We start from the raw sequence: 42334 nt of genomic DNA, 5'->3' as shown, positions 1-42334 counted from the left end.
TGACGTTAGTCATGACGCACCTCGGCGCGGGCGAGTTCAGCGAGATGCAGCAACGCTTCGGCGCAGCAGTCGAGCGCATCGTTCGCGGAGGGTGCAAGGGCCGCGTCGCGCAGGGCGCGATTGATGATTTGGATTTGAAGCGGGGATTGTGTTCGCTCAGGACGAGCGGGAATAGCGGGGCGCATGGCGCGGCCTCCTTGTACAGGTTCAACGAACCTGGCTCCCGCTGTCAAACGGGGTGGCCAGGCACTAGGCAGGGTTGACAGACCGGCGTACAAGGAAACCGGCGAGCGCGAACGCTCCCCCGCCAAGGCCCGGCCATTGAAGGCGAACGCAAGGCTGCGGACGAAAAAATACCGCCGGTCGGCGGTTATCCGCCTTGTACAGTTCGAGCTGTCAAACCCGAGCGGAAGGTGTCTCCTCCCGCGCTTCAAAGGATAGACGACGGGATCAGATTTCGTCAAGCTGGTTGCATTTTCGTACTGGACCGATGGCGCGGCTGAGGACGGTGGCTTAGGATCGCTATCGGGGTTTCTTGATTGGCCGGCTATTGTGCCGGCCATTTTTTTACCAAGCCAACGTCGCCCACCAACAAAGTCCTGTGCATGACAACTGATTTCACCCTGACAACGCGTAGTGCCGAAAACTGCCCTGCCAACTCCGTCGGATTCAAAGTGCAAACGAAAGCGCGACTCGAACTTCGCGCGCGGCAATAACGCTAGCAAGCTCCGCTCAAAAATGATTTTTTTCAGCATGTTCACTCCTCCGCCCGATAGGTAGACGGCGCAATGAGGAAAGCCTCGATGTCGCCGATTCGCCAACCAACCGAACGGGGGCCGAGGTCAATAGGCGCAGGGAACGTCTTCTTGTTGATCCGGGCGTAGATCGTTGACCGCGAAAGGCCGGTCAACTCTTCTACGCGCTTTCGACGCAAGATCGCCTGGGGAGTCTGAAATGTCATAGCCATACCTCTTTTCGGATGCGTGGTTCCGGCTCATCCGGCACGCACGTCAAAGAATCGCGCCACTAGTCTCGGACTTGTCCTAATCCAACACGACTCTCATCCGAATTCGGATGCAGATCTATCGGCAGCAAGGCTTTGAGCCGAGATGTGCTAGTGCATCAACTTGTTGACTGAGGCTCTGGTCGAGATGCGTGCAGATACAGACGCAATCGTCTATGTGATAAGCGTAGGGGCTACTCGATGACCGCATGAGCGAGATTGAGCGAGGCTTCGCCACGATTCAGCCGCTGCGCGGCAGCCGTTGAGCTACCTGCATTTCAGTTTTGTATTATTCGATCGTGCAGGCTCAGCATGGGAAAACTTCTACTGGTTGATCAGCGGGTCGTCCGTAAAAGAGATGCGACCAAAGCAGTTTTATCAACAGCGACGCCACATCCTGACTAGCGCGAGACGGCCTGCAGCAGGTCCGTTTCTTGCCCCAGCAGGGACTCCCAATTCCAAGGAAGTCCACCATGAGAAAGCTTCACCGCGTCGCTCTCGCCGTAGTTCTTAGCGCTGGGTGCATCAATGCTCATGCACAAGTCGCTGGTACTCAGCCGCTTAGCGTTACTGTTCAACAATCCAAGGCATTGCTTGAAGGTTGGAGCGCGAAGAAGAGCATCCTTGGAAAAGCGGTGTACAACGACAAGAATGAAAAAATCGGCTCGATCAAGGATCTCGTTGTCACGACCGACGCTACGGTGTCCGCAGCCGTGATCGCGGCAGGCGGTTTTTTGGGCGTGGCAACCCATGACGTCGCCGTGCCCATTACTTCTCTCGATACTCGCAACGGCAATTTTTATCTTGCAGGCGCGACAAAACAGGCACTTAAAGACACCCCTGAATTTGAATACAGTAAAGTTCAGACTCCCCCCAAGCCGCATAAGCTCAAGGCCGATTGAACCGGGTGCCACGCTGATGATGTCACGACGCCGAATCACCGCGCTGAAACGGGTTCGGCGCGTTTTTTGTCGTTTGGGAATAGTCATTGCGGTAAGGTTATCGCGCAATCGTTGCGCGTCACCACTGGAGAACCGCGATGTCGTCAGATCCGATCGACCCGACTGCTGTCCCTTCAACACCTCCTGACGCGCCGGCTCCCGGCCCGACTCCTGGCGATGTTCCTGATGTCGGTGAGCCCGAACCGGAGCCGGATCAAAAATAGTCGTTCACCGTGCCGGACGCTTTTCTTAAACGTCCGGCAGAGTTTTAAGATAACCCGTCCCCGATGTGCGAGAGCAAAAAGGCCCCGATATACGACAGTCGTCGCATATGCCCTGCTGAGTTAGGTTTAGTCTGACTGCGCACCATCAAGAATCGACCTCCTCAGGCGGCGTGCTTCATCGAGATACTTCTTTATTGTTGCGTCGTCAAGCGATACGCCCGCACGCTCGAGATCGATCCGCATTTCCTTCGCGTGCAGATTGCGAGGGGCGTCGGGATCCATACGGTAACCGCCCATTGCCAGCCCGATTATTAGCTTGAGCATCGCGTGACGCTCCTTCGTCGCTGCGCTTTTGCTCTCATCCTCTTTGCTGAATCTTGGTGTCGCTCGTAGCTCATCACGCGATTCTCGCCTCGCGAGTTCACGGATTAACGATTGTGGCAATCTAAAACCGGCGCGCCTAACCGCGTCGCAAATGTAGATAGGATCCTCTTTGACCTCCCATTTGCAAATCCCATAACGCCGCCCCCAATTCGTGCGTTTGATGACTACGGCAATTTGCCTTGCTGTTTCGTATTCTGGTTGACGTGCCTTCGATCGATAGTCGAAGTTAGGGTGCAGATGCGGATTCTTTGTATCAAGCAGAAGCGCCGCTTCCCTCACGGTCCACTTGTCGAGCGCTACCCAATAGCGATAGTCGATGAAGTCCATCGGCATGCTCACGCATAGCTGCGATGAGGCTAGCTTGTCGCGTTAATCGCATCGGGCGCGTCTGCCTTAAGCTCGTCAAGATAGTCTGCCCAAACCTGCATCATCCGCACGCGATCGTCGATGAATTTCGTCCGGTTATAAGCCGTTCCTAAATTGTCGGCGACTCTATGGGCGAGCTGGTGCTCGATCACTTCGCACGGGAAGCGGAGCTGCTCATGAAGAATCGTTCGGGCCATCGCTCGGAACCCATGCCCTGTAATTTCGGTTCTTGTGTCATAGCCTAGTCTCCGGAGCGCCGCATTGACCGCCGCGCCGCTCATCGGCTTACGTGGGTCGCGTCCAGGAAACACAAACTGTCGATGCCCAGTGAGCGCACGAAGATCGGTGAGGATGTTCACCGCTTGAGCGGAAAGCGGAACGAGATGGTCTGTCCTTGTCTTGGAGACGTTATAGCGCCATTCCGCGCGTTCGAGATCGAAGTCCTTCCACTGTGCGGTTCTTAGCTCTCCCGGCCGAACGAAAAGCAACGGTCCGAGGCGAAGGGCGCATTGCACAACAAATGTGCCTTGGAAACCGTCAAGCGCTCGCAAGAGCTCAGCGACCTCTTGCGGGTTAGTGATCGACGCAAAGTGCACGTGGTGCGCCGGCGCGAGAGCTCCGCGCAGATCGGCAGACACGTCTCGCAATGCACGGCCTGTCGCTATGGCGTAGCGAAGCACCTGCCCGCAGTTCTGGTGCACACGATGAGCCGTATCCAAGGCTCCCCTTTTCTCCACGCGGCGGAGAACAGCGAGGACGTCAGGCGCGGAGATGTCAGCGATTGGCCGGCCGCCTAGCCACGGAAAAACGTCATTTTCGAGACGAGCAATGACCTTATCGGCGTGCGACTTCGCCCACGTTGGAGCCTGTCGAGCGAACCACTCACGGGCAACAACTTCGAAGCTATTGGCCGAATGTGCGACAGCAGCTGCTTTCTGAATACGACGCTCTATGCCCGGATCGATGCCATTAGCCAGCAAGCGGCGAGCATCGTCACGACGCCGGCGGGCCTCCTTTAGTGAGACGAGCGGGTATGACCCGAGAGCAAGTCGCTTTTCTTTACCGAAGAAACGGTATTTAAAGCGCCAATGCTTGCCACCCGAAGGGGTGACTTCAAGATACATCCCCGCGCCATCGGTGATTCGATATGCCTTTTCTCTGGGGCGCGCATTTTTTATGGTGATATCCGTCAACGACACGGTTATTTCTCATACGAAAAGCGGATTGCCAGCTTCGGCGAAAAACCATTCATTCGTCAAGGGTTGGCCGGTGATGCCTTAGAACAATTCGGTATTCCAGTATGTGAGACCGCTACAGTCGTGGCAGCACGCTACCCACATGTCGCAACGCATTTGGACTTGGACATGTCGCCCCGCCGCAAGCAACGCAAGGCATATTCGTGCCGCCCGGCGGTCGCCGCATTGTTCAAATACAGACGACACGAGAAATGGCCGCTTAGGGGCGATGTGATCCTGACGATTCCCGACGGCGCCGACGATTTCGCGGCCCTCTGAATGTGTCCGTCAGTCTGGGCGCGAATCACGCCTCGCCATCCTAGGCGACAGAAAATCTCCAAACGCTTTTGCCATCCGGACACTGAAGACTGTGCCAACCCGCGGGCGGTCCTCTTGCCTTAGGCCGCCCTTGAGGCCTGCAAAATCCTGGATGGGGGCATCGACAAACTGGAGTCTTGGAATGCCCCCAAAAAGCCCCCCGAATGGCCGAGGATGACACAGGATGTTACCGGATGACATTGGAATAAAAAAACCCCGCGAGCCTTACTGGCTGCGGGGTTTCGGGACATCATTGGACTTGCTAGGAGTGTTGTTTGGTGGAGAGGAGGAGGATCGAACTCCCGACCTTCGCATTGCGAACGCGACGCTCTCCCAGCTGAGCTACCCCCCCAACGAAGTAAAAGTGTATCACAAGCATCTCGACGAAACGCAAGCCCGAGCCGCCACCAGCTTACTTCTGCGGCGCTCCCGCCAGCACCCACGCGACCACGGTCTTGATGTCCGCATCGTTCATCAAAGGATGCGAAGGCATCGGTATCGATCCCCACACGCCCGCGCCACCCTTCTTCACTTTCGCTTCAAGCTTCGCGCTCGCGGATGCATCGCCCTTGTATTTGTCCGCCACTTGTTGAAACGACGGCCCAACGAGTTTGCGATCCACCGCGTGACATCCCATGCACGCATTGCTGCGCGCAATCGCCATCGCATTGGCGGCGGATATAGGCTGATCCGCCGCATGAACCAAGGCCGATACACTCAAAAGCAAACCCGCCACGACACAACCACGCAGTCGCATCATCACTTACCCACTGGCGCCGGAGCCGCACTTCCCGGATGAACATCCGAATTCTTGACGGGCGCGGGCGTCTGCTGATCCAGCGGACGCGATGTCACCGATGAATCCGGCACCGTTCCAACCGTGGCCTCAGGCGCCGGGGCACTCGCCGCCGAGACGCCGCTCGCATCCGATGCCGCCGCCGCCTCCAGCGCCTTGGCTTCTTCCGGCTTGATGTACTGGAACACCTTCACCACTTGTTCGACGCCCGGCACGCGCGCGGCGACATCCGCGCCATGCGCGCCTTCATCCGGCGTGACGAGGCCCATCAAATACACAATGCTCCGCTCGCACACGACCTTGTAGTAATTCGCGCGCAAGTCCTTCTCACCGACCATCGCGGTCTTCACGCGGCCTTCGAGGTACGAGTCGTTGGCGCGCGAGGAAATAGAACTCGCGCCCTGCACCGACAGTTCATTGACGATGCTGCCCACGTTGTTGATGTCGTGCGCGACAGACTCGGCCTTCTGCTTCGAGGCATCGTCGGGTACTTCGCCTGTCAAGAGCACGCGCCGGTTGAACACGGTGACATTGACATGCGCCGTGTCGGGCACGCTCTCGTTAATCCGCGATAGCGCCTTCACCTGGATCTCGCGATCTTCGGTCTGCGCGCCGAGCGTGCGGCGATCGGTGGCGATCAAGGTGCCGCCGCCCATCGCACCGACCACCGCGAGCGCACAGCCCTGCAGTGTCAACGCAACACCCGACAACATGCTCACCACCAACGTGGCGTTAGCCAGCGTCGCCTTCACGCGTGTCTTGTTCATCAACTCGTTTTCCCCTTTGTGTTCAGTCGTCGCCCAGCAGCATCGCGTCGATGCCGTCGCTCAGGCAGTGAATGGTCAACAGATGGACTTCCTGAATACGCGCCGTCCGCTCGGAAGGCACGCAGATATGTATGTCGGTGTCGATGAGCACTTCGGATATCACGCCGCCGCCCTTGCCCGTTAGCGCAATCACGATCATCTCGCGTTCGTGCGCTTCCTGAATCGCCGCGAGCACGTTTACCGAGTTGCCCGACGTGCTGATGGCAAGCAGGACATCGCCCGCATGTCCCAACGCACGAACCTGCTGCGAAAAGATCTGTTCGAAGGCGTAGTCGTTGCCGACTGCCGTGAGTATCGATGTATCGGTCGTCAGCGCAATGGCCGGCAACGCGGGACGCTCGCGCTCGAAGCGGCCGATGAGTTGCGCGGCAAAACGTTGCGCGTCGGCGGCCGAACCGCCGTTGCCGCATGTGAGAATCTTGGAGCCGTTGGCGAGCGCGCTGAACAGCGTGTCGACTGCCGCCGCGATCGGGACCGCCAGCACATCGAGTGCTTCGAGCGTGAGCGCCGCGCTGTCGCGGAATTGCTGTTGAATGCGTTCGACTGACATCGACTCTCGATTATCGGCCGCGGCGGCGGCGGTTGTTGCGTGTGAATGCTGCGCAGTTTACCGCATGCATGCCGCGGCACACCTCAACATCAAGTGCCGTCGGCACGAAATGCATCCGTCACCCAGCGAATGCGTCCCGCATCGAAGGCGATCACGTCAAAGCGGCACGCGGGCAACGCGCCGCGCCACTTCGTCAGATAAAACTGCGCGGCGCGCACGATCCTCTCGCGCTTTCTGGCATCGACGCTCGCGGCGGCATCCGCGAACCGGCGGCTCGCGCGCGCCCTGACTTCGACGAACACGAGCGCGCCGCGTTCATCGGACATGACGAGATCGATCTCACCGCCACGGCAACGCACGTTGCGCGCGACGAGCTTCATGCGCTGCCTTTGCAGGTACTCGAGCGCGCGCGCTTCGAAAACATCGCCGAGCGATTTGGACACAGGCACTCCTCAAAAGTTGTCGAGCGTTGAGCGCTTGCACGCGTGGCAAAATAGCAGTCTTTCCTTCGACGCCCGCGCTCATGCTTCAGATCTCCGAATTAGCCGACGGGCAGCACTATCCGACGGGCGCGCTCTATGTGGTCGCCACGCCGATCGGCAATACGGCGGACATCACGGTGCGCGCACTGCACGTGCTCGGTCTCGTCGATCGCATCGCCGCCGAAGACACGCGCAACACCTCGCAACTGCTCGCCCGCTACGGCATCTCGAAGCCGTCGATCGCCGTGCACGAACATAACGAACGCAGCGCCGCCGAACGCGTGATCGAGCATCTGAAGAACGGCGAGCGCATCGCGTGCGTGTCGGACGCGGGCACGCCCGGCATTTCGGACCCAGGCGCACGTCTCGTCGATGTCGTGCGCAACGCGGGCTTTCCCGTCATCCCCTTGCCGGGCGCAAGCGCGCTCACCACTGCGTTGAGCGCGGCCGGCGCGTGGGTCAGCGGCTTCTCGTTCATCGGCTTCCTGCCGTCGAAACCCAAACAACGCGCCGCGCAACTGCGCACGCTGAGCAAGCACTCAATGGCGCTCGTGTTTTACGAGGCGCCGCATCGCATCGTGGAAACAGTACGCGCGCTCGGTGAAGCGCTCGGCGGCGGGCGGCAAATGCTGATCGCACGCGAATTGACGAAGTTACACGAGAGCCTTCATCGCTGCACCCTGGCCGAAGGGCCAACGTGGCTCGAAGCAGATGCCAACCGGCAACGCGGAGAATTCGTGCTTGTGGTGCAGGGCGCACCGGAGGAAGAAGCATCGGACGATGCCAACGACGAGCTGCTCACCACGCTGCTCGAAGAGTTGTCCGTGAAGAGCGCGGCGCGCATCGCGGCAACGCTCTCGGGCGCATCGCGCAACGTCTTGTACGAACGCGCGTTGATACTCAGCAAACGCTCGGAAGAATGAAAAAAGGCCGTCGCGATGACGGCCTTTTCATGGATCAGACGCAGGTTCAGTTCACGCCGTCATCCGCCAGCGACTGCGACTGCTCGCGCGCCGCCCGCGCTTCCTGCTGCGTCAGTCCTTCGATCTTCACCTTTTGCGTGCCGCTGCTGCTCATGTCCAGCGCCGATGCAGCCGCATACGAAAGATCGATCACGCGGCCACGCACGTAAGGTCCGCGATCGTTGATCTTAACCACCACCGTCTTGTGATTCGCTTCGTTCGTCACGCGCACCCATGAAGCCAGCGGCAGCGTGCGATGAGCGGCGGTCATCGCATTCATGTTGAATTTCTCGCCGCTGGCCGTCTTGCGGCCGTGGAACAGGCGACCGTACCAGGAAGCCTTTCCCTGCTGCTCGAATTCGCCGACGTTCGGGCCGCTGGTAATCGGCTGCGCGTTGGCCAGCGACTCGCCCTGTGCTTGCTTTGGAGCAGGCACGGAGCTCAGGTTGTTGTCGAATGCGAGCGGTGCGGTGGAGCGGGCACTCGTCGTGCTAGCGGTAGCTGTTGTCTGAGGATTAGACGCGATGTCGCCCGAACCCGGCGCGGCGCAGCCAGCCAGTACTGCGACGGCTAGCAAGCTACCGACATGTCGAAGATATCGAGCATTCATAGGCGTGTCTTCATTGTTTGTAGAGCGGCCGCGCCGCACTGGAAGCGCGCGCAAGGCTGCTCGAAAGGCAAGCCGCGCAAAGCAGGACGCCGTTCGAACCAGCGAACGGCGAACTGATGCTCGGATGCGGCGTACTCTTGCCGCAAAGCCCGGTTATTGTTCACGTCTGGCGCAGCCTGTCCCCGGCAGCCTGACCAGACCCCACGTGCCGCCATCGAACATGACAACGGTTCGCGCGCTATGAGACGTTGTTTCAGCGCAGGAACGGCGGCGTAGGCCCCATCCGGTGCGACGGCAGCTAAGGCCGTCTGACAGACGCGCGGCGCCTGACCGGACAAGACGTGTGCACCAAATGACGGTGCTTGAGTTGCAGTTACGAGGCTTTCAGCCCCCAACAGCGTACTGATAACAATTGTAAAAACGCACTAGCGTTCAGACTTTTGTCCATTGACGGCATGGTCAAAGCCATGCACAAGTGTCGTCATTATACAAAAAAACGGGGGTCCGGCTCCTCCGACTGCATATTTCGTCATTGATTTTCGCTATGACCGTAAGAATTGCAGCTCTGGAAGCGGCCTCCGGGCCTTTATGGAGGCTGACGCGAGCGTGATCCGGCACCGGTACAATGCACCTTTTTACACGCGACTTCGTCCCGGTGAGAGTCTTATGAAAGTCATTCTTGTGCCCGTGACGCCGTTCCAGCAAAACTGCACCATCGTAATCTGCGAGACGACGCAGCGCGCCGCCGTGGTCGACCCCGGCGGCGACATCGAGCGCATCATTGCCGAGGTCGAGCGGCAAGGCGCGAAGGTCGAAAAAGTGCTGCTGACGCACGGTCATCTGGATCACTGCGGCGGCGCGAAAGCACTTGCGGAACACTACGGCGTCACCATAGAAGGACCGCATCGGGAAGACGCGTTCTGGATCGACCAGTTACCCGCGCAATCCAAGCGCTTCGGTTTTTCGGATGCCGAAGCCTTCACGCCCGAGCGATGGCTCGAAGACGGCGACACCGTGCAGTTCGGCGAGGAAAGCATGGAAGTCTATTTTTGCCCCGGTCATACGCCCGGACACGTAGTGTTCTTCAGCCGCGAGCATCGGCTGGCGCTCGTCGGCGATGTGCTGTTTGCCGGCTCCATCGGTCGCACCGATTTTCCGCGCGGCAATCACGCCGAATTGATCCGCTCCATCCGCGAGAAGCTCTGGCCGCTCGGCGACGACGTGACCTTCGTGCCGGGCCACGGACCTGCATCGACACTTGGCGAGGAACGCCGCTCCAATCCCTATGTGGGCGACGGAGTCAGCGCATGAACGCCATTCCCGAAATCTATGTCAGCACGGATGTCGAAGCCGACGGTCCCATTCCCGGTCCGCACTCGATGCTGAGTTTCGCGTCGGCCGCGTTCACGGCGGACAAACAGCTCGTCAGCACGTTCTCGGCGAATCTGGAAACGCTCGAAGGCGCGGCGCCGCATCCTGTTCAAGCGGCATGGTGGAAGACGCAGCCTGAGGCTTGGGCCGCGTGCCGTATCGATCTGCAAAAGCCCGAAGTCGCGCTCGTCAAGTACGTCGAATGGGTGGAGGCCCTGCCCGGCAAACCGGTGTTCGTGGCGTATCCAGCAGGCTTCGACTTCACCTATATGTTCTGGTACATGATGCGCTTCGCCGAACGCTGTCCTTTTTCGTGGTCCGCGCTCGACATCAAGACACTGGCTTTTGCGATAACGGGCTTGCCGTATCGGAAGGCGATCAAACCGCGTCTGCCCAAGCACTGGTTCGACGACCTGCCGCATACGCACGTCGCGCTCGATGACGCTATCGAGCAGGGCGCGCTCTTTTGCAACATGCTGGCGGAGCTTCGTGCCTCGCAGGCCGCCACACAAGCCACTGCGGAAGAAACTGAAAGCATCGTCGAAGGTAAAAACGCGCCGACAGGCCAGTGAGTTAGGGAAACTACCTCAGTGCGGCCGCTTTGCATTGCGTTTCTTTTTCTGCGCCTCTAACATTAGGTCAGATCGCGACCGAATGGAGGCGCAGTTGACTCTAGATACATTTTCACAAAAAATCCTGCGTCTCCTGCAACTCGACGCGCGGCGGTCCGTTCAGGAAATTTCGGATCAGGTCGGGCTTTCGAGTACGCCCTGCTGGCGCCGTATCAAGGACATGGAGCAGTCCGGCGTCATCCAGCGTTACACCGCCCTCCTCGACCGGGAGAAGCTCGGCCTGCACGTCTGCGCGCTCGCGCATATTCATTTGACGCGGCACACCGAAGGCGGCGTCGAACAGTTCGAACGCGAGATCGCCACCTGTCCGGAAGTGACCGAGTGCTACAGCACCACGGGCGAATCCGACTACATTCTCAAGATCGTGGCGCCCGACATCAAGTCATACGACGCGTTCCTGCACGAGCGCATCTTCAAGATTCCGGCCGTGGCGCAGGTTCGCACGAGCGTCGTGCTGCGCGAAATCAAGTTCGATACTCAACTGCCACTCTGAATATCAAGGTCGAACGGGCGCGTCACGCGTCGTTCGAAGCGCATGGGTTACGCGTAACTCGTGCGCGCCAAGCTTTCGCTTGAGGGCATCGATATCGATTCGGGCAAGGCGCGCCGCCGCGTCTTCGCCTAATTGATCTGGTAAATGCGCTGGCAAAACAATATCGATATCGAAACCGCTGCTCAGGTAATGCAGATTCAACTCCTCTATTGGCAAGCTCTCTGCACCGAAAGCGGCGCGCACGGCGTCCATTGCAGTGGACCGCAACGGGAAATTGCCGGGCAGCGGGTTGAGCGCGTCGCTTTCCGGATCGACGTGAATGAGCGCATCGATCACGCGCGGATCGGTCATTACGTGCGCACGCGCCGATTCGGCAATGAAGTGCCCCTCCGAAACCGAAATACGCGGATCGACGAGAATATGCGCGTCGACGATTGCCATTTCGCCCATTTTCCGAGTACGTAATTCGTGGACTTCACGCACACCGGGCGTGCCGAGCAAAATGGCGCGTAAATCAGCGGCGGCGGTTTGATCGAGCGCCCGGTCCGACAAATCCTGGAGCGCATCCCACGCGAAACTCCAGCCCATTTTGCCGACCATGAAACCGACCAGTGCGGCGGCAATCGGATCGAAAAATTTAAGTCCTGCGAGACTGCCAATAATTCCAAGCGCCACGACGAGTGACGAAGCGGCGTCCGAACGTGCATGCCAGGCGTTGGCCACGAGTAATGCCGAGCGCACGCGTTCTGCCGCGCGCAGCATATATCTGAACAAGGCTTCTTTCGATACGAGGACGATTAACGCAACCACCAGCGCGCTGGCGTGAACGGGGGGAATATCGTCCAGGTTTAGAATTCGCGTGCCGGCGCGCCATAACATTCCCGCACCGACTGCAATCAACAATCCGCCGAGGAATAACGACGCTACCGTTTCATAACGGCTATGACCGTAGTTGTGATCGTGATCCGGCGCTGCCGCCGAACGATGGTTGGCAATTAGAACGATGAAATCGGAAACCAGATCGGATAGCGAATGGACGCCGTCCGCGAGCAGCGCTTGAGAATGGGCAATAAAACCCACCGTGAGTTGCGCCGTGCTTAAAACGCAGTTGAGCGCAATGCTGGTCCAGGTAGTCGTCCGCGCAACGTCCTGCTTTTCCTTGGCACGGGCCGTCGAAAGCGACATGTAATTTGCCTTAAGCCAAACATGTATGTCGATAAATCTTAACGCCGTGCCTGGCTTCGCGCTTTCAATGCGCTCTTCGCTCGGGGAAAAAGCACAGACGGCGACATTAACACGTGCCGTTACGCGTGCGAACTCGCTAGTCGGAAAAAAGCCGCGTTCTAAGCGCGGCTCTTTTCACTGAAATCTGGCCCGACTTATCTGCCAATCAGAAAGCTATCGCGGTCCTGTCCCGCAATCCACTTCGGCGGCTTACCGCGGCCCGACCACGTGCTACCGCTTTCCGGGTCACGGTATTTCGGTGCAACGCCGTTACGGGCACGGGATGCCTTCGGAGTCTTAGCGCCTCGACCACCGGCTAGTTCCTGAAGTGTGATGCCGTAATCCGCCATTTTCTGCTTGATCTCATTGAGCACTTCGGCGTATTCACGCGACTTCGCTTCTTCAATCTGACGTTCCAGAGACTCGCGCTGCGCGAGAAGTTCCTTGTATGAAGGCATGGCAATTTCCTGAGTGGTTTGCTGAATTACGAGTCTGTCGCCCGCTTTACGTTTTCGATAAAGCCTCGGATGGCACGCAGATTAACACATATCGGATTAAGGCGGCATGTGCGCATTGCCACTTAAATTGAGTTTCAGCGGCTTTCCTCGTAACAATGGGCCGTCTGTTCGCTTCTCGCCCGTAGCACCTCTCGGGAAAGTAGTAAGGAATAGACGTCGTTAATCGTGAAAAATTGGCGCACAATGAAATGCCGTCGACGCTCTTTGGGCAAATATTTCACCGGATGACAGTTTAGATGCAGCCGTTCCTCATAGTAAGCTGTCTTTTTGCCATCCGGTTAATGAATGCTGCCTAGCTTTGCCGCTCGATGCAATCGATTAGCGCGGTCCTCAATTCGTCCCCGTTAAGTTTCGGCTTATCGAAGGTAAAACGATTGCGTGTGCCGTCGCGCAGCAAATCGCATCCGTACCGGTCTATCCCTAATAATGCAAGATTCGCCGGCCGAGCGTTATAAGCATCGAAAATCTTGCAGAGCGCGACTTCATCGGCGGAAGAAACCGGCTGCAGATCATCCAAATCTTCTGCGCGCAGCCATCCCATTGCACCAAAACCGCCAATAAATCGCATTCGTTCCAGCGACATCAGCCAGAACGAGAAATCACCCAACTCCAAGTAACGCCCCGCGTCCGGGTGATATCGCAAATAACGACGCGACAGTTCTTCATATTGCGCAAGCGGCGCGGGCGCGAATGTACCGAGCATGGTCAATCGCTGTCCTTCGAGAACGCGCCCTTCCGCCGCGTGAGTAATCAGAAAACCGGCCCGTCCGTCTGCCTGAAGATTGCGTGTATGTTCGGCGAGCTGGCTGATCAACAACATTGGCGTATGGTGAGCGGTCGGCGCAAAAGGCAACGCGGTTGGATAAGGAAAACCGCGTGGGTCTCGCGACTGCGTGGCGAGCGTGCCTTCTGGCATGCGATGCAGCAAATGCAAAGGCGCTTGCGACGGGATATGCATGAATCTCCTTTTTGATTATTCGAGTTTGATGCGACCGATGGTAAAGCACGGGCATCGAGCGTGTCTGCTAGCCGTTCGATAGAATCGAAAGCTCCCGCGAAATGAGGCAATCTGCAAGGTTGTCCTGCGTTCGCATCACTCTTTCAAACTGTTCTTTCGTGTCCGACTCGACCTCTCTTTCCGCCTCCCGCGAGTCAAATCCGATGCAAGCCTTGCATCGCAGCCTCCCGGCCGCCGCCCGCAAGCGCGCCCGCTATTCGACGATGGCCGTGTTCTTCATCGCCGGCATGATGTACGCCTCGTGGGGCGTGCATGTGCCGACCGTGCGCGACAAGTTCGCGCTCAGTCCCGGCATGCTGTCGTTCGCACTCTTCGCCGTCGCTGGCGGCTCGATCTTCGCCATGCTCACAGCCGGTCCGTGGATCGCGCGAGCCGGCACGCGCATGGCCTGCATGGCGGGCGGCCTCGCCATGATGTGCTGCGGCGCGCTGATTCTAGTCGTCCCGGCTTTCTGGATGCTGCTCATCGTGCTGGCGCTTTTCGGCTTCGGCATGGCCACACTCGATGTCGCCATGAACGCCGAGGCCAGCGCCGTCGAAGAAGCGCTCGAGCGCCCGATCATGTCGTCGCTGCATGGCATGTTCAGCGTGGGCGGCATGGCGGGCGCGGCGGTCGGCGGCGCGTTGCTCGCGCACGGTCTTGCGCCTGCCGCGCATCTCGCTCTTGTCTCGGGCGTCAGTCTGATCGTCTTGCTCGTGTCGATGCCCTACGTGCTGCCGCACGTGGCGCATCACGATGAACACGCGAAATCGTCGTCGTCGAATCGCTGGCGCTCGGGCGCGCTCTGGGCGCTGGGCGGCATGGCGCTCGTTGCGTTGATCGCGGAGGGCGCCATGTACGACTGGGCCACCGTGTACATGCGCGACGTCGTGCTCGCCACGCCCTCGGTCGCAAGCGCCGCTTATGCCGCGTTCTCGGGCGGCATGGCGGCCGGTCGCTTTGGCGGCGATGCCGTGCGCGCTCGCTTCGGCGCGCCGCAATTGATCTTCGGCAGCGCGGGACTCGCGTTTATCGGCATGGTGATGGCGCTCGTCGTGCCGAACGCGGTCGTGACCCTGACCGGCTTCACACTGATGGGCCTCGGCCTCGCCAACATGATGCCGGTGCTCTTCGCGGCCGCGGCGCGCGTGGAGGGCGTGACGGCGGCGGAAGGGCTCGCGCAGGTCGCGGGCCTCGCCTATTTCGGCTTGCTGCTCGGACCGGTGCTGATTGGCGGCGTCGCGCAAATCAGCACATTGCCCATCGGGTTGTGCGTGGTCGCGGCTTGCTGCGCCTTGATCGCGCTGATCGGACCGAAGATCCTCAAGCGCCTCAAGATATAAAAAAACGCGCGGACCTTTGAAGTCCGCGCGTTTCTTGGAGCCGAAGGCCCGCCGTCATTACATCTTGACAACGTCCAGCAAGCTCTTCTTGCCCTTCTTGTAGTCGTACAGCGAGATCACGCCGTGCTTCAGGTCGCCCTTCGAATCGAAGGTCGTCTCGCCGATCACGCCCTTGTAGTCCGTGTTCGGCATGGCGGCAACGATCTTCGCCGGATCGGTCGAGTTTGCGCGCTTCATCGCGTCGACGATGATATACACCGCGTCATACGTGAACGGCGCGTAGATCTGGATAGGCTGACCGAAGCGCTTCTGGAACTTCGCCGCGAACGCCTGACCGCCTTCCATCTTTTCGAGCGCCATGCCGGCTTCGGAGCAGACGATGTTGTCGGTTGCGTCGCCAGCCAGGTCGGCCAGCTTTTCCGTGCAGACGCCGTCGCCTGCGAGAACCTTCGCGCGCAGGCCGAGCTGCTTGGCTTGCTTCGCGAACGGGCCGCCGGTTGCGTCCATGCCGCCGTACATCACCGCGTCGGGGTTCTCACCCTTGATCTTCGTCAGAATCGCGCGGAAGTCGACTGCCTTGTCGTTGGTCGCATCGTGCGAAATGACCTTCAGGCCAAGTGCCTTCGCGGTCTTTTCGAACTCGTTGGCGAGACCCTGACCGTAGGCGGTCGAGTCGTCCACCACGGCGACGCTCTTCACCTTCAATTGCTTCGCGGCGTAGTTGGCGAGCGCCGGGCCTTGTTGAGCATCGGTCGCGACGACGCGATACGTCGTCTTGAAGCCTTGCTGCGTGTAGGTCGGGTTCGTGGCCGACGGCGAAATCTGAACGATGCTCGCGTCGCTGTAAATCTTCGATGCCGGGATGGACGTACCGGAGTTCAAGTGACCGACGACGCCGACAACCTTGTCGTCGACCAGCTTCTGTGCAACCTGCGTGGCGGTACGCGGGTCGGCCGCGTCATCCTGCGCGTCGAGTTCCAGCGTGACCTTCTGGCCGCCGATGGTGAGACCCTTCGCGTTGATTTCCTCGACTGCGAGCCGCGCGCCGTTTTCGTTATCCTTGCCCAGGTGAGCAATGCCGCCGGTCAGCGGAGCGACGTGACCGATCTTGACGACCTGGTCGGCTGCTGCGGATGTTGCCAACGTAGCGAACAGCACGGCTGCAGCGCTGATCGGCAACAGTTTGTGAAGCTTGGTGTTCATGTAAGTCTCCAGTTTCGGTCCCAAAAACAACGTAATCGCCCTGTGCCCCGTCTTTCATCACGATCGCTCAGTCCCGTGGACGACCACGCCGGATGCATCGTCATGCACTTGGCAAGTCCTTCTGGCTGGCCATTTTTGGCGGCCGCCATCCGCACTGCGCGCAAGTGTAGGGGTGTCAAATTAAATTAGGGAAGTTTTTTAAGATACTGGTGTGACTACCGATTAAAGGCCAGTTGAGAAGCGCGGGCGTTTGTGGTGGCGTTCCGTGAAGACGCCCTGTTCATGCGGGTTTCCAAGGGGCGGACGTGTGCCGGTTTAGCGCGCTTCAAGAGCGGCGGCCGTTTGCCGATAATCCCGCGCGCTCGCTTCATTAGCCTGTTTTTAAAGCCGCTAAGTCGCCAAGTGTTTAGACCAGCCGCTCTAAAAATCCTTTTTCCGTCAAAGGTCATGCCAGCGCGGCCCGGGTGCGCTCAGGCGTCTGAAAGGGAAAGCTGGCACACTCACTCGCCAACGCGGTCCGAGGCTGGCGAATCAACGCACACAGCCGCCTCAAACGCGCATGTTCAATCGAGCTAAAGGAGCAACGACATGACCATTTCCACCACTTCCCGCTGGATCGACATTCCCGCCGATGGCGGCAGCTTCCAGGGCTATCTCGCGCTGCCAAAGACGGGCACCGGACCCGCTGTGATCATCCTGCAGGAAATCTTCGGCGTGAACGCGCATATTCGCAGCGTCGCCGATCAATATGCGGCAGATGGCTACGTGGCGCTTGCACCGGACGTTTTCTGGCGCACGCAACCACGCGTGGAGTTGGGTTACGACGGCGCGGATCGCGAAAAGGCGATGGAACTGCTGCAAAAGACCAATCTCGATGCAGCCGTCGGCGACGTCGGCGCGGCCGCCCAAGCATTGCGCGCGTTGCCCGAAGTGACGGGCAAGGTCGCGGCCATCGGCTTCTGCTTCGGCGGACGCCTCGCTTATCTGGCGGCGGCGCAGGGTTCGGTCGATCTCGCCGTGGCCTATTACGGGGGCGGCATTCAGAATCAGCTCGATCAGGCCGACAAAATCAAAACACCGATTCAATTCCATTACGGCGAACTAGACGCGCATATTCCTTCCGATGCAGTCGCCAGCGTGCGCGAACGTTTTGCGGGCCGTTCGGATTCGGAACTCTATCTTTATCAGGGCGCCGATCATGGCTTCAATTGCGGCGATCGCGCTTCGTATAACGCGAAGGCATCGGCGCTCGCGCACGGCCGCACCTTGACGTTCCTCGGCGAATATCTGGTTTGAATATAGTTCGTTCGACGGCGCGTAATGTTTGCGCCTGAAAAGACAAAACCCGGCTTGACGGCATTAAAGCCGTACCGGGTTTCGATCAGCGGCGGGACGTGCTGATTAAAGCGCATCCGCCCGCCGCGCCTAAACCAGCGCCGGCAGTCCTTCCACGAGCAGGAACGCAACCAGCACGCCCAATAGCGCGCCGAATACGCGCAAGGCGTTGTTCTTGAAATGCGTTGCGCAGGGAATGGCGCCGAGGAATAAGGCGCCAGCGAGCGCCATCGGGATAATCAGAATGAAATCGCCGATTGTGAAGTAAGTCGTCATGGTGCGTCTCCCTTCTTCCAGCTTCAAGCTCTTGTCGCGGCGCGCTCGAGATAATTCGTCGCGTCGACGCTTCGAGTATAGGCCGGTCGAATCGCCGTGTCGGCCTATATTCGTGCGCCTGAAAACTATTGCATTGCACCAAGCTAATTGAAACAAGGCTTTGCAAACGGAATTATTAAGTAGACGCGGAAAAACCCTTACTTCCCTCATATTTCAACGGGCTTTCAAAATCGCCTCACGGAATAATGACGATTAAGCACTCCGCTCGCGCACATTCAGATAAACCGCGCCCGCCATTCCGACCAGCAGCAAAGCGCCGATCAGCGAAGCCACGCCAGGCCAGCCGAACGCCGTCCAGAAGTGGCCGCCGTACGAGCCGATCAAGCTCGATCCAAGGTAATAAGCAAGCAGATATAGCGCCGCCGCTTGTCCTTTTGCCTGCGCGGCGAGTCGTCCGACCCAGCCGCTCGCCACTGAATGCCCGGCAAAGAAGCCGAACGTCAGGCAGGCAATTCCGCCGATGATCACCGGCAACGAACCCGAAAGCGTCATCGCGATGCCGAGCATCATCAAAAGCAAACTCGCGATCAGCACGCGCCCGCGCCCGAATACATCGGCGAGTTTGCCCGACCACGGCGAAGCGACCACGCCGGTGAGATAAACCGTGAAAATCGCGCCGATCTGCGTCTGATTGAGCCGGAACGGCGCGCCGAGCAGCCGATAACCCACGTAGTTGTAGAGCGTGACGAAACTGCCCATCAGCACGAAGCCGATGAGAAACAGAAACGGCAATCCGCCGTGGCGCAAATGTCCGGCAAGCGAGCGTCGATGATGATGGAAACCAACGCCGCGTCTTGGCTTGAAGCGCCGCGATGGCGGCAGCAACGAGCGGAATGCCAGCGTCGCGAAAAGCCCGAGCAGCCCGATTCCTCCAATCGCAATACGCCAGCCGAACAGATCGGCGAGGATGCCGCTGATCACGCGACCCGCCATGCCGCCTATCGCGGTGCCGCCGACGTAGAGCCCCATCGCAAGGCCCAGGCCTTCGGGGTGCACCTCTTCCGCGAGATATGCCATTGCCACGGCCGGCACGCCGCCGAGCGCGAAGCCTTCCAGCGCGCGCACGATCAATAGCGCGTGCCAGTTCGGCAGCGCGGCGACGATCATGGTGAGAACGGACGATGCGAGCAGCGACATCGTCATCAAGCGGTGGCGGCTCCAGCTCTCCGAAACGAATCCGGCGATGAAAATCGCCACTGCCAGCGCCGCCGTGCTCACCGAGACCGAAAGCGCGCTCACCGCCGGGCTTACGCCGAACGCCTTGGTGAACTCCGGCAGCAGCGGCTGCACGCAATAGAGCAGCGAGAACGTGGCGTAGCCCGCGAACAACAAGGCCAGCGCTGCGCGCCAGTAAGCGCGCGAGCCGCGCTCGAGATAGGGAATGGAATCAGCTTCAGTTTCGGTGCGCTGCGGCGCCGGCGATGCATTCACAACCAGGGTCTCCGTGTCGACCAGAGAGGATTATTCTGATCTGGTTCAAAGTTGTCGGCCCACGTTCGCGGCCCAAAACCGCTAAAGATACGCCGATCCTTAGGGTTTTGCCCGATACAGAAATCGGTCACATGTGCCGCAGGACACAACTTAATGCCGAAAAACGTCATCCAATGGCAACAAATGATATCGGCGGGCATCGCGCTCACGCGCCGCGATGCGCTAAAGTAAGAACACAATCGTTCATGGAAGCCGTGTGTGCTGCGCGTCGCGCAACAATGACGCGGCAGGTTGTCTGGTGCACGAGCCGTGAAAAGCCTGTGCTTGGTGAAAATATTTGACCGGCGTTTTATCCTCAGCCGGCACGGAAACGGGGATTCATCATGCAAATCGGTTCGATTGTCCGCTCCGTCCATATTGCCGTGCCTCAGGGCGCACGCGGCATCGTGATGCGAATTCTGGGCGACATGGCTATGGTCGCGTGGTACGCGGGCGAGCCCGGTGTCACTCAACTGCTCAACACGGAGCCGTTCTTTCTCGAAGATCTGATCGATACGGGCGAGATCGTGCGCCCCGCGAACACGGTCGTCCACTGAAGGAATGCTGACCGGCGCGCGGCCGGCGAGCCAGTTGTCCGCGCGCGGGGCACAATGCCGGAATGAACTCAACCCATTCCGATACCCCCGGCGCGCCCGCGCCGAGCGAGGCCCCGCCCTTTGCCGGCCTCGCGCCCGAGCGTGTGCTCGACGCGCTCGACAGCGTGTTGATCCCCGTTGGCAAGCGCACTGACGGCCGCCTGCTGGCGCTCAACAGCTACGAAAACCGCGTCTATCAGGCGGGGCTCGAAGACGGGCCGCCGATCGTCGCGAAGTTTTATCGTCCCGGGCGATGGTCGGATGCCGCGATTCTCGAAGAGCACGCCTTCGTCGCCACGTTGACGGAGCGCGAGATTCCAGCGGTTCCGGCACTTTCGCTGGAAGGCGCGACGCTCCATGAATTCGAAGGCTTTCGCTTCTCCGTGTTCGAACGGCGCGGCGGCCGCGCGCCGGATCTCGACGGCCGCGACACGCTCGAATGGCTCGGGCGCTTCATCGGGCGCATTCATGCGGTGGGCGGCATCGAACCGTATCGCGAACGGCCCACACTCGATATCCAAACCTTTGGTTACGAGCCGCGCGAGTTTCTGCTCACGCATCGCTTCGTGCCCGACGATGTCCGCGAGGCCTACGAGCGCGTCGTGGACATGGCGCTCGAAGGCGTCGCGCAATGTTTCGAGCGCGCGGGCGACGTGCGCCATCTGCGACTGCACGGCGATTGCCATCCGAGCAACGTGCTCTGGACCGATGCCGGCCCGCATTTCGTCGATTTCGACGACAGCCGCATGGGCCCGGCCGTTCAGGACCTCTGGCTGCTGCTGCCGGGCGACCGCGCGGAGGCATCGCGCGCGCTTGCCGATCTGCTCGCCGGATACGAAGGCTTTTGCGATTTCGACTCGCGCGAGCTGCATCTGATCGAAGCGCTGCGCACCTTACGGCTGATTCACTACGCGGCCTGGCTCGCGCGCCGCTGGAACGATCCCGCGTTTCCCGCCGCCTTTCCGTGGTTCAACACGCAGCGTTATTGGGAAGAACGCATCCTCGAATTGCGGGAGCAAGTCGGCGCGATGCAGGAAGGCCCGCTCTGGCCGGTCTGAAATATTTCGTTAGAAATGATCGTGTTAGTCAGTCGAAAAACGTTGAGTTAGCTTTTTCGACATGTAATGATAACGATTCTCATCTGATTGCCTCTTCGTTGCCTCTCGCCGACGCCGCATTTGAACGTGTCTAGCCGACTGCGGCGAGGCTTTGCCCGAACCAGACCCACTTCCGGAGAGACGCGTGAACGCGCCCGATACACTGAATCCGCAGCCATCCGCGACGAGCGGCGCTTCCTACCGGCCGCATCGGCTTATTGACGATGCCGAGCAGTTCGTCCGCAAAAATCGCTCGCGCCGTTCGGTTTTTCTCAAATGGCTGCGAAAGGTGCACGGCTGGATCGGCTTGTGGGGCGCGTTACTCGGCTTGCTGTTCGGCACGACCGGTTTCCTGTTGAATCACCGCGCGCCGCCGCTGCGTATCTCGACAGGCGAACCGCAGGTTACGCAGATGCAGATGCCTTTGCCCGCCGAGGGATTCAAGTCGCCGCGCGACATGGGGACGTGGCTCAAGAAGGAATTGAAGATCGACGGTCAACTTGGCCGCACGCGTCGCGAGCCCGCGCATCCGGTCGGCTGGGGCGACAAGAGCACGATGCAGCCGGAGCAGTGGTCGGTGGCACTGGCCACGCCAGGCGGCAACGTGCAGGCGGAATACTGGGTGGGCAATAACTTCGTGTCGGTGAAGCGCACCGAAAACACCTTCCTCGCGATGATGACGAACCTGCACAAGGGCGTGGGTCTGAGCGTGGGCTGGGTGCTGCTCATCGATACGTTCGCGGGCAGCATCATATTGCTGTCGCTGACTGGCGTACTGTTGTGGACCGAGCTCAACAAGCGGCGCACGGCGGGTGTGGTGATCGTCACCGTCTCGCTGATCGCGGCAATTGTTTGTGGGTTGATGTAAGGCTCTCCCTAGCGCGCTTGGCGCGTGGCGAAGCGGTTTGGATGCGCGGTGTCGCCGTTTTGCCGCGTTGTTCCGCTTTTCCCCCATGGCCGGCCCTTGCCATTCCGGCGCGAACCACGCGCGCCGCTCTATGCCTTCCTCTTCCGCGGATTATGCCGCGTGAGCCAAAGATACAAACCGCTTCCCAGCACGACGATAGTCAGCAAATCGAACGCTGCCCAGAAAATCTTGAGCGGCATCCCGCCGAAATCGCCGAAATGCAATGGCTGCGAGCCAAGCAGCACTTTCAGATACCACGGCAATTCGCGTGAATCGGTGAGCGCGCCGGTCGATGCATCCACGAGAACCGGCCGCAGGATTCGCGTCGTGAGAATGCCGTCACCGCGCATCCACACGGCATAGTGATGCGGACTGCTGAAGCGCGTCCCCGGAAACGCCACGAACGACGGAATCATGCCGGGTGCGACGCCCTGCGCGGTCTTCACGGCGTCGTCGACGGTTGCGCGCACCGTCACCGGCGGCTGGCCATGATAAGGCGCGAGCATCTGCGCGAGCTGATCGTTACGCCAGGCATCGAGCATGAGATCGGCGAGCGTGTTGATGGAACCGGTCGCGCCGACCAATAGCGCCCACGCGAGCGTCAACATGCCGATGGCGTTATGCCAGTCGAGCCAGACGATGCGCCGCTTCTTCGCAAGCCGCACGCGCCCGAGCCCCACCTTGCGCCAGAACGGCAAATACACGACGACACCCGAGACAATTGCCGCGAGAAACATCACGCCCATCGCGCCGAGGAACAGTTTGCCGAAAAGTCCGGCGAACATATCGACGTGCAGTTTCAGCAGCACGAACTTGAGCGATCCCTTTCCCGGCGGCATGCCGAGCGGCCTCGCGGTGCGTGCATCGACGGTGGTGCTTAGCGTGTCGTCGGGCGGTGTATCGGCGCGAGGCGCGGTGACGATGACAGGCAAAAGCGGTTCGTCCGTCTCCCAAATCATGTACTGCGCAACGTGGCCGGAATGCTCCCTCAGCGCGGCGTGCAAGACCGCGTCGTAACTCGCGCGCGCATTCGCCTGCGATGCGGGCAGCGCAGGCGCTTCGATGGCATCGCCCGTCAGCAGGTCGAGTTCATGACCGAAGACGAGCGGCAGGCCCGTCAGACAGAGCAGCAACATGAACGCCGTGCAGATGAGACTCGTCCAGCGATGCACCACGGACCACCCGCGTAACGCACGGTGGCTCATGTGACGCTGCCCGGTTCTGGCGGACGCGGGTTGTGGCGGCGCATCCGCTTGCGCGATTGCGCGGCGGGCATCGCCGGTCAAGGGTTTGCCGGGCATTCGGTGCGGATTGGAAATAGTTCGATGACCTGTCCGCGCAGGCTTGGCGCATCAAAATAGGCCGCGCGGATGAGAACGACGATTATAGGCCGCACGCGATGCGGGCCTGAGCTTGCGAATTCGGGGTCGCCAAACTCAAACGCCACACACCTCGCCACTTCCCGCGACTTCCCGCGCGGCCTTTGCGCCTTCCACCTTCAGCAACTCCGGCAAGGACACGCCGTTCTTCGCCGCCGTGACTTCCGCGAGAATCGACACGGCGATCTCGGGCGGCGTGCGGCTGCCGATATAAATGCCCACCGGCCCGTGCAGTCGCGCGAGTTCGGCTTCGTTGAGATCGAACTCCTTCAGGCGCTCGCGCCGCGCGGCGTTGTTGCGCCGCGATCCCAGCGCGCCGACATAGAAGGCGGGCGTTTTCAGCGCTTCCATCAGCGCGAGATCGTCGAGCTTCGGATCGTGCGTCAGCGCGATGACCGCGCAGCGTTCGTCGAGCTTCATGTCCATCACGGTATCGTCGGGCATAGTCCGCACAATGGTCGTGCCCGGCACGTTCCACTCGTCCGTGTACTCCACGCGCGGATCGCAGACGGTGACCTGATAATCCAGCCCCACCGCGATGCTGCACAGATAGCGCGACAACTGCCCCGCGCCGATCACCAGCATGCGATAGCGCGGCCCGTGGATGGTGAGCAGCGTGGCGTCGTCGAAGAGCACGCCATCGGTAGCTTGCGCCGGTTCGAGACGCGCGCGGCCGGTCGCCATGTCGAGCGTGCGCGCGACGAGCCGCCCGCTTTCCACCGCCGCGCACAGTTCCGCGATGCCGCTGTCCTTCGTCAACGGCTCCAGCACGAGCTGAATCGTGCCGCCGCACGGCAAGCCGAAGCGATGCGCTTCTTCCGCGCTGATGCCGTACTTCACCGCTTCCGGCTTCGTCTGCTCGATACCGCGTTGCCGCACGCGCTCGATCAGATCGTCTTCAATACACCCGCCCGACACCGATCCGACCACGTGGCCGTCGGCGCGCACGGCGAGCATGGCGCCTTCCGGGCGCGGCGACGAGCCCCACGTCTTCACCACCGTGACGAGCAATGCGCGATGACCTTCTTCGAGCCATCGCGCGCTGTTTTTCAAGACTTCGAGATCCACGCTGTCCATGATTTCTTTCCCTGTTCCTGCCCTGCGTCGCCGCCGTTTTCAGCGTCCGCCGATTCATTCGCCGGTCCACTCGCGCCCTGCAATTGCGCGCTGAAGCGCTTGAAGAACTCGCCCGCGATTTTGCGCGCCGCGCCATCCACGAGCCGCGAGCCGATCTGCGCCAGCTTGCCACCCACCTGCGCATTCGCGCTGTAAGTGAGCCTGGTGGTGTCGGCGGTCTCGCCCGGTTCCAGGTTCACCGTCGCGCTGCCCTTGCTGAAACCGGCCGCGCCGCCCTGCCCTTCGAACACGATGGTGTACGTCTTCGGCGCGTCGATATTCGTCAGTTCCATGCGGCCCTTGAAGCGTGCCTTGACCGGGCCGACCACCGCTGTCATCGCGACCGCATACGCATTCTCGCCTTCCGCGTCGATGCTGTCGCAGCCGGGGATACAAAGTTTCAGAATCTCCGTGTCGTTGAGCGCTTCCCACGCCCGCGCCTGGGGCACCGGCAAGACATGCGTTTCGGACAGTTCCATTTTTCGTCTCCCTGATACTCACGGGACGCGACGCGCGCCTGAATCGTGCCGGCCGTGCGCCGCCGCCAGTTCCCGTCCGACAGCGGTGAGACTGTCGAGATTGTGGGCCGCGAGCATCGCATCGACGTGCGGCAGGATCGCGCGCACGCCTCGGGCGCGCGGCGTGAAATCGGCGAATCTCAGAAGCGGATTGAGCCAAACCAGCCGATGCGCGAAACGATGCAGCCGCGCAATTTCGGTTTCGAGCACGTCGATGGCCTCGTGATCCAGGCCGTCGGTGACGAGAAGAACGGTCGCGCGACCTGCAAGCACGCGGCGCGCCCAGCGTCGATTGAACTCGGCGAGCGCCCCGCCAATGCGCGTTCCGCCCGACCAGTCGGCGACCTGAAGCCCGAGCGCGGCAAGCGCGACGTCCGGATCGCGCTCACGCAACGCGCGCGTGGCGTTGGTCAGACGCGTGCCGAACAGAAACACCTGCAAGCGCTCGCGCGATTGCAAAAGCGCGTGGCAGAAGTACAGCACGGCGCGCGAATATGCGCTCATCGAGCCGGATATGTCGAGCAACAAGACGAGCGGCGGCCGGCGTTCCACGACGGCGCGGTATTTCCACACGGTCCAGTCGCCGCCTGAACGAACCGCGTGACGCGCGCTCGCCTTCAGGTCGGCATGCGTGCCGCGCGAAGCCGCCTTGAGCCTGCGCGTCGGTTCGCTAGCAAGCGGCAGCCGATGCGCGCGAATCTGATGCCGCAACGTGCGCCATTCGTCGGCGCTCAGGGTATCGAAATCGCGCTGGCTCAGGCGTTCCCGCGCGCTGAACGAAAGGCGCGCGTGCGCTTCCTCGGTCGCGCCTTCCCGCTTCGTTTCAGCCGATGACACCGCGCGCGTGGCGAGCGCATCGGCGAGACGGTTGTTGCGTTTGGGCGGCGGCATGCCGTTCGTCACTTTCGGCAGCAACAGCATGCGCAGCTTGCCTTCCCAGTCGGGATCGCGCCAAAAGAGATCGAAGGCCGCGTCGAAGATGCCGCGCTCGTCGCTCGCGTGAACCAGCAGACACGCGAGCGTCGCGTGCACGTCGTCGCGACGGCGCAGATCGATGAAGCGCAGCGCGTCGATGGCATCGACGGCATGCGCGGGCGACATGCCGAGGCCCGCGCCGCGCAGCAGCCTGACGAAGTGCACGACGTTGCGCGCGATGGTTTCCATCGCTATGACCGCGCCGCCGAAAGACATTGCGCGAGCGTGTCGGCGTCCATGCGCGCGAGGTCGTCCTGATACTTCAACAGCACGCCGAGCGTGTCGCGCACCGACTGCGGGTCCAGTTCCGACACCGACAACGCCGCGAGCGCGCGGCACCAGTCGATGGTTTCCGCGACGCCCGGCGCCTTGAACAGATCCAGCGTGCGCAACTCGTGCACGAAGCCGACCGCTCGCGCCTGCAAGTCGCGGCTCGCTTCCGGCGCGCGGGCCGCGACGATCTCGAGCTCGACATCGCGCGCGGGATAGCCGATCCACTGATAAAGACAGCGGCGCTTGAGCGCATCGTGTACTTCGCGCGTGCGGTTCGAGGTCATCACGACGAGAGGCGGATGCGTGGCGCGCACCGTGCCGTACTCGGGAATCGACACCTGAAAGTCCGACAGCAGTTCGAGCAGGAACGCTTCGAACGGCTCGTCGGCGCGATCGATTTCATCGATGAGCAACACGCGCCGCGCGTTCGCGTTCGAAGGATCGGGCAGCAGCGCCTGAAGCAACGGACGCTTCAACAGAAACTCGCCGCGATACAGCGAATCGTTCGAGGGTGTTTCACCCGATGCTTCCGCGAGCCGCAGCGCCATGATCTGACGCGGATAGTCCCATTCGTAGAGCGCGCTCGCCGTATCGAGACCTTCGTAGCATTGCAGGCGCAAGAGCGTCGTGCCGCACAGACCCGCCGCCGCTTTCGCGAGTTCGGTCTTGCCGACGCCCGGCTCGCCTTCGAGAAAGAGCGGCCGCTGCATTTTCAGCGCGAGAAAAAGCGCCGTCGCGAGCTCGCGGTTCGCGAAGTATTGATGCTCGCGCAGTCGCGCGAGCGTGTCGTCGATGGAATCCGGCTCGTTCGGCATCATGGGAAGGCGCGGCGGACTCGAAATCCGCCGCTTGGTTGCTGAATGACTTCGACTTGCAGCCTAGAACGAGTTGGCGCGTTCGATCGCCCGGCCCGCCAGCACCGGAATCAGATGCGCGCGATATTCCGCGCTCGCGTGCATGTCGTCGTTGAGTTCGCCGGGCAGGATCTTCACGCCTCGCGCCGCGCTAACGGAAAAGTCTTTCGACAACGCCGCCTCCAGCTCGGCCGCACGAAACACGGAAGACGCCGCGCCCGTCACGCCAACGCGCACGCCGTCTTCATGCTTTGCAACGAACACGCCGACGAGCGCGAAGTGCGAAGCAGGGTTGCGAAACTTTTCGTACGCGGCGCGCTCGGCGAGCGGAAATTCCACCGCGACGATCAACTCGTCCGGCTCCAGCGCGGTCTGATACATGTCGATGAAAAACTCATCCGCGCCAATGCGCCTGCGATCCGTCACCACCGTCGCGTTCAGCGCAAGCACGGCGGCTGGATAGCACGCGGCGGGGTCGTCGTTGGCAAGCGAGCCGCCAATCGTGCCGCGCTCGCGCACCTGTCTGTCGCCGATCCGGCCAGCCAGATCGGCGAGACCGGGCAGCGCCTTTCGAACCTGTTCGTCCGATGAAACCTGCGCGTGGCACATGGCGCCGCCGATGATCAGCTTGCCGCCATCGAGCGCGATGCTTTTCATCGACGCGATGCGCGTTACATCCACAAGCGCCGACGGCTGCGCGAGCCGCAAGCGCATGGTCGGCAAGAGACTCTGGCCGCCCGCGAGAAATTTGGCATCGCCGTTACCGGCAAGCGCGGCAACCGCAGCCTGAGTCTCGCCGGGACGTTGATAGTCGAATGCGTACATGTTCGTTCTCCCTTCAGGCGCGTTGGGCGGCGTGCATTGCGGACCACACGCGATGGGGCGTCGCGGGCATCTGCAAATCCTTCACGCCGAGCGGCGCGAGGGCATCGAGAATCGCGTTGATGACGGCGGGCGGCGAGCCGATTGCGCCCGCTTCGCCGCAGCCCTTCACGCCGAGCGGATTGTGCGAGCACGGCGTGCCCTTCGCGGTTTCGACGGTGAAGTTCGGCAAGTCGATGGCATGCGGCATCGCGTAATCCATATACGAGCCTGAGAGCAACTGGCCGGTGGTGTCGTCGTAGACGCAGCGCTCGAGCATCGCCTGGCCGATTCCCTGGCCGAGCCCGCCATGCACTTGTCCTTCGACGATCATCGGGTTGATCACGTTGCCGAAGTCATCGACCGCCGTGAACTTCTGAATACGCGTTTCGCCCGTGTCCTGATCGACTTCCACTTCGCAGACATACGCGCCCGACGGATAAGTGAAGTTGGTCGGATCGTAAAACGCGTTTTCGTTCAGCCCCGGCTCCATGGTTTCCAGCGGGAAGTTGTGCGGCACGTAGGCGGCAAGCGAGACATCGACGAAACTCTTCGTGCGGTCCGTGCCCGCTACGCGGAACGTACCGTTCTTGAACTCGATGTCCTCCACCGCTGCTTCGAGCAGATGCGCGGCAATCTTCTTGGCCTTCGCTTCCACCTTGTCGAGCGCCTTCATGATCGCCGAGCCGCCGACCGAAATGGAGCGCGAGCCATACGTGCCCATGCCGAACGGAATGCGGCCCGTGTCGCCGTGAATGATCTCGACGTTGTCGATATCCACGCCAAGCCGGTCCGCGACCACTTGCGCGAAGGTCGTTTCGTGCCCTTGTCCGTGACTGTGCGAGCCGGTGAAAACCGTGACCGAGCCGGTAGGATGCACGCGCACTTCGCCCGCCTCGAACAAGCCCGCCCGCGCGCCGAGCGCCCCCGCGACATTCGAAGGCGCGAGCCCGCACGCCTCGATATAGCACGAATAGCCGATGCCGCGTAGCTTGCCCGCTTTCTCCGATTCCGCCTTGCGCATGGCAAAGCCTTGCACGTCCGCGAGTTCGAGCGCGCGGTTCAGACACGCGTCGTAATCGCCGACGTCGTAGGTCAGGCCGACCGGCGTCGCGTACGGAAACTCGCGTATGAAGTTGCGGCGGCGCAGTTCGACCGGATCGATATTCAACTCGCGCGCCGCCGTTTCGACGAGCCGCTCGACGACATAGGTCGCTTCCGGACGGCCCGCGCCGCGATAGGCATCGACGGGAACGGTGTTGGTGAAGACCGCTTTGACTTCGGCGTAGATCGCGGGCGTGGTGTATTGGCCGGCGAGCAAGGTCGCGTAGAGCACGGTCGGAATCGACGAGGCGAACGTCGACAGATACGCGCCCATGTTCGCCGTCGTGTGCACGCGCATCGCGAGAAACTTGCCGTCCTTGTCGATGGCGAGTTCTGCTTTGGTGACGTGATCGCGGCCATGCGCGTCGGAGAGAAACGCTTCGGAGCGCTCGGCCGTCCACTTGATCGGACGCCCGACTTTCTTCGACGCCCACGTCAGCGCCACGTCTTCCGGGTACAGGAAAATCTTCGAGCCGAAGCCGCCGCCCACATCCGGCGCGATGATGCGCAGTTTCGATTCCGGCAGCGACAGTACGAACGCCGCCATCAGCAGCCGCTCGACGTGCGGGTTCTGATTCGCGACGTAGACCGTGTAGCTTTCGTCGTGCTTCGAATAGCTCGCGTTGACGGCGCGCGGTTCGATCGCGTTCGGCACGAGGCGCTGGTTGATGATATCGAGCGTCGTCACGTGCGCGGCCTGCGCAAAGGCGGCGTCGGTCTTGGCCTTGTCGCCGTGGCCCCAGTTGTAGCAGACGTTGTTCGGCACGCTGTCGTGCACTTGCGACTGGCCGTCGTCGGCGGCGCTGCCGGTATCGACCGCGGCGGGCAGCACATCGTAATCGACTTCGATGAGTTCGAGCGCGTCCTTCGCCTCCTTGATGGATTCGGCGACCACGAGCGCGACCTGATCGCCCACGTGCAGCACCTTTTCGTTCGCGATGACGGGATGCGGCGGCTCTTTCATCGGCGAGCCATCGGTGCTGTGGATCAGCCAGCCGCACGGCAAGCCACCGACATTTTCGCCGGCAAGATCCTTGCCCGTGAAAATGGCGATCACGCCCGGCGAAGCCTTGGCCGCTTCCATGTCGATACCGCGAATCTTCGCGTGCGCGTGAGGCGAGCGCAGGAACGCGGCGTAGCTTTGCTGTGGAAGGACGACATCGTCGGTGTACTGGCCGGCACCCGTCAGGAAGCGATAGTCTTCCTTGCGCTTGATGCCAGCGCCAATCAGTTTCTGTTGCTCAGGGGCATTCATCGCGGTCTCCTTGATAGGCGCGAAATCCGGATCGATCGACAGAGTGCAGCTAGTGTTTCTAGCCGCCCGACCTCATGGATTGCGCGCCCTGCAGGACCGCCTTGACGATGTTGTGATAGCCCGTACAGCGGCACAGATTGCCGTCGAGCTGCTCGCGCACTTCCTCTTCGGAGAGATCCGGAGACTGCGCGGCGAGTGCGCTCGCGCTCATCACCATGCCCGGCGTACAGAAACCGCATTGCAGACCGTGGCATTCCTTGAAGGCCGCCTGCATGGGATGAAGCTCGCCGTCTTTCGCCATGCCTTCGATAGTCGTCACCGCCATGCCGTCGGCCTGCGCGGCGAGGATGTTGCACGACTTGATCGCGCGCCCTTCGAGATGCACGGTGCACGCGCCGCACTGCGCGGTATCGCAGCCAATGTGCGTGCCGGTGAGCCTGAGTTGTTCGCGTAGAAACTGGACGAGCAGAAGATGCGGTTCGACGTTGGCGGTCACGGGTTTGCCGTTGACCGTCAGGCTGATGCTGAGCGTCATTACTGTCTCCTTTGCGACCCGGCCGGAGCTTTTTTGCTCCATACGCGGGCCTCGTGCAGTTTCTCTGCGACGACTCGAAGCGAAGCTATCCGCTTCTATTCCGGTCACGGCAGACCGACTGCTGTGGGGATGGACCAGCCTTACGCCACTCGCTTGCTTCGCCACTCACGTCAACCACGTCCTGAACCTGCCGACCTGCTGCTGTGAGCGTTTGGCTGGGAAATCGTGTGATGCGCGTTCATGTTTGCAGAGCCGAGTAAAGCACAAATCGGCGAGCGTAGCTATTGGGCTTACTTGCCGGTGGATGCGTTTGCCTGTCTGCGCTCGTCTTCGCTTGCGGCTCTGAAAATAAAAACGCCGCCCGAAGGCGGCGTTCATGCAACCGGCGCGCAAGACGCCTTACAGCACGTTTTTCGAAGCCTGCGCGCGACCGAGCACCGAATGCCGGCGCGAGTAGACGAAATAAATCGCGAGGCCGATCACGAGCCAAACGACGAACGCGACCCACGTCATCGCCTTGAGATTGAGCATGAGAAACAGGCACGACGCCACCGCGAGAATGGGCACCACCGGCACGCCAGGACAGCGGAACGCGCGCGGCAGGTCGGGATGCGTGCGGCGCAGGATCAGCACGGCGATGGACACCATCGAGAACGCCGCGAGCGTGCCGATGTTGATGAGCTCCGCCAGCACGTTGAGCGGCACGAGCGCGCCGATCAGCCCGAAGAAAATGCCGACGAGCCAAGTGGTAAAGAAAGGCGTCGAATAACGCGGATGAACTTTCGAGAGCCGCGCGGGCAAGAGCCCGTCACGCGACATCGCGTAGATGATGCGCGTCTGGCCGTAGCTCATGACGAGGATCACGGTGAGCATGCCGAGCACCGCGCCTAAGTCGATGAAACCCGCGACCCAGTTCTGTCCGACCACTTGTAGCGCATACGAAACCGGATGCGAAACGCCCGCGAACTGCGCCGACGGCACGATGCCCGTCACGACCGCCGCGACGGCGACATACAACACCGCGCACACGGCCAGCGACGAAATGATGCCGATCGGCAGATCGCGCTTCGGGTTCTTCACCTCCTCGGCGGCGGACGACACCGAATCGAAACCGATGAACGCGAAGAACATCACCGCCGCCGCGCCGAATACGCCCGACCAGCCATTCGGCATGAACGGATGCCAATTGGCAGGCGTCACATGAAACACGCCGACGGCGATCACCAGCAACACGACGGTCACCTTGATCGCGACCATGATGTTGTTCACGCGCGTGGATTCCTTCACGCCGACCGACAAGAGCGCGGTGATCGCCATCATCACCAGAAATGCAGGCAGGTTGAAATAGGTGACGTGGTCGGGCAACGCGCCGGGCGCGGCGGTCAGTACAGTCGGCAGCGAGATGCCGAAGCCCGACAGTAGCGATTGCAGATAACCCGACCATCCGACCGACACGGCGGAAGTGGCAAGCCCGTATTCGAGCATCAGATCCCAGCCGATGATCCACGCAGCCAGTTCGCCAAGCGTGGCGTACGAATAGGTATAGATGGAACCGGCAACCGGAATGGTCGATGAGAACTCGGCGTAGGCAAGCGCCGCGAAACAGCACGCAATTGCCGCGACGATGAACGAAACCATGAGTGCCGGGCCGGCTTGCACGGCGCCGGTTCCCGTCAGCACGAAAATGCCGGTGCCGATGATGGCGCCAATACCAAGGAAGGTGAGATCGAGCGCGCCCAGAGTCTTCTTGAGCGACGTGCTGTGGGTGGCAGCCAGCATGTGCTCGATGTTTTTCTTGCGGAACAACGACATTGCGGTGAGTCTCCTAAAGGCGCTCAAAGGCACCGTACCTCGGAAAACCCGATAGTTTAGCGGAGACTGGAAGCATGCCCAAAGAACGAGCATTGGACGCCCTTTCCTTGCGCATTTTTTACAGATCGTTCGTTTTTTATCTTGTTTAAGATAAATTCCGGGACCATTCAGCCCGCTATTGCCGGGTTCATGTCGATGAGGCGATGGCTCATCACATAGAAGGTCAGTTCGGCGTTGTTCGCAAGCTGCATCTTGTCGAGTAAGCGCGCCCGATAAACGCTCACTGTTTTCACCGACAGCGAAAGCGCGTGTGCGATGTCCGTGAGCCGCTTGCCCGAAGCCAGCATGCACAGTGTCTGGAATTCGCGGTCAGAGAGTTGCTCGTGCGGCATGCGCTCCGAACCAAGCGAAACGTAGTTCGCAAGCGCTTCCGCCATTTCCGGGCTCACGTATTTGCGGCCCGCCGCGACTTGCTGGATCGCGCCGATCATGAGCGCCGGGTCCGCCGTCTTCGAGAGATAACCCGCCGCGCCGGCCTTGAGCGCGCGCACGGCATATTGATCTTCGCGATGCATCGAAAACATCAGCACGGGCAGACGCGGCATGTCGCGCTTCAGGCGCTTGAGCACGTCGAGACCGTTTACATCGGGAAGCGAAATGTCGAGCATCGCCACGTCGGGCGCGTGGCGCGCGGCGAGTGCGAGCGCCTGCACGCCGGTTCCGGCTTCGATCACCTCCGAGGCCAGCTCGCGCTCGATCAGCAATTGCGCGACGCCACGGCGCACGATGGCGTGGTCGTCGGCGAGCAGGATGCGCAGGGCCATGCGCGGCCTCAGGCGTTGGCCGCGCGCCGAACCGGACGCGGCGGGCATACCAGCGGAATGCGCGCGTGCACCGCGACGCCGCCCATCTCCGATGCAGCGACGCGCGTGCTGCCGCCGAACGCCTCGCATCGCGCACGCATGCCGGGCAGGCCGAAACGGCCGGTCTTGCGGCGCGCGGCGGGCGTCATGCCGATTCCGTCATCGTCGATGACGAGCGTCACGCCTTGCGCGTCACGCTCGACGCTAACCCGCGCGCGCGTCGCCCGGGCGTGGCGCGCGACATTGGTCAACGCTTCCTGCATCACACGTAAAAGCGCGACGGCAAGACCGGGCGGGAGATCGTCGAAGCGGGAATCGTCGGGGCAGACGAAATCGACATGAATGGCGGCACGCGCGCCGAAGGTGGCGATCCAGTCGGCAAGTCCGGTGGTGAAACCGGTGTCGAAGGGCGGCGCTTGCAAATCCTCGACGATTCGATGACTCGCTTCGCCTGCTTCCGCGATACAGTCGCGCGCCTGGCGAAGCGCATCGGCGCAAGCGGCGGGGGCATTGGCGGGAAGCCAGTATTGCGCGCGGGATATCGCCAGGTTGGCGGCGGTCAGCACGGCGCCCATCTCGTCGTGCAGGTCCTGCGCGAGCGTGCCGCGCGTGTGCGCTTCGATGGCGGCCAGTTGCGTGGTGAGTTCGTCGATGCGCGCCGCGAGACTGCGCACTTGGCGATCGCTCTTGAAGCGTGCGTCGATCGGCACGGAGACTAGCGAAGCGGACGCGCGCGGCGCCTTGCGTGTTTCAGGCGGAATTCTGGCCGACGAGTTCATTCAATGTCTCCCAAGTGAGCGCAACTAGAGTTACGTCGCCAGAAGACGCATGCGGCGTAACTAAATTTGCACTCCGTAACATCGGCGACGGACGATATCGTTGCGTCATCCGTCTGAGCGTTGCGGAATCATATCTCAAAATTATCATAAAGCCATATCGGACAAGGCTTTCAGACGTGAACCTCATGCCGTTTGGCAACCATTGCCACTATTCGCTGACGACCCGGTGTCATGCCACAGGCCGCCAACTTGTAACAATGCCCTGGCGAATCGGGGCGAAAAAAAACCGGCGCACGAAAGCACCGGTTTTCCCGACAGGACAAACAGCAGTCGAATCAGCCGACGAAAGCCTTTTCCACCACGTAATGTCCCGGATGATTGTTGCTGCCTTCCTTGAAGCCAAGGCTGTCGAGCAACTCGCGCGTGTCGCGCAGCATGTGCGGGCTGCCGCAAAGCATCACGCGGTCGTTTTCAACCGAGAACGGATCGACCGACAAATCCGCGAACAGCTTCTTCGTTTCGATGAGGTCGGTGATCCGGCCGCGATTCGCGAACTCTTCACGCGTGACGGTCGGGTAGTACACGAGCTTCTCCGACACGATCTCGCCGATATGCTCGTGCGCCGGCAAGTGCTCGGTGATGAAGTCCTTGTACGCGAGTTCATCGACGAAACGGCACGTGTGCGTCAGCACGATCTTGTCGAAGCGGTCGTAGACGTCCGGGTCCTTGATGATCGACATGAAAGGCGCGAGGCCCGTGCCCGTCGAAAGCAGCCACAGCGTTTTGCCCGGCAACAAGTTGTCGGCGACGAGCGTGCCCGTCGGCTTCTTGCCGATCAACACGGGATCGCCCACTTTCAAATGCTGAAGGCGCGACGTCAGGGGGCCGTCCGGCACCTTGATGCTCAAGAATTCGAGATGCTCTTCGTAGTTCGCGCTCGCGAGGCTATAGGCGCGCAAGAGCGGCTTGCCTTCGACTTCGAGGCCCACCATCGTGAACTGACCGTTCTCGAAGCGGAACGACGAATCGCGAGTGCAGGTGAAACTGAAGAGCGTGTCGGTCCAGTGGTGGACGCTCAGAACGGTTTGAGAATTAAGGTTGCTCATGGCTTCTTGGACTGTGCGAGAACGATGATGCGATGACGCGGTGCCGCTCGCCGCTAGCCGAATGCTCTGGCGGGAACGGGCATCGAAAAGACTTTGCCGCGCTTAACTACGCAAAAGGACGATCGTATGGGCTGATGTCGGCGCTTCGGTATCACGCGGCCTGCTCAAGACTTGAGCCGAAGCACGTGCGCAAACAGACAACCCAGCCGGACAACCCGGCGCAATCGAGCATTTTAACCCGATCGACATTTGCCGTCGTGTCGCGGCCGTGCGGCATTGAGACTGGCTGGACGCGCGTGGGACTTTGCGGGACGGCGCGCACCTGGCTGCTCGGCCTGGCGAATGATTGCGAAGAGCGGCAAACGCGCGTCGAACACGCCGCAAATCACAGCCAAAAAGCCGCCGAGCCCGCATGATAGCAACGGATTCCGCAATTATCCCAAAATACCCTTCTGACGGTCGGGCCGGGACAACGGCGGGACGACGCGATCAGATGCGTTGATCCGTCGACGGCTTCTCCCACAGATTCACGCCGCCTTCCTGCGCATGCTTGTCGATCTCGGCGAGTTCCTCTGCGCTGAACTCCAGATTCTTCAGCGCGGCGACGTTCTCGACGACCTGTTCCGCGCGGCTCGCGCCGATCAGCACCGAAGTCACACGGCCACCGCGCAACGCCCATGCGAGCGCCATCTGCGCGAGGCTCTGACCGCGACGTTCCGCGAGTTCGTTGAGCTTGCGCACATGCGCCAGATTCTCGTCGCTCAAATGCTCCTGCTTGAGCGATCCGCCGCCCGCCTTGTTCACGCGCGCATCCTGCGGCACGCCGTTCAAATACTTGCTCGTAAGCAAGCCCTGCGCGAGCGGCGTGAACGCGATGCTGCCGGTGCCGAGATCGTCGAGCGTATCGAGCAGTTCGTGTTCGATCCAGCGATTCAGCATGTTGTACGACGGCTGATGGATCAAGAGCGGCACCTTGTGCTCGGCCAGCAAGTGCGCCATTTCGCGCGTCTTCGACGCCGAATACGACGAAATGCCGACATACAGCGCCTTGCCCGAATGAACGGCGGTGGCGAGCGCCCCAGCGGTTTCTTCGAGCGGCGTGTCCGCATCGAAACGATGCGAGTAGAAAATATCGACGTAATCGAGGCCCATGCGCTTCAGGCTTTGATCCAGACTCGCGAGCACATACTTGCGCGAACCGCCGCCGTTGCCGTAAGGTCCCGGCCACATGTCCCAGCCAGCCTTCGACGAAATCAGCAGCTCATCGCGATACGGCCGGAAGTCGTCCTTGAAGATCCGGCCGAAGTTCGTTTCCGCGCTGCCATACGGCGGGCCGTAGTTGTTGGCGAGATCGAAGTGCGTGACGCCGAGATCGAATGCCGTGCGCAGAATTTCGCGTTGCGTCGAGATGGGCGTGGTATCGCCGAAGTTGTGCCACAGACCAAGAGACAACGCAGGAAGTTTCAATCCGCTCTTGCCGCACGTGCGGTATTGCATCTGCGTATAACGCTCGGAAGCTGCTTCGTATGCCATATCGAATTCCCTTTGCGTGCTGGTTGACTGAATCGGTTTCGGGGACTGCGTTCGGGCGTTGTGCGGCACGTGCTCGCCGCTCCGCCGGTCGAGGCCGACAATGTTAAGCCAATCCGCCGCAAGCCGTACGACCCTCGTCCGGACGGCCTACGCGGGAACGTTCTGGTCCGACGCCAGACCAATGCAAATCCCAAATGAAGGAATCTGACCGATGAACTCTATCGATAAGCTGCGCCCTGCCTACGATTCCCTGTTAGCCCTTGCCGTGACGTATGGCATCGACTTCCTCATGGCGATCCTGATCCTTGCCGTCGGATGGTGGATTTCGAACTTCGTCGCCAACGCGCTGCGGCGCACGCTTGGGCGCACGCATATCGACGCCACGCTCACGCCGGTGCTCGCCAGCGTGGCGATGTGGGCCATTCGCGTAGTCGCCATCGTGGCCGCGCTCGGCAAGTTCGGCATCGCGGCGGCGAGTATCCTGACCGTGCTCGGCGCGGCCGGACTGGCTATTGGCCTGGCGTTGCAGGGCACGCTGCAGAACATCGCGGCGGGACTGATGCTGTTGTTGCTGCGCCCGTTCCGCGTGGGCGATTACATCGAGGGCGTCGGCACCACGGCGGGAACCGTGAACGAGATCGGTCTCTTCACCACGCGCCTCACCAAGGCCGACGGCATCGTCATGTTCGTGCCGAACAGCACGATCTGGGCGAATCCCATCACCAATTACAGCGCGAACGAACGCCGCCGCGTGGTGCTCAACTTTCAGGTGGCGCACGGTCAGAAGGTCGAACATGTGCTCGAGGAATTGCGCCGGCTCGTGAGCGAAGATCCGCGTATCGTGCAGGAAGCGCCGTCCGCGCCGTGGATCGCGGTAACGGATTACACCGACACCGGCGTCAAGTTCAACGTGGGCGCATGGACGCGGGCAAGCGATCACGCGAGCGTGCAGGCCGAATTGCTGCGCAAGATTCAGCCGCTGACGCGCGAGCAGATCACCTGAAACCGGGACGACTGGACGCGAGCGGGAAGATTGAATAACCTGTCGCGCCTTACCTTCCGCGAGACTGGCCCATGACCCGAGCGATTTCCGTTGCGTTGATTGTCGGCGGCATCGTGCTGCTTTATTTCGGCGGCCAGTCGTTTCATTCGTTGAGTAACGACGTATCGCGCTTTTTCACCGGTTCGCCCACGAACAAGACTATCTGGCTGCTCGCGGGCGGCGTCGTGGCCACGCTCGCGGGAATGATCGGCCTTGCGCTGCCGTCATCCCGCCGATAAGACGCAAAACGCGCTCAGACGAGCGGCACTTCCGGTTTCGCGGCCGACCGCGTGCCTGGCAACGGCACGTTGCTCGCACCGTGATACGTGTAGACGAGCGAGAATTTCACCTTATCGCTGAGGTTTTTGCCCGCCGAGTGCAGCGTATTACAGTGGAAGAACACGACATCGCCGGGTTCGAGCGCGGGCGAAACCGCCGTGCGGATCAGCGCGGCGTTTTCGGGCAGGTCGGAGCGGAAGAATTTCGCTTCATCGAAGCGGTCGGACGTGAACGGCAGCTTGTGCGAGCCCGGCACGAACCAGAGCGCGCCGTTGTCGACGGTTTCATCGCCGATTGCGAGCCATGTCGAAACCAGATCGTCGCGCTCGAAGCCCCAGTAACGCACGTCGCGATGCCAGCCGGTGAGGCTGCCGTAAGCGGGATGCTTCGTCATTACGCAGTTGTGATGCGCACGCGAAAGGTACGGCGTTTCGCCGAAGTACAACTCCATCCAGCCGCGAATCTCGGGCGATGTCGCAAACTCGGCGAAGAGCGGATCACGCACGTAGGCGTCAAGCAGACGGCGCACGGTGTGTCCGCCGGGCGCGTCCCGGGAATCGGGCGCGCCGGGGTATTTCAGATCGGCTTCGAATTCGAGCGGCGTCGCCGCCTCCGCCAACTGGCGGCGCGCAACTTCGCGTAACGCTTGGCAGCGCGCTTCAGGCACCAGCCCCTTGACGACGACGAAGCCCGTCTTGCGCAATTCGCGCACTTGTTCTGATTTCGATTGAAGCGGATTGTGTTCGGACATTTCAGTTCTTACCTCGACGGCTTCACGTGACTTCATTCAACCATCGCAATACCCGGCATCCGGGCGAATAGCACGATTGTAAATCTCACGCGCGGCTAAAGCCCGTTCGGCCTGCGCTTTAACGGCGCGACCGGCGTTTCGTCCGGCATTCAGCAGGGAAAACGCGGACTTACCGGAGTAATAATGGTCCTGTACATTGCCTGCATCAATTCGGTGCAACTTCCGCAGGCTCGTTGGATCGAATCCGTTGATCGCTATTTTTGAGACGACTATCGTCGAGTTGCTTCCATGCAACCGACTCTTCCCGATATGAACCACCGAATCGCTTCCGGCCTGACCCGAGTTGCTTCACACGCCGCGCGCCCGGCTCGACGCGGCGTGGTTCGCGCACTGCGGCACCATTCCGCGCGCACTCAGGCGCTCGCGGAACAGCTCATGCACGTGCATCCGGTCGTTGGCATTCGCTCGTGGTTTCGCGGCTTCTTCTTCAATCTTCGGGCGCGCACGGCATCGCGCAAGGTGTCGTTGAGAGCGCTGCTGCGCCGTCCGATGCAAGCCCGCGCGCCTGCACTGCCGAAGCCTCAGGCGGCGGCGCATACGAGCCGCCGTCCGCGACGCATTTCCGCTAGCAGCGCGGGTTGGTATGCATTCGCGGCACGCTGAAGGCCCGCACGGCGGCCTTCGATAAAAGCGACGCACAAAAAAACCGGCAAGCGCGATGCTTGCCGGTTTTCGTTTTGCCTGCCGAACCAATACGACGCTTTATGCGACGCTCGCGACCGGTTCCGTGCCCGCGGCTTCCGCGAGCGTGAGAGCCTTGTCGGTGGCTTCCCACGTGAATTCCGGCTCTTCGCGGCCGAAGTGGCCATAAGCTGCCGACTTCTCGTAGATCGGACGCAGCAGATCCAGCATCTGAATGATGCCCTTCGGACGCAGGTCGAAGTGTTCGAGCACGAGCTTCGTGATCTCGGCATCCGACACGCGGCCCGTGCCGAACGTATTGACCATGACCGAAGTCGGGCGCGCCACGCCAATAGCGTACGACACCTGAATCAGGCAACGCGAGGCCAGGCCCGCTGCCACGATGTTCTTCGCGACATAGCGGCCGGCGTAGGCAGCCGAGCGGTCGACCTTGGACGGGTCCTTACCCGAAAACGCGCCGCCGCCGTGAGGGGCCGCGCCGCCGTAGGTATCCACGATAATCTTGCGGCCCGTCAGACCGCAGTCGCCTTGCGGACCGCCGATGACGAAGCGGCCCGTGGGATTCACCAGGAACTTGATGTCGCCCTTGATGAGATCCGCCGGCAACGTCGGCTTGATGACTTCCTCGATCACGGCTTCGCGCAGGTCCGAGAGATCGATGTCCGGTGCGTGCTGCGTGGAAAGCACGACGGTGTCGATGGAATGCGGACGGCCATCGACATAACGCACGGTGACTTGCGACTTCGCGTCCGGACGTAGCCACGGCAGACGGCCGTCGCGACGCAGGTTCGCCTGACGCTCGACCAGACGATGCGAAAGGTGGATAGGCAGCGGCATGAGTTCGGGCGTTTCGTCGCATGCGTAGCCGAACATCAGGCCCTGGTCGCCCGCGCCTTGATCGAGGTTGTTGTCGTGCGCCTTGTTCACGCCTTGCGCGATATCCGGCGACTGCTTGTCGTAAGCGACGAGCACCGCGCAGCCGCGATAGTCGATACCGTAGTCGGTGTTGTCGTAGCCAATGCGTTTGATGGTGTCGCGCGCAACCTGGATGTAGTCGACATTGGCCGTCGTGGTGATTTCGCCCGCGAGGACGACGAGGCCGGTGTTACAGAGCGTTTCCGCTGCGACGCGCGAGTATTTGTCCTGACTCAGGATTGCGTCGAGGATGGCGTCGGAGATTTGATCGGCGACCTTGTCCGGGTGGCCTTCGGAAACGGATTCGGATGTAAACAGATAGTCGTTCGACACGCTTCAGACTCCAATTAAAGTACGTTGTGGTTTGCTCACGTAGCCGACTTCGTTCGGAGTCTGAAGCGGCGACGCTTTAGCGGATGTCATTAAACTCCAGCCCTTCTCCACAGATTGCATGAAGGCCGGCCGGCTTCGCCCCGCAAGTTGTCCATTAACTCGGCGAAGGTCTTATTATACCGGTTTCCCGTGTTTTTACTGAGCCGAACGCTTGTCCCCATTCGTCCCGAAACAATCTTCTGTCCATAGTTCACCTCCGTCTGTTCGCTGGAGCACCTCATGTTAGGGCGCATTGGCGTGGCGCTCGCCTTCGGCTTCCTCAAGTTTCTGGCGCTCATCCCTTACGGCATCACGGCACGTTTCGGCGACGGACTCGGCTGGCTGCTCTACCAGATCCCGAGCAGACGCAAGCGCATCGTACATACGAACCTCGCGCTCTGCTTTCCGGACTGGTCGCCCGAGCGCCGCGAGGAAGTCGCGCAGCAGCATTTCCGCCACGCCATCCGCAGCTATGTGGAGCGCAGCGTGCAGTGGTTCGGCTCGGCCAAGAAACTCGAAAAACTGATCGAGGTGGACAGCGCCGTCGATCTCTCCGACCCGAACCTGCCGCCCACGCTCTTTCTCGGCCTGCATTTCGTCGGCATCGAGGCGGGATCGATCTTTCTGAACTACTCGCTGCATCGGCAATGCGGGTCGCTGTATCAACCGTTCTCGAATCCGCAGGTCGAGGAAATCGCGAAAGCGCAGCGCGCCCGCTTCGGCGCGGACATGGCGAGCCGTGCGGACAGCGCGCGTATCGTGCTGCGCTGGCTGCGCGACCGCAAACCGGTGATGCTCGGCGCGGACATGGACTACGGCATGCGCAATTCCACCTTCGTGCCGTTCTTCGGCATTCAGGCGTGTACGTTGACGGCCGTCGGCCGGCTGGCGAAAGCGGGCAAGGCGCAAGTGGTGCCGTTCATCGGCGAGGTGCTGCCGAACTACAAGGGATATCGGCTGAAGATTTTCGAGCCGTGGCAGAACTACCCCACTGGCGACGACGAAGCCGACGCGCGCCGCATGAACGAGTTCCTCGAAGAGCAGATTCCGCACATACCGGAGCAGTATTACTGGGTGCACAAGCGTTTCA

At 61.1% G+C, this 42334-nt stretch carries 45 protein-coding genes and 1 tRNA gene (1 of these 46 only partly in view); 15 read left to right on the top strand and 31 right to left on the bottom strand.

Going from position 1 to position 42334, the window contains the following annotated elements:
- Window positions 1–5: 5 nt before the first annotated feature.
- Entirely contained in the window at window positions 6–755 is a 750-nt protein-coding gene (locus tag NCT03_RS34390) for a hypothetical protein (RefSeq protein WP_502800372.1), read from the bottom strand.
- 2 nt (window positions 756–757) lie between these two features.
- Window positions 758–961, bottom strand: a complete 204-nt coding sequence (locus tag NCT03_RS14400; RefSeq protein WP_350030014.1) for a helix-turn-helix transcriptional regulator — start codon at window positions 959–961, stop codon at window positions 758–760.
- A gap of 515 nt (window positions 962–1476) precedes the next feature.
- Here NCT03_RS14400 and NCT03_RS14395 point away from each other — a divergent pair.
- Window positions 1477–1905 (top strand): PRC-barrel domain-containing protein, encoded by a 429-nt coding sequence (locus tag NCT03_RS14395; protein ID WP_250466288.1) that lies wholly within the window; start codon window positions 1477–1479, stop codon window positions 1903–1905.
- 389 nt (window positions 1906–2294) lie between these two features.
- Here NCT03_RS14395 and NCT03_RS14390 read toward each other — a convergent pair whose 3' ends face one another.
- Both NCT03_RS14390 and NCT03_RS14385 read right to left on the bottom strand, forming a co-directional pair.
- Window positions 2295–2879 (bottom strand): hypothetical protein, encoded by a 585-nt coding sequence (locus tag NCT03_RS14390; RefSeq protein WP_250492885.1) that lies wholly within the window; start codon window positions 2877–2879, stop codon window positions 2295–2297.
- 29 nt (window positions 2880–2908) lie between these two features.
- Window positions 2909–4117 carry a tyrosine-type recombinase/integrase gene (locus NCT03_RS14385; RefSeq protein ID WP_250466284.1) on the bottom strand — a complete coding sequence of 403 codons (1209 nt, stop codon included), beginning with the start codon at window positions 4115–4117 and terminating at the stop codon, window positions 2909–2911.
- A 165-nt stretch (window positions 4118–4282) separates the two neighbouring features.
- Here NCT03_RS14385 and NCT03_RS14380 point away from each other — a divergent pair, with 165 nt between their 5' ends.
- Complete coding sequence (locus NCT03_RS14380; protein ID WP_250466282.1) at window positions 4283–4432, top strand: hypothetical protein; 150 nt, start codon at window positions 4283–4285, stop codon at window positions 4430–4432.
- Window positions 4433–4747: 315 nt separating this feature from the next.
- Here the strand turns inward: NCT03_RS14380 and NCT03_RS14375 are convergent.
- The 5 genes from NCT03_RS14375 to NCT03_RS14355 form a co-directional block, all read right to left on the bottom strand.
- Window positions 4748–4823, bottom strand: a tRNA-Ala gene (locus NCT03_RS14375).
- A 60-nt stretch (window positions 4824–4883) separates the two neighbouring features.
- Window positions 4884–5228, bottom strand: coding sequence for a c-type cytochrome (locus NCT03_RS14370; RefSeq protein WP_250492896.1), 345 nt, complete (start codon window positions 5226–5228; stop codon window positions 4884–4886).
- A gap of 2 nt (window positions 5229–5230) precedes the next feature.
- Window positions 5231–6034 carry a BON domain-containing protein gene (locus tag NCT03_RS14365; protein WP_250492884.1) on the bottom strand — a complete coding sequence of 268 codons (804 nt, stop codon included), beginning with the start codon at window positions 6032–6034 and terminating at the stop codon, window positions 5231–5233.
- A gap of 22 nt (window positions 6035–6056) precedes the next feature.
- On the bottom strand, window positions 6057–6644 hold the full coding sequence (locus tag NCT03_RS14360) for a phosphoheptose isomerase (protein WP_244826697.1): 588 nt from the start codon (window positions 6642–6644) through the stop codon (window positions 6057–6059).
- An 89-nt stretch (window positions 6645–6733) separates the two neighbouring features.
- Window positions 6734–7093 carry a YraN family protein gene (locus NCT03_RS14355; protein ID WP_244826696.1) on the bottom strand — a complete coding sequence of 120 codons (360 nt, stop codon included), beginning with the start codon at window positions 7091–7093 and terminating at the stop codon, window positions 6734–6736.
- 74 nt (window positions 7094–7167) lie between these two features.
- On the opposite strand from NCT03_RS14355, the gene rsmI reads away from it, so the two are divergent.
- Complete coding sequence (gene rsmI, locus NCT03_RS14350) at window positions 7168–8049, top strand: 16S rRNA (cytidine(1402)-2'-O)-methyltransferase (protein ID WP_250492882.1); 882 nt, start codon at window positions 7168–7170, stop codon at window positions 8047–8049.
- A gap of 46 nt (window positions 8050–8095) precedes the next feature.
- On the opposite strand, the gene NCT03_RS14345 is transcribed toward rsmI, so the two are convergent.
- Complete coding sequence (locus NCT03_RS14345) at window positions 8096–8698, bottom strand: septal ring lytic transglycosylase RlpA family protein (protein WP_250492881.1); 603 nt, start codon at window positions 8696–8698, stop codon at window positions 8096–8098.
- Window positions 8699–9364: 666 nt separating this feature from the next.
- On the opposite strand from NCT03_RS14345, the gene NCT03_RS14340 reads away from it, so the two are divergent.
- From NCT03_RS14340 to NCT03_RS14330, 3 genes are all read left to right on the top strand, one after another.
- A complete protein-coding gene (locus tag NCT03_RS14340; RefSeq protein ID WP_250492880.1) occupies window positions 9365–10009 on the top strand; it encodes an MBL fold metallo-hydrolase in 645 nt (214 codons plus the stop codon).
- Window positions 10006–10641 (top strand): 3'-5' exonuclease family protein, encoded by a 636-nt coding sequence (locus tag NCT03_RS14335; RefSeq protein WP_250492879.1) that lies wholly within the window; start codon window positions 10006–10008, stop codon window positions 10639–10641. Before NCT03_RS14340 ends, NCT03_RS14335 begins: the two co-directional genes overlap by 4 nt.
- 82 nt (window positions 10642–10723) lie before the next feature.
- Window positions 10724–11194, top strand: a complete 471-nt coding sequence (locus tag NCT03_RS14330; RefSeq protein WP_244826692.1) for an Lrp/AsnC family transcriptional regulator — start codon at window positions 10724–10726, stop codon at window positions 11192–11194.
- A gap of 3 nt (window positions 11195–11197) precedes the next feature.
- Here the strand turns inward: NCT03_RS14330 and NCT03_RS14325 are convergent, their stop codons facing one another.
- The 3 genes from NCT03_RS14325 to NCT03_RS14315 form a co-directional block, all read right to left on the bottom strand.
- Complete coding sequence (locus tag NCT03_RS14325; protein WP_250492878.1) at window positions 11198–12379, bottom strand: cation diffusion facilitator family transporter; 1182 nt, start codon at window positions 12377–12379, stop codon at window positions 11198–11200.
- 194 nt (window positions 12380–12573) lie between these two features.
- The gene (locus tag NCT03_RS14320; RefSeq protein ID WP_244826690.1) at window positions 12574–12876 is read right to left on the bottom strand and encodes an H-NS histone family protein; all 303 of its coding nucleotides are present in this window, start codon (window positions 12874–12876) and stop codon (window positions 12574–12576) included.
- Window positions 12877–13228: 352 nt separating this feature from the next.
- Window positions 13229–13894, bottom strand: a complete 666-nt coding sequence (locus NCT03_RS14315; RefSeq protein WP_250492877.1) for a HugZ family pyridoxamine 5'-phosphate oxidase — start codon at window positions 13892–13894, stop codon at window positions 13229–13231.
- A gap of 203 nt (window positions 13895–14097) precedes the next feature.
- Here NCT03_RS14315 and NCT03_RS14310 point away from each other — a divergent pair, with 203 nt between their 5' ends.
- On the top strand, window positions 14098–15276 hold the full coding sequence (locus NCT03_RS14310) for an MFS transporter (protein WP_250492876.1): 1179 nt from the start codon (window positions 14098–14100) through the stop codon (window positions 15274–15276).
- A gap of 57 nt (window positions 15277–15333) precedes the next feature.
- Here the strand turns inward: NCT03_RS14310 and NCT03_RS14305 are convergent, their stop codons facing one another.
- The gene (locus NCT03_RS14305) at window positions 15334–16479 is read right to left on the bottom strand and encodes a branched-chain amino acid ABC transporter substrate-binding protein (RefSeq protein WP_244826687.1); all 1146 of its coding nucleotides are present in this window, start codon (window positions 16477–16479) and stop codon (window positions 15334–15336) included.
- A gap of 594 nt (window positions 16480–17073) precedes the next feature.
- On the opposite strand from NCT03_RS14305, the gene NCT03_RS14300 reads away from it, so the two are divergent.
- Entirely contained in the window at window positions 17074–17775 is a 702-nt protein-coding gene (locus NCT03_RS14300) for a dienelactone hydrolase family protein (protein ID WP_250492895.1), read from the top strand.
- A gap of 129 nt (window positions 17776–17904) precedes the next feature.
- On the opposite strand, the gene NCT03_RS14295 is transcribed toward NCT03_RS14300, so the two are convergent.
- Complete coding sequence (locus NCT03_RS14295; RefSeq protein WP_244826686.1) at window positions 17905–18090, bottom strand: hypothetical protein; 186 nt, start codon at window positions 18088–18090, stop codon at window positions 17905–17907.
- A gap of 252 nt (window positions 18091–18342) precedes the next feature.
- Window positions 18343–19581, bottom strand: a complete 1239-nt coding sequence (locus NCT03_RS14290; RefSeq protein WP_250466272.1) for an MFS transporter — start codon at window positions 19579–19581, stop codon at window positions 18343–18345.
- Window positions 19582–19964: 383 nt separating this feature from the next.
- Between NCT03_RS14290 and NCT03_RS14285 the strand changes: the two genes are divergently transcribed.
- From NCT03_RS14285 to NCT03_RS14275, 3 genes are all read left to right on the top strand, one after another.
- Complete coding sequence (locus tag NCT03_RS14285; protein ID WP_244826684.1) at window positions 19965–20177, top strand: hypothetical protein; 213 nt, start codon at window positions 19965–19967, stop codon at window positions 20175–20177.
- A gap of 62 nt (window positions 20178–20239) precedes the next feature.
- Window positions 20240–21274, top strand: a complete 1035-nt coding sequence (locus NCT03_RS14280) for a serine/threonine protein kinase (RefSeq protein WP_250492875.1) — start codon at window positions 20240–20242, stop codon at window positions 21272–21274.
- Between the two features lie 184 nt (window positions 21275–21458).
- Entirely contained in the window at window positions 21459–22181 is a 723-nt protein-coding gene (locus tag NCT03_RS14275) for a PepSY-associated TM helix domain-containing protein (RefSeq protein ID WP_250492874.1), read from the top strand.
- A 128-nt stretch (window positions 22182–22309) separates the two neighbouring features.
- Here the strand turns inward: NCT03_RS14275 and NCT03_RS14270 are convergent, their stop codons facing one another.
- The 13 genes from NCT03_RS14270 to mgrA form a co-directional block, all read right to left on the bottom strand.
- On the bottom strand, window positions 22310–23521 hold the full coding sequence (locus tag NCT03_RS14270) for a PepSY-associated TM helix domain-containing protein (protein ID WP_250492873.1): 1212 nt from the start codon (window positions 23519–23521) through the stop codon (window positions 22310–22312).
- Window positions 23522–23656: 135 nt separating this feature from the next.
- Window positions 23657–24676 carry an XdhC family protein gene (locus NCT03_RS14265; RefSeq protein ID WP_250492872.1) on the bottom strand — a complete coding sequence of 340 codons (1020 nt, stop codon included), beginning with the start codon at window positions 24674–24676 and terminating at the stop codon, window positions 23657–23659.
- Complete coding sequence (locus tag NCT03_RS14260; protein WP_250492871.1) at window positions 24649–25194, bottom strand: SRPBCC family protein; 546 nt, start codon at window positions 25192–25194, stop codon at window positions 24649–24651. The genes NCT03_RS14265 and NCT03_RS14260 overlap by 28 nt, the downstream gene beginning before the upstream one ends.
- Before the next feature lie 18 nt (window positions 25195–25212).
- Window positions 25213–26424 carry a vWA domain-containing protein gene (locus tag NCT03_RS14255; RefSeq protein WP_250492870.1) on the bottom strand — a complete coding sequence of 404 codons (1212 nt, stop codon included), beginning with the start codon at window positions 26422–26424 and terminating at the stop codon, window positions 25213–25215.
- The gene (locus NCT03_RS14250; RefSeq protein ID WP_244828145.1) at window positions 26400–27296 is read right to left on the bottom strand and encodes an AAA family ATPase; all 897 of its coding nucleotides are present in this window, start codon (window positions 27294–27296) and stop codon (window positions 26400–26402) included. The genes NCT03_RS14255 and NCT03_RS14250 overlap by 25 nt, the downstream gene beginning before the upstream one ends.
- 63 nt (window positions 27297–27359) lie before the next feature.
- On the bottom strand, window positions 27360–28160 hold the full coding sequence (locus NCT03_RS14245) for an FAD binding domain-containing protein (protein ID WP_250492869.1): 801 nt from the start codon (window positions 28158–28160) through the stop codon (window positions 27360–27362).
- Window positions 28161–28173: 13 nt separating this feature from the next.
- Entirely contained in the window at window positions 28174–30555 is a 2382-nt protein-coding gene (locus NCT03_RS14240) for a xanthine dehydrogenase family protein molybdopterin-binding subunit (protein ID WP_250492868.1), read from the bottom strand.
- Window positions 30556–30613: 58 nt separating this feature from the next.
- Entirely contained in the window at window positions 30614–31090 is a 477-nt protein-coding gene (locus NCT03_RS14235) for a (2Fe-2S)-binding protein (protein WP_244826675.1), read from the bottom strand.
- A 399-nt stretch (window positions 31091–31489) separates the two neighbouring features.
- Entirely contained in the window at window positions 31490–32902 is a 1413-nt protein-coding gene (bcaP, locus tag NCT03_RS14230; protein ID WP_250466256.1) for a branched-chain amino acid transporter BcaP, read from the bottom strand.
- A gap of 167 nt (window positions 32903–33069) precedes the next feature.
- The gene (locus tag NCT03_RS14225; protein WP_250492867.1) at window positions 33070–33726 is read right to left on the bottom strand and encodes a response regulator; all 657 of its coding nucleotides are present in this window, start codon (window positions 33724–33726) and stop codon (window positions 33070–33072) included.
- 8 nt (window positions 33727–33734) lie between these two features.
- Window positions 33735–34544: a sensor histidine kinase gene (locus NCT03_RS14220; protein ID WP_250492866.1), complete on the bottom strand. Its 810-nt coding sequence runs from the start codon at window positions 34542–34544 to the stop codon at window positions 33735–33737.
- Between the two features lie 335 nt (window positions 34545–34879).
- Window positions 34880–35650 carry a ferredoxin--NADP reductase gene (locus NCT03_RS14215; protein WP_244826671.1) on the bottom strand — a complete coding sequence of 257 codons (771 nt, stop codon included), beginning with the start codon at window positions 35648–35650 and terminating at the stop codon, window positions 34880–34882.
- Between the two features lie 489 nt (window positions 35651–36139).
- Window positions 36140–37183, bottom strand: a complete 1044-nt coding sequence (gene mgrA, locus NCT03_RS14210; protein ID WP_250492865.1) for an L-glyceraldehyde 3-phosphate reductase — start codon at window positions 37181–37183, stop codon at window positions 36140–36142.
- A gap of 211 nt (window positions 37184–37394) precedes the next feature.
- On the opposite strand from mgrA, the gene NCT03_RS14205 reads away from it, so the two are divergent.
- Both NCT03_RS14205 and NCT03_RS14200 read left to right on the top strand, forming a co-directional pair.
- Complete coding sequence (locus tag NCT03_RS14205; RefSeq protein WP_244826669.1) at window positions 37395–38186, top strand: mechanosensitive ion channel family protein; 792 nt, start codon at window positions 37395–37397, stop codon at window positions 38184–38186.
- A gap of 71 nt (window positions 38187–38257) precedes the next feature.
- Window positions 38258–38464, top strand: a complete 207-nt coding sequence (locus tag NCT03_RS14200) for a DUF3185 family protein (RefSeq protein WP_244826668.1) — start codon at window positions 38258–38260, stop codon at window positions 38462–38464.
- A 14-nt stretch (window positions 38465–38478) separates the two neighbouring features.
- On the opposite strand, the gene NCT03_RS14195 is transcribed toward NCT03_RS14200, so the two are convergent.
- Window positions 38479–39255 (bottom strand): phytanoyl-CoA dioxygenase family protein, encoded by a 777-nt coding sequence (locus NCT03_RS14195; protein ID WP_250492864.1) that lies wholly within the window; start codon window positions 39253–39255, stop codon window positions 38479–38481.
- Between the two features lie 378 nt (window positions 39256–39633).
- Between NCT03_RS14195 and NCT03_RS14190 the strand changes: the two genes are divergently transcribed.
- Entirely contained in the window at window positions 39634–39918 is a 285-nt protein-coding gene (locus NCT03_RS14190; RefSeq protein ID WP_250466308.1) for a hypothetical protein, read from the top strand.
- Window positions 39919–40017: 99 nt separating this feature from the next.
- Here the strand turns inward: NCT03_RS14190 and metK are convergent, their stop codons facing one another.
- Entirely contained in the window at window positions 40018–41205 is a 1188-nt protein-coding gene (metK, locus tag NCT03_RS14185) for a methionine adenosyltransferase (RefSeq protein ID WP_244826665.1), read from the bottom strand.
- A 279-nt stretch (window positions 41206–41484) separates the two neighbouring features.
- Between metK and NCT03_RS14180 the strand changes: the two genes are divergently transcribed.
- On the top strand, window positions 41485–42334 hold the 5' portion of the coding sequence (locus NCT03_RS14180) for a lipid A biosynthesis lauroyl acyltransferase (RefSeq protein ID WP_244826664.1). 35 nt of this gene lie beyond the right edge of the window; the window shows 850 of its 885 coding nt (coding positions 1–850); it begins with the start codon at window positions 41485–41487; the stop codon falls past the right edge of the window.

It is taken from the genome of Caballeronia sp. GAWG1-1, from assembly GCF_023631465.1.
Classification (GTDB): Bacteria; Pseudomonadota; Gammaproteobacteria; order Burkholderiales; family Burkholderiaceae; genus Caballeronia.
The sequence above is the reverse complement of the archived record's forward strand: the minus strand, read 5'-3'. Positions and strand labels throughout refer to the sequence as shown.

Coding starts and splice junctions, on each gene's coding strand:
- NCT03_RS14205 (WP_244826669.1), top strand. CDS start 37,395: ATGAACTCTATCGATAAGCTGCGCCCTGCCTACGATTCCCTGTTAGCC.
- NCT03_RS14270 (WP_250492873.1), bottom strand. CDS start 23,521: ATGCCCGGCAAACCCTTGACCGGCGATGCCCGCCGCGCAATCGCGCAA.
- NCT03_RS14220 (WP_250492866.1), bottom strand. CDS start 34,544: ATGAACTCGTCGGCCAGAATTCCGCCTGAAACACGCAAGGCGCCGCGC.
- NCT03_RS14295 (WP_244826686.1), bottom strand. CDS start 18,090: ATGACGACTTACTTCACAATCGGCGATTTCATTCTGATTATCCCGATG.
- NCT03_RS14360 (WP_244826697.1), bottom strand. CDS start 6,644: ATGTCAGTCGAACGCATTCAACAGCAATTCCGCGACAGCGCGGCGCTC.
- NCT03_RS14395 (WP_250466288.1), top strand. CDS start 1,477: ATGAGAAAGCTTCACCGCGTCGCTCTCGCCGTAGTTCTTAGCGCTGGG.
- NCT03_RS14240 (WP_250492868.1), bottom strand. CDS start 30,555: ATGAATGCCCCTGAGCAACAGAAACTGATTGGCGCTGGCATCAAGCGC.
- NCT03_RS14260 (WP_250492871.1), bottom strand. CDS start 25,194: ATGGAACTGTCCGAAACGCATGTCTTGCCGGTGCCCCAGGCGCGGGCG.
- NCT03_RS14215 (WP_244826671.1), bottom strand. CDS start 35,650: ATGAGCAACCTTAATTCTCAAACCGTTCTGAGCGTCCACCACTGGACC.
- NCT03_RS14315 (WP_250492877.1), bottom strand. CDS start 13,894: ATGCATATCCCGTCGCAAGCGCCTTTGCATTTGCTGCATCGCATGCCA.
- rsmI (WP_250492882.1), top strand. CDS start 7,168: ATGCTTCAGATCTCCGAATTAGCCGACGGGCAGCACTATCCGACGGGC.
- NCT03_RS14305 (WP_244826687.1), bottom strand. CDS start 16,479: ATGAACACCAAGCTTCACAAACTGTTGCCGATCAGCGCTGCAGCCGTG.
- NCT03_RS14285 (WP_244826684.1), top strand. CDS start 19,965: ATGCAAATCGGTTCGATTGTCCGCTCCGTCCATATTGCCGTGCCTCAG.
- NCT03_RS14250 (WP_244828145.1), bottom strand. CDS start 27,296: ATGCCGAACGAGCCGGATTCCATCGACGACACGCTCGCGCGACTGCGC.
- NCT03_RS14340 (WP_250492880.1), top strand. CDS start 9,365: ATGAAAGTCATTCTTGTGCCCGTGACGCCGTTCCAGCAAAACTGCACC.
- NCT03_RS14390 (WP_250492885.1), bottom strand. CDS start 2,879: ATGGACTTCATCGACTATCGCTATTGGGTAGCGCTCGACAAGTGGACC.
- NCT03_RS14330 (WP_244826692.1), top strand. CDS start 10,724: ATGGAGGCGCAGTTGACTCTAGATACATTTTCACAAAAAATCCTGCGT.
- NCT03_RS14255 (WP_250492870.1), bottom strand. CDS start 26,424: ATGTCTTTCGGCGGCGCGGTCATAGCGATGGAAACCATCGCGCGCAAC.
- mgrA (WP_250492865.1), bottom strand. CDS start 37,183: ATGGCATACGAAGCAGCTTCCGAGCGTTATACGCAGATGCAATACCGC.
- NCT03_RS14195 (WP_250492864.1), bottom strand. CDS start 39,255: ATGTCCGAACACAATCCGCTTCAATCGAAATCAGAACAAGTGCGCGAA.
- NCT03_RS14400 (WP_350030014.1), bottom strand. CDS start 961: ATGACATTTCAGACTCCCCAGGCGATCTTGCGTCGAAAGCGCGTAGAA.
- NCT03_RS14320 (WP_244826690.1), bottom strand. CDS start 12,876: ATGCCTTCATACAAGGAACTTCTCGCGCAGCGCGAGTCTCTGGAACGT.
- NCT03_RS14335 (WP_250492879.1), top strand. CDS start 10,006: ATGAACGCCATTCCCGAAATCTATGTCAGCACGGATGTCGAAGCCGAC.
- NCT03_RS34390 (WP_502800372.1), bottom strand. CDS start 755: ATGCTGAAAAAAATCATTTTTGAGCGGAGCTTGCTAGCGTTATTGCCG.
- NCT03_RS14245 (WP_250492869.1), bottom strand. CDS start 28,160: ATGTACGCATTCGACTATCAACGTCCCGGCGAGACTCAGGCTGCGGTT.
- NCT03_RS14200 (WP_244826668.1), top strand. CDS start 38,258: ATGACCCGAGCGATTTCCGTTGCGTTGATTGTCGGCGGCATCGTGCTG.
- NCT03_RS14265 (WP_250492872.1), bottom strand. CDS start 24,676: ATGGACAGCGTGGATCTCGAAGTCTTGAAAAACAGCGCGCGATGGCTC.
- NCT03_RS14310 (WP_250492876.1), top strand. CDS start 14,098: ATGCAAGCCTTGCATCGCAGCCTCCCGGCCGCCGCCCGCAAGCGCGCC.
- bcaP (WP_250466256.1), bottom strand. CDS start 32,902: ATGTCGTTGTTCCGCAAGAAAAACATCGAGCACATGCTGGCTGCCACC.
- NCT03_RS14365 (WP_250492884.1), bottom strand. CDS start 6,034: ATGAACAAGACACGCGTGAAGGCGACGCTGGCTAACGCCACGTTGGTG.
- NCT03_RS14225 (WP_250492867.1), bottom strand. CDS start 33,726: ATGGCCCTGCGCATCCTGCTCGCCGACGACCACGCCATCGTGCGCCGT.
- NCT03_RS14235 (WP_244826675.1), bottom strand. CDS start 31,090: ATGACGCTCAGCATCAGCCTGACGGTCAACGGCAAACCCGTGACCGCC.
- NCT03_RS14380 (WP_250466282.1), top strand. CDS start 4,283: ATGTCGCCCCGCCGCAAGCAACGCAAGGCATATTCGTGCCGCCCGGCG.
- NCT03_RS14325 (WP_250492878.1), bottom strand. CDS start 12,379: ATGTCGCTTTCGACGGCCCGTGCCAAGGAAAAGCAGGACGTTGCGCGG.
- NCT03_RS14345 (WP_250492881.1), bottom strand. CDS start 8,698: ATGAATGCTCGATATCTTCGACATGTCGGTAGCTTGCTAGCCGTCGCA.
- NCT03_RS14280 (WP_250492875.1), top strand. CDS start 20,240: ATGAACTCAACCCATTCCGATACCCCCGGCGCGCCCGCGCCGAGCGAG.
- NCT03_RS14370 (WP_250492896.1), bottom strand. CDS start 5,228: ATGCGACTGCGTGGTTGTGTCGTGGCGGGTTTGCTTTTGAGTGTATCG.